Origin of the sequence: Ruegeria sp. HKCCD7303 (genome assembly GCF_013111185.1) — a bacterium.
Taxonomy (GTDB): Bacteria; Pseudomonadota; Alphaproteobacteria; order Rhodobacterales; family Rhodobacteraceae; genus Ruegeria.
Genome location: NZ_WVRE01000010.1, coordinates 1 through 54,726 on the forward strand (window position 1 = coordinate 1; position 54,726 = coordinate 54,726).

59 protein-coding genes and 1 pseudogene (1 of these 60 only partly in view) are annotated in these 54,726 nt (G+C 56.7%); 29 read left to right on the forward strand and 31 right to left on the reverse strand.

Annotation, left to right across the window (positions count from 1 at the left end; all coding sequences use genetic code 11):
• Window positions 1–333: 333 nt before the first annotated feature.
• From GS630_RS19460 to GS630_RS19490, 6 genes and pseudogenes are all read right to left on the reverse strand, one after another.
• Window positions 334–1,854 (reverse strand): sulfatase-like hydrolase/transferase, encoded by a 1,521-nt coding sequence (locus GS630_RS19460; RefSeq protein WP_171238779.1) that lies wholly within the window; start codon window positions 1,852–1,854, stop codon window positions 334–336.
• Between the two features lie 183 nt (window positions 1,855–2,037).
• Window positions 2,038–2,877, reverse strand: a complete 840-nt coding sequence (locus GS630_RS19465; protein ID WP_171180974.1) for an alpha/beta fold hydrolase — start codon at window positions 2,875–2,877, stop codon at window positions 2,038–2,040.
• Between the two features lie 35 nt (window positions 2,878–2,912).
• The gene (locus GS630_RS19470; protein ID WP_171238780.1) at window positions 2,913–4,064 is read right to left on the reverse strand and encodes a CaiB/BaiF CoA-transferase family protein; all 1,152 of its coding nucleotides are present in this window, start codon (window positions 4,062–4,064) and stop codon (window positions 2,913–2,915) included.
• Complete coding sequence (locus GS630_RS19475) at window positions 4,061–4,708, reverse strand: enoyl-CoA hydratase/isomerase family protein (protein ID WP_171238781.1); 648 nt, start codon at window positions 4,706–4,708, stop codon at window positions 4,061–4,063. Before GS630_RS19475 ends, GS630_RS19470 begins: the two co-directional genes overlap by 4 nt.
• A pseudogene (locus GS630_RS22680) lies at window positions 4,705–5,431 on the reverse strand (class II aldolase/adducin family protein). Before GS630_RS22680 ends, GS630_RS19475 begins: the two are co-directional and overlap by 4 nt.
• Window positions 5,431–6,519, reverse strand: coding sequence for an aromatic ring-hydroxylating dioxygenase subunit alpha (locus GS630_RS19490; protein WP_171180970.1), 1,089 nt, complete (start codon window positions 6,517–6,519; stop codon window positions 5,431–5,433). Before GS630_RS19490 ends, GS630_RS22680 begins: the two are co-directional and overlap by 1 nt.
• Window positions 6,520–6,653: 134 nt before the next feature.
• On the opposite strand from GS630_RS19490, the gene GS630_RS19495 reads away from it, so the two are divergent.
• Window positions 6,654–7,556, forward strand: a complete 903-nt coding sequence (locus tag GS630_RS19495; RefSeq protein WP_171621324.1) for a LysR substrate-binding domain-containing protein — start codon at window positions 6,654–6,656, stop codon at window positions 7,554–7,556.
• A gap of 26 nt (window positions 7,557–7,582) precedes the next feature.
• Here the strand turns inward: GS630_RS19495 and GS630_RS19500 are convergent, their stop codons facing one another.
• Window positions 7,583–8,455 carry a LysR family transcriptional regulator gene (locus GS630_RS19500; protein WP_171180966.1) on the reverse strand — a complete coding sequence of 291 codons (873 nt, stop codon included), beginning with the start codon at window positions 8,453–8,455 and terminating at the stop codon, window positions 7,583–7,585.
• Between the two features lie 66 nt (window positions 8,456–8,521).
• On the opposite strand from GS630_RS19500, the gene GS630_RS19505 reads away from it, so the two are divergent.
• The 5 genes from GS630_RS19505 to GS630_RS19525 are packed head-to-tail and all read left to right on the forward strand — an operon-like array spanning window position 8,522 to window position 14,313.
• Window positions 8,522–10,000: an aldehyde dehydrogenase family protein gene (locus GS630_RS19505; RefSeq protein ID WP_171621325.1), complete on the forward strand. Its 1,479-nt coding sequence runs from the start codon at window positions 8,522–8,524 to the stop codon at window positions 9,998–10,000.
• The gene (locus GS630_RS19510; protein ID WP_253285950.1) at window positions 10,000–10,974 is read left to right on the forward strand and encodes a membrane dipeptidase; all 975 of its coding nucleotides are present in this window, start codon (window positions 10,000–10,002) and stop codon (window positions 10,972–10,974) included. Before GS630_RS19505 ends, GS630_RS19510 begins: the two co-directional genes overlap by 1 nt.
• Window positions 10,975–10,978: 4 nt before the next feature.
• Complete coding sequence (locus GS630_RS19515) at window positions 10,979–12,667, forward strand: hypothetical protein (RefSeq protein ID WP_171621326.1); 1,689 nt, start codon at window positions 10,979–10,981, stop codon at window positions 12,665–12,667.
• A complete protein-coding gene (locus tag GS630_RS19520) occupies window positions 12,664–13,293 on the forward strand; it encodes a DUF3726 domain-containing protein (protein WP_171621327.1) in 630 nt (209 codons plus the stop codon). The genes GS630_RS19515 and GS630_RS19520 overlap by 4 nt, the downstream gene beginning before the upstream one ends.
• A gap of 12 nt (window positions 13,294–13,305) precedes the next feature.
• Window positions 13,306–14,313, forward strand: coding sequence for an Ldh family oxidoreductase (locus tag GS630_RS19525; RefSeq protein WP_171621328.1), 1,008 nt, complete (start codon window positions 13,306–13,308; stop codon window positions 14,311–14,313).
• Window positions 14,314–14,490: 177 nt separating this feature from the next.
• Here GS630_RS19525 and GS630_RS19530 read toward each other — a convergent pair whose 3' ends face one another.
• Window positions 14,491–15,651, reverse strand: a complete 1,161-nt coding sequence (locus GS630_RS19530; RefSeq protein WP_171712203.1) for a zinc ABC transporter substrate-binding protein — start codon at window positions 15,649–15,651, stop codon at window positions 14,491–14,493.
• Window positions 15,652–15,708: 57 nt separating this feature from the next.
• Here GS630_RS19530 and GS630_RS19535 point away from each other — a divergent pair, with 57 nt between their 5' ends.
• Genes GS630_RS19535 through GS630_RS19545 form a run of 3 tightly spaced genes read left to right on the forward strand, consistent with a single transcriptional unit; the run spans window position 15,709 to window position 17,773 of the window.
• On the forward strand, window positions 15,709–16,221 hold the full coding sequence (locus GS630_RS19535) for a Fur family transcriptional regulator (RefSeq protein WP_171236215.1): 513 nt from the start codon (window positions 15,709–15,711) through the stop codon (window positions 16,219–16,221).
• Window positions 16,222–16,223: 2 nt separating this feature from the next.
• The gene (locus tag GS630_RS19540) at window positions 16,224–16,976 is read left to right on the forward strand and encodes a metal ABC transporter ATP-binding protein (RefSeq protein ID WP_171180946.1); all 753 of its coding nucleotides are present in this window, start codon (window positions 16,224–16,226) and stop codon (window positions 16,974–16,976) included.
• Window positions 16,976–17,773, forward strand: coding sequence for an iron chelate uptake ABC transporter family permease subunit (locus GS630_RS19545; RefSeq protein WP_171621330.1), 798 nt, complete (start codon window positions 16,976–16,978; stop codon window positions 17,771–17,773). The genes GS630_RS19540 and GS630_RS19545 overlap by 1 nt, the downstream gene beginning before the upstream one ends.
• 13 nt (window positions 17,774–17,786) lie before the next feature.
• Here GS630_RS19545 and GS630_RS19550 read toward each other — a convergent pair whose 3' ends face one another.
• On the reverse strand, window positions 17,787–19,301 hold the full coding sequence (locus GS630_RS19550) for a malonyl-CoA synthase (RefSeq protein ID WP_171621331.1): 1,515 nt from the start codon (window positions 19,299–19,301) through the stop codon (window positions 17,787–17,789).
• An 81-nt stretch (window positions 19,302–19,382) separates the two neighbouring features.
• Window positions 19,383–19,979 carry a LysE family translocator gene (locus tag GS630_RS19555; RefSeq protein ID WP_171180940.1) on the reverse strand — a complete coding sequence of 199 codons (597 nt, stop codon included), beginning with the start codon at window positions 19,977–19,979 and terminating at the stop codon, window positions 19,383–19,385.
• Between the two features lie 73 nt (window positions 19,980–20,052).
• On the opposite strand from GS630_RS19555, the gene GS630_RS19560 reads away from it, so the two are divergent.
• A complete protein-coding gene (locus tag GS630_RS19560) occupies window positions 20,053–20,505 on the forward strand; it encodes an Lrp/AsnC family transcriptional regulator (RefSeq protein WP_171180938.1) in 453 nt (150 codons plus the stop codon).
• A 119-nt stretch (window positions 20,506–20,624) separates the two neighbouring features.
• Window positions 20,625–21,203, forward strand: coding sequence for a PA14 domain-containing protein (locus tag GS630_RS19565; RefSeq protein ID WP_171180936.1), 579 nt, complete (start codon window positions 20,625–20,627; stop codon window positions 21,201–21,203).
• Between the two features lie 42 nt (window positions 21,204–21,245).
• On the opposite strand, the gene GS630_RS19570 is transcribed toward GS630_RS19565, so the two are convergent.
• Window positions 21,246–22,208 carry an L-malyl-CoA/beta-methylmalyl-CoA lyase gene (locus GS630_RS19570; RefSeq protein ID WP_171180934.1) on the reverse strand — a complete coding sequence of 321 codons (963 nt, stop codon included), beginning with the start codon at window positions 22,206–22,208 and terminating at the stop codon, window positions 21,246–21,248.
• Between the two features lie 295 nt (window positions 22,209–22,503).
• On the opposite strand from GS630_RS19570, the gene dgcN reads away from it, so the two are divergent.
• From dgcN to GS630_RS19585, 3 genes are all read left to right on the forward strand, one after another.
• Window positions 22,504–23,505 carry an N-acetyltransferase DgcN gene (gene dgcN / locus GS630_RS19575; RefSeq protein WP_171236214.1) on the forward strand — a complete coding sequence of 334 codons (1,002 nt, stop codon included), beginning with the start codon at window positions 22,504–22,506 and terminating at the stop codon, window positions 23,503–23,505.
• A 74-nt stretch (window positions 23,506–23,579) separates the two neighbouring features.
• Window positions 23,580–24,545, forward strand: a complete 966-nt coding sequence (gene dgcA / locus GS630_RS19580) for an N-acetyl-D-Glu racemase DgcA (RefSeq protein ID WP_171236213.1) — start codon at window positions 23,580–23,582, stop codon at window positions 24,543–24,545.
• A gap of 10 nt (window positions 24,546–24,555) precedes the next feature.
• The gene (locus tag GS630_RS19585; protein WP_171236212.1) at window positions 24,556–25,416 is read left to right on the forward strand and encodes a D-amino-acid transaminase; all 861 of its coding nucleotides are present in this window, start codon (window positions 24,556–24,558) and stop codon (window positions 25,414–25,416) included.
• Between the two features lie 42 nt (window positions 25,417–25,458).
• On the opposite strand, the gene GS630_RS19590 is transcribed toward GS630_RS19585, so the two are convergent.
• From GS630_RS19590 to GS630_RS19600, 3 genes are all read right to left on the reverse strand, one after another.
• Window positions 25,459–25,773, reverse strand: coding sequence for a DUF1244 domain-containing protein (locus GS630_RS19590; RefSeq protein WP_170469595.1), 315 nt, complete (start codon window positions 25,771–25,773; stop codon window positions 25,459–25,461).
• An 80-nt stretch (window positions 25,774–25,853) separates the two neighbouring features.
• A complete protein-coding gene (locus GS630_RS19595; protein WP_171180927.1) occupies window positions 25,854–26,093 on the reverse strand; it encodes a DUF6868 family protein in 240 nt (79 codons plus the stop codon).
• An 88-nt stretch (window positions 26,094–26,181) separates the two neighbouring features.
• The gene (locus GS630_RS19600) at window positions 26,182–26,919 is read right to left on the reverse strand and encodes an N-formylglutamate amidohydrolase (protein WP_171621332.1); all 738 of its coding nucleotides are present in this window, start codon (window positions 26,917–26,919) and stop codon (window positions 26,182–26,184) included.
• A gap of 141 nt (window positions 26,920–27,060) precedes the next feature.
• On the opposite strand from GS630_RS19600, the gene pyk reads away from it, so the two are divergent.
• From pyk to GS630_RS19630, 6 genes are all read left to right on the forward strand, one after another.
• Window positions 27,061–28,506: a pyruvate kinase gene (pyk, locus tag GS630_RS19605; RefSeq protein WP_171621333.1), complete on the forward strand. Its 1,446-nt coding sequence runs from the start codon at window positions 27,061–27,063 to the stop codon at window positions 28,504–28,506.
• A 255-nt stretch (window positions 28,507–28,761) separates the two neighbouring features.
• Window positions 28,762–29,199 carry a universal stress protein gene (locus tag GS630_RS19610; protein ID WP_171621334.1) on the forward strand — a complete coding sequence of 146 codons (438 nt, stop codon included), beginning with the start codon at window positions 28,762–28,764 and terminating at the stop codon, window positions 29,197–29,199.
• A gap of 13 nt (window positions 29,200–29,212) precedes the next feature.
• Window positions 29,213–30,763: a sodium:alanine symporter family protein gene (locus GS630_RS19615; RefSeq protein WP_171180919.1), complete on the forward strand. Its 1,551-nt coding sequence runs from the start codon at window positions 29,213–29,215 to the stop codon at window positions 30,761–30,763.
• 184 nt (window positions 30,764–30,947) lie between these two features.
• Window positions 30,948–31,148, forward strand: a complete 201-nt coding sequence (gene rpmI / locus GS630_RS19620; protein WP_005981143.1) for a 50S ribosomal protein L35 — start codon at window positions 30,948–30,950, stop codon at window positions 31,146–31,148.
• A gap of 14 nt (window positions 31,149–31,162) precedes the next feature.
• A complete protein-coding gene (gene rplT / locus GS630_RS19625; protein WP_152457001.1) occupies window positions 31,163–31,528 on the forward strand; it encodes a 50S ribosomal protein L20 in 366 nt (121 codons plus the stop codon).
• Between the two features lie 200 nt (window positions 31,529–31,728).
• Window positions 31,729–32,535 carry a phytanoyl-CoA dioxygenase family protein gene (locus tag GS630_RS19630; protein WP_171712205.1) on the forward strand — a complete coding sequence of 269 codons (807 nt, stop codon included), beginning with the start codon at window positions 31,729–31,731 and terminating at the stop codon, window positions 32,533–32,535.
• Window positions 32,536–32,791: 256 nt separating this feature from the next.
• Here the strand turns inward: GS630_RS19630 and GS630_RS19635 are convergent, their stop codons facing one another.
• Together GS630_RS19635 and GS630_RS19640 are read right to left on the reverse strand one after the other, a co-directional pair.
• Window positions 32,792–33,277, reverse strand: a complete 486-nt coding sequence (locus GS630_RS19635; RefSeq protein ID WP_171180915.1) for a DUF3124 domain-containing protein — start codon at window positions 33,275–33,277, stop codon at window positions 32,792–32,794.
• A gap of 153 nt (window positions 33,278–33,430) precedes the next feature.
• Complete coding sequence (locus tag GS630_RS19640; RefSeq protein WP_171621376.1) at window positions 33,431–34,822, reverse strand: aspartate aminotransferase family protein; 1,392 nt, start codon at window positions 34,820–34,822, stop codon at window positions 33,431–33,433.
• Between the two features lie 222 nt (window positions 34,823–35,044).
• Here GS630_RS19640 and GS630_RS19645 point away from each other — a divergent pair, with 222 nt between their 5' ends.
• Entirely contained in the window at window positions 35,045–36,673 is a 1,629-nt protein-coding gene (locus GS630_RS19645; protein WP_171621336.1) for an acyl-CoA synthetase, read from the forward strand.
• Here GS630_RS19645 and GS630_RS19650 read toward each other — a convergent pair.
• The 8 genes from GS630_RS19650 to hmgA all read right to left on the reverse strand — a co-directional run bounded on the left by GS630_RS19650 (window position 36,670) and on the right by hmgA (window position 43,900).
• A complete protein-coding gene (locus GS630_RS19650; RefSeq protein WP_171180910.1) occupies window positions 36,670–37,005 on the reverse strand; it encodes a DOPA 4,5-dioxygenase family protein in 336 nt (111 codons plus the stop codon). The two genes, GS630_RS19645 and GS630_RS19650, sit on opposite strands and share 4 nt — an antisense overlap.
• 85 nt (window positions 37,006–37,090) lie before the next feature.
• The gene (gene maiA, locus GS630_RS19655) at window positions 37,091–37,729 is read right to left on the reverse strand and encodes a maleylacetoacetate isomerase (protein WP_171621337.1); all 639 of its coding nucleotides are present in this window, start codon (window positions 37,727–37,729) and stop codon (window positions 37,091–37,093) included.
• A gap of 11 nt (window positions 37,730–37,740) precedes the next feature.
• A complete protein-coding gene (locus GS630_RS19660; protein ID WP_171180906.1) occupies window positions 37,741–37,938 on the reverse strand; it encodes a DUF2783 domain-containing protein in 198 nt (65 codons plus the stop codon).
• 5 nt (window positions 37,939–37,943) lie between these two features.
• Window positions 37,944–39,554: an FAD-dependent oxidoreductase gene (locus GS630_RS19665; protein ID WP_171621338.1), complete on the reverse strand. Its 1,611-nt coding sequence runs from the start codon at window positions 39,552–39,554 to the stop codon at window positions 37,944–37,946.
• Window positions 39,555–39,685: 131 nt separating this feature from the next.
• The gene (locus GS630_RS19670) at window positions 39,686–40,636 is read right to left on the reverse strand and encodes an MBL fold metallo-hydrolase (protein WP_171180902.1); all 951 of its coding nucleotides are present in this window, start codon (window positions 40,634–40,636) and stop codon (window positions 39,686–39,688) included.
• A gap of 10 nt (window positions 40,637–40,646) precedes the next feature.
• Window positions 40,647–41,903 (reverse strand): fumarylacetoacetase, encoded by a 1,257-nt coding sequence (fahA, locus tag GS630_RS19675; RefSeq protein WP_171621339.1) that lies wholly within the window; start codon window positions 41,901–41,903, stop codon window positions 40,647–40,649.
• Between the two features lie 21 nt (window positions 41,904–41,924).
• Complete coding sequence (locus GS630_RS19680; protein WP_171180898.1) at window positions 41,925–42,548, reverse strand: LysE family translocator; 624 nt, start codon at window positions 42,546–42,548, stop codon at window positions 41,925–41,927.
• Window positions 42,545–43,900 (reverse strand): homogentisate 1,2-dioxygenase, encoded by a 1,356-nt coding sequence (gene hmgA / locus GS630_RS19685; RefSeq protein ID WP_171180895.1) that lies wholly within the window; start codon window positions 43,898–43,900, stop codon window positions 42,545–42,547. Before hmgA ends, GS630_RS19680 begins: the two co-directional genes overlap by 4 nt.
• A gap of 56 nt (window positions 43,901–43,956) precedes the next feature.
• Here hmgA and GS630_RS19690 point away from each other — a divergent pair, with 56 nt between their 5' ends.
• The 5 genes from GS630_RS19690 (at window position 43,957) to GS630_RS19710 (ending at window position 47,842) form a co-directional block, all read left to right on the forward strand.
• A complete protein-coding gene (locus GS630_RS19690; protein ID WP_171180893.1) occupies window positions 43,957–44,409 on the forward strand; it encodes a MarR family winged helix-turn-helix transcriptional regulator in 453 nt (150 codons plus the stop codon).
• Window positions 44,410–44,469: 60 nt separating this feature from the next.
• Window positions 44,470–45,720 (forward strand): adenylate/guanylate cyclase domain-containing protein, encoded by a 1,251-nt coding sequence (locus GS630_RS19695; protein WP_171621340.1) that lies wholly within the window; start codon window positions 44,470–44,472, stop codon window positions 45,718–45,720.
• A gap of 134 nt (window positions 45,721–45,854) precedes the next feature.
• Entirely contained in the window at window positions 45,855–46,265 is a 411-nt protein-coding gene (locus tag GS630_RS19700; RefSeq protein ID WP_171180889.1) for a hypothetical protein, read from the forward strand.
• Window positions 46,258–47,484 carry an HlyD family secretion protein gene (locus tag GS630_RS19705; protein ID WP_171180887.1) on the forward strand — a complete coding sequence of 409 codons (1,227 nt, stop codon included), beginning with the start codon at window positions 46,258–46,260 and terminating at the stop codon, window positions 47,482–47,484. The genes GS630_RS19700 and GS630_RS19705 overlap by 8 nt, the downstream gene beginning before the upstream one ends.
• Window positions 47,485–47,515: 31 nt before the next feature.
• Entirely contained in the window at window positions 47,516–47,842 is a 327-nt protein-coding gene (locus GS630_RS19710) for a potassium channel family protein (RefSeq protein WP_171621341.1), read from the forward strand.
• 89 nt (window positions 47,843–47,931) lie between these two features.
• Here GS630_RS19710 and GS630_RS19715 read toward each other — a convergent pair whose 3' ends face one another.
• Entirely contained in the window at window positions 47,932–48,741 is an 810-nt protein-coding gene (locus GS630_RS19715) for a division plane positioning ATPase MipZ (RefSeq protein WP_171236198.1), read from the reverse strand.
• Between the two features lie 218 nt (window positions 48,742–48,959).
• On the opposite strand from GS630_RS19715, the gene GS630_RS19720 reads away from it, so the two are divergent.
• Both GS630_RS19720 and GS630_RS19725 read left to right on the forward strand, forming a co-directional pair.
• Complete coding sequence (locus GS630_RS19720; RefSeq protein WP_171621342.1) at window positions 48,960–49,847, forward strand: AEC family transporter; 888 nt, start codon at window positions 48,960–48,962, stop codon at window positions 49,845–49,847.
• Window positions 49,848–49,940: 93 nt separating this feature from the next.
• Window positions 49,941–50,312 carry a VOC family protein gene (locus tag GS630_RS19725; RefSeq protein WP_050605279.1) on the forward strand — a complete coding sequence of 124 codons (372 nt, stop codon included), beginning with the start codon at window positions 49,941–49,943 and terminating at the stop codon, window positions 50,310–50,312.
• A gap of 72 nt (window positions 50,313–50,384) precedes the next feature.
• Here the strand turns inward: GS630_RS19725 and rpmE are convergent, their stop codons facing one another.
• On the reverse strand, window positions 50,385–50,606 hold the full coding sequence (gene rpmE, locus GS630_RS19730; RefSeq protein WP_050605278.1) for a 50S ribosomal protein L31: 222 nt from the start codon (window positions 50,604–50,606) through the stop codon (window positions 50,385–50,387).
• Window positions 50,607–50,617: 11 nt separating this feature from the next.
• Window positions 50,618–51,001: a 50S ribosomal protein L19 gene (gene rplS, locus GS630_RS19735; RefSeq protein ID WP_170575547.1), complete on the reverse strand. Its 384-nt coding sequence runs from the start codon at window positions 50,999–51,001 to the stop codon at window positions 50,618–50,620.
• A 381-nt stretch (window positions 51,002–51,382) separates the two neighbouring features.
• On the opposite strand from rplS, the gene GS630_RS19740 reads away from it, so the two are divergent.
• Window positions 51,383–52,183 carry a GH25 family lysozyme gene (locus tag GS630_RS19740; protein WP_171180879.1) on the forward strand — a complete coding sequence of 267 codons (801 nt, stop codon included), beginning with the start codon at window positions 51,383–51,385 and terminating at the stop codon, window positions 52,181–52,183.
• Here the strand turns inward: GS630_RS19740 and GS630_RS19745 are convergent.
• The 4 genes from GS630_RS19745 to rimM all read right to left on the reverse strand — a co-directional run.
• Complete coding sequence (locus tag GS630_RS19745) at window positions 52,180–52,605, reverse strand: hypothetical protein (RefSeq protein WP_171621343.1); 426 nt, start codon at window positions 52,603–52,605, stop codon at window positions 52,180–52,182. The two genes, GS630_RS19740 and GS630_RS19745, sit on opposite strands and share 4 nt — an antisense overlap.
• 134 nt (window positions 52,606–52,739) lie before the next feature.
• Window positions 52,740–53,549 (reverse strand): tRNA (guanosine(37)-N1)-methyltransferase TrmD, encoded by an 810-nt coding sequence (gene trmD / locus GS630_RS19750; protein ID WP_171621344.1) that lies wholly within the window; start codon window positions 53,547–53,549, stop codon window positions 52,740–52,742.
• A complete protein-coding gene (locus tag GS630_RS19755) occupies window positions 53,546–54,361 on the reverse strand; it encodes a hypothetical protein (RefSeq protein WP_171621345.1) in 816 nt (271 codons plus the stop codon). The genes trmD and GS630_RS19755 overlap by 4 nt, the downstream gene beginning before the upstream one ends.
• Window positions 54,361–54,726: the 3' portion of a ribosome maturation factor RimM gene (gene rimM / locus GS630_RS19760; RefSeq protein WP_171621346.1), read on the reverse strand. The gene runs 138 nt beyond the window's last position; the window shows 366 of its 504 coding nt (coding positions 139–504); the start codon falls outside the window, past its right edge — the gene reads right to left on this strand; its stop codon occupies window positions 54,361–54,363. The genes GS630_RS19755 and rimM overlap by 1 nt, the downstream gene beginning before the upstream one ends.

Consider the following 54,726-nt stretch of genomic DNA (forward strand, 5'->3'; position numbering starts at 1 on the left):
GCTCGTCAGGCTCATAACCTGAAGGTCAGAGGTTCAAATCCTCTCCCCGCAACCAAAATCCAAACAGCCCGGTCGATCTACAAAAAATCCACCGGATCAATTGCTTAACGTCTTAACACCGTCAGCCTCGTAACCCGAAGCTCAGAGGTGCAAACCCTAATCACGTAAACAGCGTCAGAATATCTAACAACAGACCATTCTAAACGCGTCAAACCCATAACACAAACGTAACGCGGTCAAATTAAGTTCCATCAGGCTCTGTCAAACGCCGGTTGAACCCCTGGTTCGGCAAAGAATATCCGCAAAAACGGAATATCCTCGGAAAAAGCCAAATCAGGTTCTCAGGGCGCTTGCTTGACGCATCTTCTCCTGCTCGCTCGGGGTCGGCGTGTGATTGAAGCAATAAGCCGTCCGACAAGCTTCCTCTCCGCCCAGTTCTTCAATCCTCGCTTTTTGATCGGCAAAACATAGTGCGTTGACAGCATCGGGATCGCAAATTTCTCGTAACCGGCGTTCACCTTCGGCAAGAGCAGCCAGTGCAAAGGCGCCATCTGATTGCAGGGCGACAAGATCCCGGAGTTCGTTCGGGTCGGTTGCAAGATCGAAAAGCTGCGGATCATGGCCGACATAATGGACATACTTCCATTGCTGCCACCGCACCATGAACGTTCCGGTGGTTGACCCGCCATCATGGTACTCGCTTAAAATGGTGCGGTCTGGATCGTCAGGCTCACGGGCCAGTTGGCGCAGGGAAACACCGGGCAAAGCGCGGCTGATTTCGTCTTGGGATACTGCTGTGGCGTCGAGCGCAGTGGCCGCCAGATCGATCAACGAGGTTCCGGTGGCCACCTTGCGCCCCTTTGGCACGCCAGGCCATGCAAGGATCATTGGGACCCCTGCGGATTGTTCGTACATCACTTGTTTGGTCCAGAAACCCTGATCACCCATCATGTCCCCGTGGTCCGAGACATAGATGACAACTGTGTCTTCGGCCTGACCGCTTGCCTCTAACGCCTTCAAAATGCGACCGACGCAATCGTCCATGAAACTGGTCAGGCCATAATAAGCAGCCTTGGCTTCGCGCATCCTTTGTTCGTCAAAGTACTTTTCGTAGTCGAAAAAGCCCGCCAAATTCCGTAACTCTCTGTGTTCTGGGCGAAAACGGTTCTCGTATCCGACGGGTAGGTCAATCCGCGCAGGATCATAAATGGTGTAAAACTCTTCCGGGCATGTCAGCGGATAGTGCGGGCTGACCAGCGAGATAAATGCGGCCCAAGGTTGATCCGGGTCCGCCGTGTTCTGCAACCACGCTTCGGCAGCTTTGGTTATCTCGCGGTCATAGTCGGTATAAGTGCTGTTCCCAATGCCGACATCTGCGGCCAACTCTGCCGCCGCATCGTAGGGTTGCGGGGTTTCGCGGAGGAGGCCAATCGTCCATCCGACGCCGCCCACAACATGCATGGGAAGGAGTTCTTCCGAGAAACCGTTGTCATCTTCGGCCGAACGAAAGTGCAGCTTGCCGATGGAAACGGTCTTCACCCCTTGATCCCGCAAATGACGCATCCAGCTTCGGATGCGGCCATCATAGGGCGATGCACTGTCCCAATACCGGGTCTTGTGAACATGATCACCGGTTGCGATCGCCGCGCGGGTTGGAACACACATGGGCGAGGGCGTGTAAGCATTGGTAAAATGCGTGCCACGCGCGGCCAAAGCGTCAAGATTGGGCGTTTTGACGATAGGGTGTCCCGCACATCCCATCGCGTCCTTTCGATGCTCGTCCGAGATGATGATCAGCATGTTCGAACGATCACGGCGCTGCGTTCTTTCTTCTTGCCGAATATGGCTGCTCATGGGGATGCCCTTTCATGCAAGGTGTCGCACAGGACGGTCGTTCCAATTGTATGTTGGGTCAAGCTTGGTCCGCATTGGCGCCAAATTTAGTCGCCCGGTTTGGGGCGTTGCACTTCCTCAAAATGCCTCCTGGTTTTCACGAGACCGCTGCAGATCGGGCCGCATTCCAGCAATCGGTAAGGATCAGCTTTCGTGTGACGGCTCCTCGATAAACTCGGCCAGCAGGCGGTTGAACGCGTCTGACCGTTCGATATTGACCAAATGACCTGTCGCCGGAAAACGATGCCATCTGACCTTGGTAAGGGTGTCCTTCAAGAATGCATTTGTTTCACCGACCAGATAATAATCGTCATCCCCGGTCACGAGCATGACAGGCGTTTTGAAAGCCTGCAGCCGAGCGCTGTCGTCAAAAAGGGAACGCCGGTTCCAATGCAGGGTAGATAACACATGCACAGCCCCTTCGGCAGACTGACCGCGCAGGTTTGCAGAATATGTCGCCCAACCATCGGGGTCGTTTTTCTGAAAGCCTTGATAGGCGGCATCATTTTCCAGCACCGCGACGGCTCCGTCTCCTCCCCGGTCTTTACGCAGCTGAATTTCGTGCCCGACCCAGGTTCTTCGATAGTTTTCCTGTTCGCCCGGATCGCGGGGTCCAGAGCTGTTACCAACCAGCGTCACGCTCAGGACGCGTTGGGGGTGGTTCAGGGAAAAGTCCAGGCTGGTGAAACTGCCCATCGAGGTTCCGACAAGATGCGCGGCGTCCAGACCCAGATGATCGAACAACGCCAAAAGATCACCGGTTGATTGCGCCTGCCCATATTGCGCGCGGTCTGAGGGGATCGCAGAGGGATGAAACCCACGCGCCGAGTAGGTGATGCAGCAAAAGGACTCCGACAGGTCCGAGACCTGCCGATACCAACTGCGGTAATCGCCGCCGAATTCGTGCACAAATACAATCGGGGCACCTGTTCCGGTTGCCTCGTAGTACAGCGCTATCCCATCAGGTGTTTGAAACTCGGGCATTCGAATGGTCCTGTCTTGGTCGGAGAGTTTTGAGTTCAGCGTGTCAAAACTGCGATGGCTGCATCGTCATATCCCAGTTCTGACAGAACTTCGTTCGTATGTTGTCCAAGGCGGGGTGCCGGGCTTTCCTGAAGGCCGCGATCTGCAATGGGGTTGCGCGCAAAACGCATATCCTTCCCTTCAGAGCTTACGGTGGAAAAGGCGGCGTATTCTTCTGCGATAGGATCGTCTGCAATCGTTTGGATGTTCTCGACCATCGAGCACGGAATGCTGTTGTCGATCAAAATCTGTATCCAATGAGATGCCGGATGCTGTTTCAGATGCGCGCCCAACACCTGATCCAGAGCGTCGCGATTGGCCAGCCGCACCTCATCGCCCTGAAAGCGCGGGTCGTCCAGCAGGTCAAGGTATCCTATGGCCTCGCAAAAACGGGGCCAGTCCTTGTCACTTCCCAGGCCAATGACGATATCCCGGTCCGCTGTCGGATAGGGTTCAAAAGGTGTCATCGACGGGTGGCGTGAGCCGATGGGTTTTGGAACGATCCCGGCATTGAGATAACGCGCAAAGGCATTTTCCAAGCAAACCCACTGACAGGCCAGCATGGAAACGTCCAAGTGACTGGTACTTTGGCTCCCTTGTGCGTCGCGCGCATACAGACGTTGCAGAATGCCGATGGTGGTGAACAGCGCAGCCGAGATGTCCCCAATCGAAAAGCCGACGCGGGTGGGGTCTCCGTCCAACTCTCCGTTAATACTCATCATGCCGCTCATTGCTTGGACCACGATGTCATAGGCCGGGCGGTGCGAAAGGCTTCCGGTTTGCCCAAAGCCGCTGATCGAGGCCGAGATCAGGCGCGGGTTGATCCGTTTCAGATCGGCGTCGCTGCATCCCAACCGGTCGCGCACACCGGGCCGCATGTTCTCGACAAACACATCTGCTGTGGCCAGCAGCTTGTGCAGGGCTTCTTTGCCCTGTTCAGTCTTCAGGTCCAGAACGACCGAGCGCTTGTTGCGGTTCAGGGACGCAAAATAGAGGCTGATGTCATTCTCGAACGGCGGAGTTGTGCGGGCAAGGTCACCAGTCGGGTTTTCCACCTTGATAACGTCGGCGCCCAGACTGGCCATTAGCCAGGTGCAGAACGGCCCGGACAAAACGGATGTCATGTCGACAATTCGGATACCTTTCATCTGGAACTCCTTCCGAGCATGGATTTCAGGGTTTTCAGATGCCCGTCGGCAGAGGCTATGGCCGGTGCACACAACGTTTGGCAGGTGTCTGTTAAAACTTCTTGCGTCACCATTCGGTCGACCAGACCCCACATGGCTGCATCCTCTGCGCTGACGGCATCGCCCCCCAACAGGATTGCTGCGCTCCGACCCGGGCCAATCAAGGCGTGCATCCTGTTTACATCGTATTGACCGGGTAAAACGTTGTTCTTGAGCACCGGGTAGGAAAACCGTGCTTCGGGCACACAAACCCGGATGTCGCAGGAAAGGGCCAGTGTCATCCCCCCGCCGATGCAAGGCCCATTAATGGCAGCCAGAGTCAGTACCGGGATGGCTCTGAGCGCTTCGGCCATTTCGTCCCAGGGGTCTGGGCCGTTCACGTCGATGGAAAGTGTGTTTAGATCCGCGCCAGCGCAGAAAACACGCCCGCATGCGCCGGTAATGATCACAGCCCGCAGCGCTGTGTCACTGCCGGCTTCAAGGAAAACGTCACGCAGAGAGACCAGCATCTGAGGTGTCAGCGAGTTGGCCTTTGCTGGCCTGTTGATCGTGACAGTCAGACAGGCACCTTCGCGTTGGGCCATGATCAGGTCATTGTCACTCATGACCGGAACTCCGGCACGCTTCGATCCAGCATACGCATCAGCGCTGGCCACTGGACGCCCCCATGTGGTCCGTTTTGCGGCGCCCCCCAGTCGTGCAAGGCATCCATTGCATCGTCTGTGATCGTGATCGGCTTGTCCGTTGAACTCAGAATATCGACCTGAATTTTGCAGGCCATCTCAAGGTAGTAGTGATAAATAAAGGCCTCTGCCGCCGTGCGTCCGACCACCAACAGCCCGTGGTTCTGCAACAGCATGGCAAAATTGCTACCAAGGTCGCGCGCCAACAGGGTACCTTCGTTCTCAACCGCTGTGGAGTCCTGATAGGGATGGCTCGACAACGTACCCAGTACAAATCCCGCGTGTTGGGACAAAGCCAACAACCCTTCGGGCATGGCCGACACGGCAACGCCAGCGCGTGTGGCTGTGGATCACGTAATTCACGTCAGGCCGAGCCGACAGAATGCCCGAATGGATGATGTGCCCGGCCAAATTGACGATCTTACCGCTGCCCGGCCCGTCATCCACGGCCTGCCCGTCGAAAGACATACGGGTCAGGTTCGAAGCCGTGATTTCGTCGAACATCAAATCGTGTGAGTTCAACAGGTAATGATCAGGGTCCTCTGGAAGACGCGCTGAAATGTGGGTCGATGTCAGGTCGGTCCAGCCATAGTAATGAGCAAGGCGGTAAAGCGCGGCCAAGTCCTGACGGATTACGTCACTCATCAAGCCTCTCCCAACGCTTCGCGGTACAAATTGTGGAAATGGCGCAGCCCGACCTCACTCATCGCACCAGAGCCGTCACCGATGACATAAGGCCCCGGTTCGAACGCGCGGCTTTGCATGCCTTTCTGGATCTTGGAGACAACAACTTCGTCTTCGGCCCCGGTTGTTTCCTTGTGCTTGTGCATCAGTTCAATCACATCTTCATCCGAAATGCCTCCGCTTGAGAACCACCGATACCGATAGATCGTCTTGTTCCATGCCACAGGCAAAAACTGACGGATCGTAAAGTACCCTCCGGGGTAACAGCACATCGACACATTGGGAAAGATCCAGTAGGCACCGTAATCACCTGCGCGTGGGCCGGCGTTCAGATCATAATCATACTGCTTTTCGTTCTTTGTCTGCGCCTTGCCATCATGCCAGATTGTCTTCCCGTGCGGGACCGTTGTGTATCCGTCCATCTCAAGAACGCCATGGGTCAGCGAGCTCGCATGCACTGTCGGGCAATGGTAGCACTCGTTGTAGTTTTCGACCGAAAGCTTCCAGTTGCTGTCATGTTCGATTTCAGTTTCGCAGACAAATTTCAGCTTTGTTGGGTCGGAATGAAAGCTGAGGATGTTGTCGCGGTATTCCTCAAGCCCGGGCCCCATAGGCTCAGCGTTTTCGTCTAGGTTCACAAAGACAAAGCCACAGAACTCCTCGACCTGAATAGTGCGCAGGTTGATCTGGTCACAGGTCAACCCATCGCTTTCCGCAGAACCCGGCGCGCGGCGCAGTCGGCCGTTAATTTCATAAGTCCACGCATGATAAGGGCAGACCAACACCCTTTTGCCCTTGCCTGACCCTTCGACCAGCGGATGACCGCGGTGGCGGCAGATATTGTAATACGCATTGATGCCACCATCCTGTGCGCGAATGACAAAGACATCCTCATCAACGATGGTGAATGTCTTGAAATCGCCCGGCTCCGCAACTTCGGACACATGACAAACGCATTGCCAGCTTCGGAAGAAGATTTTCTCTTTATCGACCTCGAACCAGTCCGGCTGAGTGTAATATTTGGCCTGCAAAGGCAAATCTCGTGGCATCTGGGGTCTCTTCTGGTGGGTTTGCCAAAGTGGTGCTGCATCGCGGGGATGTTGTTCAGCATTAGCCTGCATTGCACTGGCAGCTTTGCACAGATATAGAATCTTTATATCTGGGATAACTTAAAGTTGGTCTCATGAGGCAAAGCGGCAGTGACGTTCCACCGCTCGGGGCAGTTCGTGTCTTTTGGATTGCCGCGCGGTATGGAAACTTTAAACGCGCCGCAACTGAACTTGGTGTGACGCCCACAGCCGTGAGTTCACAGATCAAATCGCTCGAGGCTCATCTGGGCTGCCCCCTGTTTGAACGCCATGCGCAGTCGGTTGCTTTGAACGAAGCAGGGCAGCAGTTTTCCGAAGCGTGCGAGGCGGTGTTCGCGCGGCTTGACCGGGCCGTGCAGGACGCGCGCCAGACCGCTAATAGATCGTCAATAACGGTTGGCGTCGGCGCGCTGATTGGGTCGCAATGGTTGTCCCGCCGCCTGTTCAGCTTTTGGCAACGTTTCCCGGAAACAGGCCTGCATCTTCAGTATTCCCCGGGTGGTGTGGAGTTTTCGGATGGTCAGACCGATATGATGCTGGCCTGGGGGGACGGAGATTGGCCGGGATTGACGTCAGAGGCGCTGCTGCGTTTCCCAACGTCGCCCGTCATCAGCCCATCTCTGATCGCAGAGGGGGGCCATCCTACCGAACCTGCAAACTTGTTGCGCCTACCTCTGTTGCACTGGAAGGATCAAGTCGACTGGCTGGAGTGGTTCGATGCACACGGGGTGGAAACCGGCGACCACCTTCCCGGTGTGATTATAGACGATTCGAGTGTTCTGCTCCGAGCGGTGTTGTCGGGACAGGGTGTTTCCCTTGGGTTACTGCCGTTGATCGAGGCTGAATTACAATCCGGCCAGTTGATACGGCCGTTTGCCAAAGACTTTGCACCTTCCAGATCCTACCATCTTGTTTACCCATCTGACGCGATAAAACAGCCGCAACTCAGGGCATTTCGGGATTGGATTTTGCAAGAAGCAGGTCGGGGCAACCGCTAACAGATGCTGCGATTGAAAGGGGGGCCTCAGGTCAGCTTGCTGGCAAGAATGAATGCGCTGCATTCATCTGCCAAGGCTTTGAACCGAGGCCTTTCCTTCACATACAAATAGACCTGTCGCCTGTCGGGTAGATCGGACAATGTGCGAAAGGCCATGCTTTCAGGGATAATACGAGCAACTGTTTGCGGAAGGATGGTAACCCACTTGCCCGTTCCAACCATTGTTATCAGGGACTGCGTATTGTGAATGGTGACATTCGCCTCTTCAACCGCCTTAACGAACTCAGGCGTCTCGATGAGGTCGCACAAGGCGTTTCGCACAAATGAAGGTGTGACCACATCATTTACACTGGGCGGGACCGCCTTTTTGTTGAACGGATGATCAGCGGCGCAGACAAGACCGAACTGATCTTCGAAAAAGAGGTGCGCTTTAACCCCTTTAACGGGGTGAAAGCCTGACGCTATGCCAATATCAGCTTTGCCCTCGGCAAGCGCATCCAAAACCTGTCGCGTATCAGCGTCCATTAGTTCGACTTTCACGCCTGGGAAACGGTGTGTCATGTGTTCGAGCACGGACGGGAACACCAACGCGGCGACCGAAGGGACGGACGCAATTCGGATCAATCCATTGGCGGCATGAGCAGCAGCTTCGATCGACTGCACCGTTTGGTCAAACTGGCGGACTTGTTTAAGAGACAACTCAAACACTTGCTCGCCCAATGCAGATAGGTGGTTCTTACGCTCGCCAACAAACAGCTTTTTTCCCAAGTGGTCCTCAAGTTGTTTCAAAGTCATCGAGACAGCAGATTGTGTGCGCCCCAACCGGTCGGCTGCTTCCGACAAGTTGCCCGTTTGCGCGACCGTGCAAAAACAACGCAGCATTTCGATTTTTAGTGTCAAATTTCAAAATTCCTGAAGTTTGGTCAATTATATTGAATTTGACTGATATTGTGTGAGAAGTCCATTATGCCCCAACTTCTATTATTTTTGGGGCGAACCGTGACCAACCTGAACCTGATTGCTGGCGAATGGCTTGCCGGCGAAAGCGAGATCGAAAACCGCAATCCTTCAGACCTGAGCGACCTTGTTGGCCATTTCGCACAAGCCAGTGCGGATCAGCTTGACGTGACTCTGGACCAAGCGCGTGTCGCGCAAGCCGAATGGGCGGCCTACGGGCTCGAACGCAAGCAGGCGGTGCTGATGAACATCGGCAACGAGCTGATGGCCCGTGCCGAAGAACTGGGCACCTTGCTCAGCCGCGAAGAAGGTAAACCCTTTGCAGAAGGGAAGGGCGAGGTCTTTCGCGCCGGTCAGTTCTTCACATATTACGCAGCTGAATGCCTGCGTCAGATCGGTGAGAACGCAGATTCCGTACGTCCTGATATCGAGATTGACGTGCGCCGCGAGGCGGTTGGCGTGGTCGCCGTTATCAGCCCGTGGAACTTCCCGACCGCGACAGCTTCTTGGAAGATTGCCCCGGCGCTCTGCTATGGCAATGCGGTAGTCTGGAAACCGGCCAACATCACGCCTGCCTCTGCCGTGGCCCTGACCGAGATCATCAACCGTCAGGATATTCCCAAGGGCCTGTTCAGTCTTGTCATGGGCTCGGGTCGGTCCATTGGGCAACGGCTGGTGGAAAGCCCGAAGGTCAACGCCATCTCGTTCACCGGATCGGTGCCGGTGGGCAAGGGCATTGCAGCAGCGGCCATCCAGAACCTGACCAAGGTTCAGATGGAGATGGGATCGAAAAATGCGCTGGCCGTGATGGACGACGCCGATCTCGACCTAGCCGTTTCGCTGGCATTGGGCGGCGCGTTTGGAGGAACCGGTCAGAAATGTACCGCCTCATCGCGGCTGGTGGTTCATGCCGCTGTGCATGACGCGTTTGTCGAGAAACTGGTATCGGGTGCTCAGGCGATGAAAGTCGGTCACGCGCTGGAAGAGGGGACTCAGATGGGCCCTGTCGTCAGCGCGCAGCAACTGGCCGAGAACCTGGCCTATGTTGATCTGGGTAAATCCGAAGGCGCTGAACTGGCCTGCGGCGGGCAGCGTTTGGACATGCCGCATGATGGGTATTACATGAGCCCCGGCGTGTTCCTGAACACCACCAACGACATGCGCATCAACCGGGAAGAGATGTTCGCGCCGCTGACCTCGGTCATCAAGGTCGACAGCTATGATGAGGCCTTGGCCACGGTCAACGATACCAATTTCGGTCTGACCTCGGGCATCGTCACGCAAAATCTGGCCCGCGCCACACATTTCCGGCGCAATGCGCGCACCGGGGTTGTGACGGTGAACCTGCCCACAGCGGGCACGGATTATCATGTACCCTTTGGCGGGCGTGGTGACAGCTCTTATGGCCCACGTGAACAGGGCAAGGCGGCGGCCGAATTCTACACGACGGTCAAAACTGCATATATCAGCGCCGGAAAGCCGATCTGATGCGGATCGATGGGCTGCAATACGCCAACTGGTCCGAAAAGATCTTTCGGCAATTGCGCGAAGGGGGCGTGGACGCGATCCACGTCACCATCGCCTATCATGAAAATTTCCGTGAAACCGTTCTGAACTTTGAAAAGTGGAACCGCTGGTTCGAACAATACCCGGACCTGATCATGAAGGGTCAATGGGCCAGCGACATTGATACAGCACGGGAAACCGGGCGCACAGCAGTTTTCTTTGGGTTTCAGAACCCATCGCCCATCGAAGACGACATCGGCTTGGTCGAAATCGTGCATACACTGGGCGCGCGATTTATGCAGCTGACCTACAACAACCAATCGCTGTTGGCGACAGGCTGCTACGAGGCCGAAGACACCGGGATCACCCGCATGGGGCGTCAGGTGATCAAAGAGATGAACCGCGTTGGGCTTGTCGTTGACATGAGCCATTCAGCCGACCGGTCCACGATCGAGGCGGCCGAGCTGTCCGAGCGTCCGATTGCGATCACTCACGCTAACCCGTTTGATTGGGCCCCGGCCCTGCGCAACAAACGAGACGAAGTGATCCGTGCGGTGACTGAAAACGGTGGGATGTTGGGGTTTTCGGTCTATCCTCATCACCTGAAGGACAAGTCAGACTGCACTCTTGAAAGCTTCTGCCAGATGATAGCGCGGACGGCTGAGAAATACGGAGCGGAACATCTCGGGATCGGTACGGATCTGTGCCAGGATCAGCCCGACAGCGTTGTCGAATGGATGCGGGTTGGGCGTTGGTCGAAGCAGATCGACTATGGTGAGGGGTCGGCAAGTAACCCCGGATTCCCCCCGATGCCGTCTTGGTTTCAGGACAATCGGGACTTTGGAAACATCGAATCCGGGTTGCGTGCGACCGGTCTGAACGATGAAGAAGTGGCCGGTATCATGGGTGAAAACTGGTACAGGTTCTTTGCCGAGAATTTCGGTGCTCAGGGGTAGTTGAATGGACGCTCAGACGCAGACACAGATCGAAAGACGAGACCCGGCCACAGTTATGCGGCTGTCGCGGTTGGGTTCTTTGCATCAGTGTCGACTGAGTTTCATGCGGCAATTGACCCGCCGGATGGCACGGGAAAACTGGTCGTTCACACGGCCTGTCTTCGACATTGACGCCAATGGTGTTGGTCGGGCGGTCTATACCTCTCAAGGGCCGGATCGGACATATTCGCTGGTGGCCTTTGCTCATGACTTGCCGCCGGAGCAACGCTCGGATCGTGTGATTGCCGAAGCGTGGGATGCCACCTTTGCTTTGTTCGACGGCATCCCGACCGAGGCCGACATCGACCGCCTTTCCCGAAACGTACCCCTGCAAGAGGCCGGGCGGGTGAGCGAGAGCGAGCTGTCCTTGTCTCGTGCCAATCGCTCGGTCCGCCTTTGGGACCATGTTGTGAAATCCTTGGCCGCAGGCCAGCAGCCGGATGTAGAGCAGATCTATCAGGTCGGCTACCTGATGCGGACAACTGCCGTGTATGGCTCGGGTAAATTTGGCGCGGCGGATCGGGAAAAAGTTGCCGACCGGCCCGAGACGCAGGCCCCGTTTCAGGTTGAAATGCTCTCGGTCTTTCTGACCCGGGCATTTGTGCGGGATCTGGTGCAGCACATGGCGAACGTCCAAGGCGGCGATCAGGCTGCAACTTTGGACCCAGAAATTTCCCGCTGGCTGGGGATTGGTAACTCTACCGGGCTTGGCATGGCGCCGTTTATCGTCAACCACCCTGTTCTGTTCAACAACTGGATCATGGTACGGGAAGAAGCGATTGCGCGGGTTCGGTCTGTGGACGTGGCCAGCGACGCCGAGATCGCGCGGTTCCGCGATGTTTTCGAACGCAGCCGACTGTCGGTTTCGTGGTGGCGGTCTGAACACCCGATACAGGTCAAAAAGCTCGAGGCATTGAAGGCTGACCTGTTGTTGATCTCCGAGTATCTGCGCCAAGATAATTTGACCGCAGATCGACCGTGGAATCGACTGGTGGACTGGTCAGAAACCGCGTTGAGCGAGGAAGGTCAGGAGTTGCTGGCGTCGCTGATCCTGGAGCCTTATGGCGATTTGGTGGACGGGCTGGCCTCGTGCATGGCAGACACCCGTTCGCAGGCGTTTGTGATTGATGGAACCATGTCCATCGGGACAGTTCGTGATCTGATCCGGGAAACATATGCCTGGGCTTTGGATCTGGATTGGGACGTCCGCGAGAATTGCGCGCGAGCGTGGTATGTTTCTGAGGAAAAGCTGGAACCCCGCATGGGGGAACGGTTTGATGAACCCATTTCTGACTATGAACAACCTCTGGCCCCGGCGCGGGATGCAGCGGCTGCCTATGACGCGCTGGGCGGGTGGGAAGACACCAAGCCCGTGGCCGAATTTCTGTTGCGTCACCCGGAACATCGCCACACGATCCGGCGCGTACAAATGACCCCATCCGCACCCTATGGTGAAATCCGGGATAACACGATTGGGTCAAAGGTGCTGCCTATCGACATGCTGCGGGCAAAGCTGTCTTTCTTTGGAGCAACCCATTTTGACCCCCGTTCGGATCGATGGGTGCGAATCTGCATGTATTCCGGTGCGCCGTACCCGGAGGAGCTGACTTCTGAAAACGCGGATCTTTGGGTCTACCCGCAGGAACCAACATGAATTTTTCGCTCAACGAGATGGAAGCAACCGCAAAACGGGCCACCCGTGGCGCGGGCTATTCCTGGGGCCAGGCCGAGGAGGCGTCGAAGGCGGCCCGCTGGCTCTGCGCGCAGGGGCTGGATGGGGCCGGGATTTTGTCCTCGTTGTTGGAGCGGGGGCTGGCTTCGGACCCGGCGACGCATCGCCCTGGGCAGATTGATCGTCTCTGGCAGGGCGAAGAGGCGTTGTGCCCCTTGTCTGCGGGGCCTTTGTTGTCTGATGCGGCCCACTTGCTGAAAACGAGTCCAATCGAGATGCGGAACGTCGCAGTGCCCGCCTTGATGCTGCCGTTTGCGCGCCACGCCGCGAGTATATTGAACGAAGCGCTGACGATTGAGATCGACACGGTTCAGAGTGTCGTGGGCGAGGATTGGCTCATGGCCCCGGACAGTTTGCCAAAAACGGCCCACACGGTCGTGGTTTCCCGAGGCGGTGCACCGACCGCAACACGTGAACAAGAGACGCGCGCCTATCCTGACCCGCAGGATTGGGATATGCTGAACCGCTATGCCCACCGCACCTATGCCCCCGCAACCGAGGAATCCCGCCTGCTGGGTGCAGGGTCCGGGCTTTCTGACAATGATTGAAGAGACGCCAAAGTGACCGATACACAAACCCTGACCCTTGCTGAGATCGAAGACCTGTCTTTCCGCGCGCTCGTTGCGGCTGGCACATCCGACGAAAATGCCCGCCCGCTGGCGCAGGCCACAGCGGCAACCGAAGCCGATGGCGTTGCAAGTCACGGGCTCGCCTATATCCCGATCTATTGCGAGCATGTGCAATGCGGCAAGGTCGATGGTTTAGCGGTTCCCGTTCTATCACGCCCCAAACCCGGTGTCGTGGCGGTTGACGCCGCAACCGGCTTTGCGCATTCGGCCATTGACACAGGGTTCGAGGCCCTGATCCCGGCGGCCCGAGAACAGGGCGTCGCGGTGCTGGCCATAAAAAACAGCTATAACTGTGGCGTTTTGGGCTACCACACCTATCGGCTGGCCCAGGCCGGGCTGGTGGGGCTGGGGTTCACCAACGCCCCCGCTTCGATCGCGCCGTCCGGTGGGTCGAAGCCTGTGGTTGGCACCAATCCGTTTTCCATTGCCGCGCCCGGCCCCGATGGCGAACCCGCCCTGCTGATCGATCAGAGCGCCAGTACCATAGCCAAAAGCGAAGTGATGAAACATGCGCGCGAAGGCAAGCCAATCCCGGTTGGGTGGGCGTTGGATGCGGATGGCAACCCAACAACCGATCCTGAAGTTGGTCTGAAGGGCTCTATGGCACCGTCAGGTGGATATAAAGGCGTCGGCGTCGCCCTCATGGTAGAGCTCATGGCCGCAGCGCTGACGGGGGCCAGTTTGGGCATCAACGCGTCCCCGTTTTCCGGAACTGTGGGCGGCCCGCCGAAGACAGGTCAATTCTTCATTGCGATTGATCCCACGACGACGGCATCGGGTGCGTTTGAGACCGGTGTTGCCGAACTGGTCGGGGCGATCCGTGCGCAGGAGGCTGCGCATCTGCCCGGAGACGGCCGCCGTACCAAGCGCCTGTCATCTCGGCAGTCGGGGGTCGCGGTCAGTCGCGCGACGCTCGACAAGATCGCGGGTTTTCTGTGATGCGCGTTTGAACAGGTTTCAGACTGCCACAGATGAAATAATGGGTCGATTTCGTACCAGAGGTGGACCCGCAAGGCTGAGCGCCCGGGGCGAAGCAGTCACGTAACAGGACCACTCGTTGAACGCATTACCCCGGGCTGCAAGGAGCCCGACCATGGTCGGGCTGTAGCAATAGAGTCAAAGGCACTCGGCCAAGGATTTCGCAAGGTTGCGAATGACGTTAGGATAAAGATCCGCGCCTGGCTGAAGATCGGATCCAAGGGGGTCCATCACGCTGGTTTTGGCCTCGACGCCACCCATAACGCTTTCAACGATCCCCGGATCGAACTGGGGTTCTGCCAAAACGCAGTCGATACTTTCATCGCGGATACGTCCTTGAACTTCCGCAATGCGTGCTGGGCTGGGGTCGGACGCATCGCTGAGTGAGATTGCGCCAGAGGCGGGGAAGTCGAAGGCGTCTTCAAAATACTGATAGGCGTCGTGGAACACGATGAAGCTGCCGCCCCGTACAGGGTCCAGCGTTTCGGCCACTTCAGCAGACAGTGCAGCCATTTCCTCGCGCGCGGCGGCGGCGTTGGCAAAATAGGTGCCAGCATTTTCAGGGTCCGCCGCAGACAGCTGCGCCGCGATCACATTCAGCCAGGTTTCTGCGTTTGCCGGTGAAAGCCAGGCATGTGGATCATGGTCACCATGGGCGTGCCCTTCGTGGCCATGGTCGTCGTGATCATCATGGTCATCCTTGGCGTGATCTTCGTGGTCGTGATCGTCATGCCCATCGTGGTCCGCATGTTCTTCGTGATCATGGTCGTCATCTTTGGCATGATCGTCATGATCGTGCTCGTCATGTCCGTCATGTCCGTCATGATCCTCATGATCGTGCCTATCTTCTTTGGCGTGATCGTCATGGTCGTGATCGTCGTGATCCTTGTCTTCGGCGTGGTCGTCGTGGTCATCTTCGTCGCCGTGATCATGCGCTTCGAACAAAGCGTTTTCGCGGAATTCAAGAAGAACGGTACCGTCGGCCTCCAGCATGGATGCAACGGTTGCGCCTTCAGCCAGCGTATCGATCGCATTCTCCATCCATGGCGTCAGATCTTCGCCCATCCAGAACACCAGATCGGCCTCTTGCAGCGCTGCGGCCTCGGAAGGGCGAAGGTTGTATTCATGCGGCGAAGCACCTGGTGCAACGATCAGGTCCGGGGTTCCGACACCGTCCATGACGCGGGCGACCAGCGAATGGATTGGTGCAATATCAACCGCAACGTTTGGCGCGTCCGCAAGGGCTGTTCCACCCATCAATGCAGCCGTGATCGACAATGGAAGAAGCTTTCTGGACATCAGACCCTCTGTGTGATTTTATAACGTTGCGAGTGGCAATACATGATATGAAATAACATGACAAGTGATGCGCGCCCTGCGCCGGTCAAGGACTCGGCTCCGGTAGGGTTTCAGGAACATGACCATCAAACCTGCGTCGAAACAGCCTTGGCCTCGGTCGAAGCTCGATGCAGCACCGAAGGGCTGCGTCTTACACCAGTGCGCCGCAAGGTGCTTGAGATGCTGCTGCAAGAACACCGTGCGCTTGGGGCTTACGCAATTCTGGATCGGTTGCGCGCCGAAGGATTTGGTTCGCAGCCGCCCGTTGCCTATCGCGCGTTGGATTTTCTGGTGCAGAACGGATTTGTCCACAAGATCGAGCGGTTGAATGCGTTTGTGGCGTGCTCGCATCCGGGGCAGTCGCATTCTCCGGCGTTCATGATCTGTAGAAAGTGTGATGCAGTGGCCGAAGCGCAATCAGCCCCCGCCAAGGGTGTTCTGGGTGCTGCAGCGCGCGCAGCGGGTTTCGAGATCGAACGAACGGTTGTAGAAGCCGAAGGTCTCTGCCCTGACTGCACCGAAAAGGCGTAAAGATGGCCCTTATCACTGTTGAGAACCTCAGCGTGCGCTATGGCGCGCATACCGTGCTGAGTCGTGTGGACATGGCCGTCGAACCGGGTGAAATCGTCACCATCGTTGGTCCCAACGGATCGGGAAAAACCAGCTTGCTGCGTGCCATTATCGGTGCGACGCGTCCGTCTTCTGGGCAAGTGTCCCTGAAGCCAGGGTTGAAAATCGGATATGTGCCGCAGAAATTGCATGTCGACCCGACATTGCCCATTTCCGTTGAACGGTTCATGCGCCTGACCGACCGCGTGTCTCGCACGCAATGCGGTTTGGCGCTCGAAACTGCGGGCGTGCCGGATCTTTTGCACCGCCAGATGTCGCAGTTGTCCGGTGGACAGTTCCAAAGGGTGCTGCTGGCGCGGGCGTTGATCAACCGTCCGGACATTCTGTTGCTGGACGAGGCGACCCAGGGTCTGGACCAACGCGGGTCAGCCAGCTTCTATCAGCAGATTGAGGCGGTGCGCCGTGAAACCGGATGTGCCATCCTGATGATCAGCCATGAATTGCACGTGGTCATGAGCGCCTCGGACAGGGTGATATGCCTCAACGGGCATGTCTGTTGCGAAGGCTCTCCGGCGGTTGTTGCGTCGGCGCCGGAATACCGTGCGTTGTTTGGTACAGGCACCGGTGGGGCGTTGGCGCTGTATCGCCATGAGCATGACCACCATCACGATCATGAACATGATCATGACCACCCCCCTAAAGAAGCGGCGGAATAATGCTTGATGATTTTATGACCCGCGCGACGCTCGCCGGTGTTGGTGTGGCATTTGCAGCGGCCCCTCTTGGGTGTTTCGTCGTGTGGCGGCGCATGGCGTATTTCGGAGATGCAACCGCACATGCCGCAATTCTGGGTGTGGCGCTGTCTCTGACCTTTCAAATGTCAATCTTCACTGGTGCGCTGGCCGTGGCACTGATGATGGCGCTGACCGTGACCCTTTTGGCTGGTCGTGGCTATGCGATGGATACGCTTTTGGGAGTCCTGGCGCATTCTGCCCTGGCGTTTGGCTTGGTCGCCGTTTCATTCCTGTCCGGTGTACGCATTGATCTTATGGCTTACCTGTTCGGGGATATTCTGGCCGTATCGCGCTCGGACCTCATCGTGATCTGGGGCGGTGCGGCGTTGGTTGTCGCGCTGATCACCTGGCGCTGGTCGCAGCTGTTGACGGCCACTCTGAACGAAGAACTGGCTTATGCCAGTGGCTTTGATCCTAAGCGAGAGCAGTTGATCCTGACACTGTCCCTAGCTGTCACCGTGGCGGTGGCGATCAAGGTTGTGGGCGTTCTGCTGATTGCGGCCATGCTGATCATTCCGGCCGCAGCGTCCCGCAACTTGGCGCGTTCACCCGAGTCCATGGCCCTGATTGCCGCCGGGATCGGCGCGTTTTCAGCCGTTGCTGGGCTGAGAGCGGCTTATGTTTTTGACACCCCTGCGGGACCATCGATTGTCTGTGTGGCGGCAGTTTTGTTTGCCTGCCTCAGCATCCTTGGATGGAAATCCCAGGGCAGGACATAGGGCTGGGTGGCCGTTAGGCGTTTGCGAACATGTCCTTGTACTGATCACGCAGGTTGTTTTTCTGAACTTTGCCCATGGTGTTGCGGGGCAGTTCGTCCATCAGGATCAGTTCGCGGGGATGCTTAAACCGGGCCAGGCTTTTGCACACTGAGGTCTGTATCTGATCCAAATCGGGGCTCGCACCGGGCTCGGCCACGATCACGCCCAGGACGGTTTCGCCGAAGTCCGGGTGCGGCACACCGATCACCGCGCTTTCCAGCACACCGGGTTGGTCGTCCAAAACCAATTCGATCTCTTTGGGATAAATGTTGTAACCGCCCGAGATGATCAGGTCTTTGTTGCGGCCAACGATGTGAACGTATCCGTCCTCATCAACACGGCCCAGATCACCAGTGATAAAGAACCCATCGGAGCGCAGTTCCGCAGCGGTCTTCTCGGGCATTTGCCAATAGCCCTTAAAGACGTTGGGGCCGCGTACCTCTAGGGCACCGATTTCTCCTTGCGGAAGGGTGTTGCCATCGGTGTCGCAGACCTTGAGCTCTACCCCGGGCAACGGGAAGCCAACGGTTCCTGCGCGCCGTTCGCCGTCATAGGGGTTTGACGTGTTCATATTGGTTTCGGTCATGCCATAGCGTTCCAGGATACGGTGGCCGGTACGATCCTCGAACTGCACATGGGTGTCTGCCAGCAAAGGCGCCGAGCCGGACACGAACAACCGCATATGGGCCGACAGGTCCTTGGTGAAACGCGTGTCTCCCAGCAGGCGGGTGTAGAAAGTTGGAACGCCCATCATCGACGTGGCGCGCGGCATCCAGTCGATGATCTGGTCCAGATCGAATTTGGGCAGCCAGATCATGCTGCCACCTACCGCCAACATGACGTTGGTCGCCACAAACAGCCCATGTGTGTGAAAGATCGGTAAGGCGTGCAGCAGCACGTCGTCAGAAGTAAAGCGCCACTCGTCAACCAATGTCTGTGCGTTGGATAGCAAGTTGTTCTGGGACAGCATCGCGCCTTTGGATCGACCGGTGGTGCCAGAGGTATAGAGGAAGGCGGCCAAATCCTCTTCGTCCCGGTCAACGGTTTCGAAATGCGCGGGCAGCCCTGCTGTCTGATCTAAAAGAGAACCCGAGCCATCGGCGTTCAGGGTTTCGATCTGTGCGTCAAGTCGGGCTGCAATAGGCGAAAGGTTGTCTAGGGCGCCGCTGTCACAAACAACTAGCGACGCACCGCTGTTTTCGATGAAATAGGTCAGCTCGTCCGCAGTATAGGCGGTGTTGAGCGGCAGAAACACAAGGCCCGCTTGCGCGCAGGCCGCAAAAAGCGCCAGCGCCTCGGGTGATTTTTCAATCTGTGCGGCGACACGATCACCGGGTTTCAGGCCCAGCTTAACGGTCACATGGGCGATCTGAGCCGCGGTGTTCAAAAACGCCTGATAGCTGAGGGTTTTACCATCAGGCAAATACAAAAAAGTTGTGTCTTTTCCTGCGTGGATACCGAACAAACCATCGTAAAGTGGGTTGGCCATCAGGGGTACCTTTCTTGCATGCCGCGTCGCGTGTCAGATGCCATGCGGAATAGCCTAAGTGCCAATGCTTGTCATCATCACTCAGTGTGGCCAAAGCACAGGGTAGAGCGAGGCAATAAGCAGCGCGGCCATCGTCCAGTTGAAAGCAACCAGCCTGCGCGGATTTGTCAGCAGGCGTGCCATCTGCTGACCAAGGACCGTCCAGGTGCTGACCGAGGGCAGATTGACCGCGCCAAAGACAAGGGCCACCAGCAGGATCGCGTGCAACGTCTGATTGGGGGCGTATGCAGTCGTGGCCGTCAGGGCCATGGCCCAGGCCTTGGGGTTCACCCATTGAAAGGCGGCCGCTTGCAGAAATGTCATCGGGATGCCCGACGCCTCTGATCCCTTGGCTGGCGCGGCATGGGCAATCTTCCACGCCAGATACAGAAGATAGACGACTGAAACGATTTTCAACGCGGTGTGGCTGATAGGGTATCTGTCGAACACCTGCACCAACCCTGCACCAACCAGCAGCACCATGACCGTGAACCCCAGGCCAATGCCCAGCATATGCGGGATCGAGCGTCGAAAACCGAAGTTCGCGCCAGATGCCATCAGCATCAGATTGTTGGGTCCCGGCGTGATCGAGGTCACAAAGGCAAAGACGATCAGGGCCATAAGGATGTCATAGGTCATAGCGCGTAGTATTGATCGTGCTCATGAAAATGAAATTGCTTATTTGTGCGTGTTTCCGGTAATTACACAACTCATGATGAAAAATGATCAAATTAACCGCCAGATATTGCGTGAACTAACGCGCGACGGGCGCATCAGCAACCTGGAACTGGCGGAACGGATCGGCCTGTCTCCCTCGGCTTGCTTGCGTCGTGTTCAAGAGCTTGAAAAGGCTGGGGTGATCACCGGTTATCGCGCCGTTCTGGACCCAGCCGCCATGGGTGTGGGCTTTGTTGCTTACATCGGTGTTGGCTTGGGTGAACACACAAAAGCCGCGCAGGAGGGGTTTGAACGCGCCTTGCAACAAGCCCCCGAGGTTGTCGAATGCCACAACATCACTGGCACTATCGAATACCTACTTCGGGTCGAATGCGCCGACCTGCCGTCCTACAAGACTTTTCATACCGAGGTGTTGGGAACACTGCCTCATGTTACGTCGATCACGTCGTATGTGGTTATGGGATCACCCAAGGATTTGAGGGCATAACCCTTGAAATTGTGAAGTTTCACTCTCTTGCAGGGTAAAAATTCACAGCCTAGTGTCATGGTAATGACGTTGCCAGGGGATAGGCCCAGCCAAAACGGCGCGCAAACAGGGAGATTACGATGAAACTCGTTCGAACAGTGGCGACCGCAGTAGCCATGTCGCTTGTTGCCGGGGCTGCTTTGACTGCCCCGCTGAAACTGCAACCTGCCAGCCCGCAACCTGCTCCGAAAGCGGGGCTGAATGTGAAATACTATGGTACTGGCAACCAACACAAAAAGATCCGCGATCTGAGCCAGGCCAAAAGCTTGCTGTCTCAGGCGAAGCCGGGAAAACCGTTGCGTGGGTTGGATTACAGGGACACCAGCAAGGGCGAGGACGTCATGACTTTCGACCAAGCCTACAATGTTGCCGCCGAGGTGACGGGGTATATGCGGTTCGACTCGCCTGGGGTTTACGAGTTGGAGACGTGGTCAAATGACGGGATCGAGGCTTGGGTTGGTGGCCAGCAGATTGGCCGTGTTACAAGCATTCAGGGCTGTGAAGCCAATCAACGCACCGAAGTAGAAGTGCCCAAAGCGGGCTGGTATCCATTGAAGATCGTCTATTTCCAAAAACTGGGAACATCGTGCCTGATGATGAAGTCAGGAAAGAAGGGTGAACGCTTCACATGGACACCGAACGAGGTTTTTGGTCGTTGAAATAACACAAAAAGGGCGCTCGATTGAGCGCCCTTTTTTGACTTAACTGCCTGCCGCAATCAGTTCGGCCTGCGCCACAATGACTTCCGCCTGCTTGATTGAGGCGATGTCGACCAAGCGCCCCTTATAGACAGTCGCGCCTTCGCCATTTGCCTTGGCCTGTTCCATCGCGGCAAGAATTTCGCGGGCCTCGGAAACGGCTTCGTCAGATGGGGTGAAGACCTGATTGGCCAATGCGATCTGCTTGGGATGGATCGCCCATTTCCCAACCATACCCAAAGTCGCTGAACGTTTAGCCTGCGCGATATAGCCTTCGTCATCGCTGAAATCGCCGAAAGGCCCATCCACCGGCAACACGCCATGGGTGCGGCAGGCGGCCACGATGGCAGCTTGCGCCCAGTGCCATGGATCAGACCAGTGTTTCTCGCCTTCACGCAGCATGTAGTAGTTTTCTTGCGTGCCGCCGATGCCGGTGGTCTGCATTCCCATCGAGGCTGCGAAATCGGCGGCCCCAAGGCTCATGGCCTGCAGGCGGGGGGATGAGGCTGCAATTTCTTCAACATGCGCGATACCAGCAGAAGACTCGATGATAACCTCGAAGCTGATTTGTTTGGTACGGCCCTTGGCACGCTCGATCGCTGTGACCAGCGCATCGACCGCATAGACATCCGCCGCACATCCGACTTTGGGGATCATGATCTGATCCAGACGGTCGCCTGCCTGCTCCAACACGTCGACAACGTCACGGTACCAGTAGGGCGTGTCCAGCCCGTTGATCCGGACGGACATGTATTTGGTACCCCAGTCGACTGTGTTCAGCGCCTCAATGACGTTGGCGCGTGCCGCATCCTTGTCCGAAGGCGCAACCGAGTCCTCTAGATCCAGGTTGATCACATCCGCAGCCGACGCTGCCATCTTAGGGAACAGTTTGGTGTTCGACCCGGGGCCAAACAGCTGACAACGGTTGGGGCGTGCCGGTGCGGCAGGTTGGATGCGAAAGCTCATCGAGACCTCGTGCGAGTAATGAAATTGCGATTTTCCTGCTCAATGAGGTATTAAATTGCGCGGCGTGGCGCAAGGGCGATTATGCATCTGCGGCAATGCGGCTGCAGAATGGAGGTATTGGATAACTGCGAAAAGGTGATTAAAGTTTAATCATTTTGAAAACTTCGAATATTTTTGCGCATCGAAGTAAACTTGTGCAAGAATATCGCGCCTTAGTCGTATCAAGCGGATCAAAACGCGAAACGCTCGTTTTGCCGTTTCTCTAGCTTAAGCCGGAATCAAAGGAGTGACCGCAATGATCGAGACACCGTACCTGCTGTTTTTGGGCGATGCGCCCGACCAATTGGCGGCCAAAGTGGCTGTGGGCATCAAGGACTGGCGTCCAGAAAACGCCGTCGGCCAGTATCGCATGGACGGCTGCAAGGCTGATCTGGGCCTGGCAGATATGACCTTGACCGAGGCGAAAGAAGCCGGCGCCAAGACGCTGGTTATTGGCGTGGCCAACCGTGGCGGCGTTATCAGCCAAGAATGGAAGAAGGTTCTGGTTATGGCGCTTGAGGAAGGATTTGACCTTGCCTCTGGCCTGCACAATCTGTTGCGCGACGAACCCGATCTGGTGGCCGTAGCCGAAGCAACTGGTCAAAAGCTGCACGACGTGCGTGTGCCCGAAATCGAATACCCGATTGCCAACGGGATCAAGCGTAAGGGTAAGCGTTGCCTGGCTGTGGGTACCGACTGTTCTGTCGGCAAGATGTACACGGCCATGGCGATCGATGCTGAAATGCGCAAGCGCGGTATGAAGTCGACATTCCGGGCGACCGGTCAGACTGGCATCCTGATCACCGGCGATGGTGTGCCGCTTGACGCGGTCATTGCGGACTTCATGGCGGGCTCAATCGAGTGGCTGACGCCCGACAATGATGAGGACCACTGGGACCTGATCGAAGGGCAGGGTTCTTTGTTCCACGTGTCCTATTCAGGTGTGACAATGGCGTTGATCCATGGTGGCCAGCCAGACGCCCTGATCCTGAGCCACGAACCGACCCGCGAACACATGCGCGGTCTGCCGACCTATCAGCAACCGTCACTGGAAACCCTGCGCGACACCGCGCTTGCACTGGCCAAAGTGGCGAACCCTGATTGTCAGGTTGTTGGCGTTTCGGTTAACACCCAGCATATGTCCGAAGAAGACGCGGTTGCCTATCTGGCCAAGATCGAAGCCGACATGGGCTTGCCTGCAACCGACCCGTTCCGTTTCGGGTCCGGCAAGCTGGTGGACGCGCTGGCGGCAATGTGAGCTGAACAACATGCCGGAGGCGGGGTCATCCGCCTCCGGTAAGAGCATTAGAAAAGAAATGAAGGAGCGGTTGCGTGCAGATAGAGGTCTCTCGCGATGTGTTTCGGCTGGCGCAGGTGTTTACCATTTCGCGCGGGTCGCGGACCGAAGCAAAAGTTCTGACGGTTCGCATATCAGATGGAACCCATCAGGGTTGGGGCGAATGTGTCCCCTATGCGCGCTACGACGAAACGCTCGAGTCTGTTGAGGCCGAGATTGCAGGGTTGCCTGCGGAATTTACCCGACAGTCGCTGATGGACTTGCTGCCCGCTGGCGCTGCGCGAAATGCCGTGGATTGCGCCTTGTGGGATTTGGAGTGCAAACGCGCCGGTAAACGGGTTTGGGAACTGGCAGGTCTGCCGGTTCCGGGGCCTGAGATTACCGCCTACACGTTGTCGCTGGATACGCCCGAAGCGATGCGGGCACAGGCTGCCGATAACGCGCATCGCCCGTTGCTGAAGATCAAACTGGGTACACCTGACGACATGCCCCGGCTTGAAGCCGTGCGTGCAGGGGCGCCTAAATCCAAGATCATCGTAGATGCGAACGAAGGCTGGTCGGCTGAGGTTTATGCCGACCTCGCCCCGCATCTGGTGCGTCTGGGAGTGGCACTGGTTGAACAGCCCCTGCCGGCCGGAGACGACGATGCGCTGATCGGAATGGATCGTCCGGTACCGGTCTGTGCAGACGAATCCTGCCATGACCGCAACAGCCTGCCTAAGCTGAAGGGCAAATATGATGTCATCAACATCAAGCTCGACAAAACCGGCGGTCTGACCGAGGCGCTGGAATTGCGCAAAGCCGCGATTGCCCAAGGCTATGACATCATGGTGGGTTGCATGGTCGGAAGCTCGCTTGCCATGGCTCCTGCGACACTGCTGGCGCAGGGTGCGATGGTGACAGACCTTGACGGCCCGCTTCTGTTGGCCGAAGACCGCGACACCCCGCTGATTTTTGACGACGCCGGAGTGCACCCTTCGGTGTCCGCGCTCTGGGGCTGAGGAGACAAACATGACCCGAACCGTTTACGTAAATGGCGAATACCTGCCCGAGACCGAAGCCAAGGTGTCGATCTTTGACCGTGGCTTTCTGTTTGCAGACGCGGTTTACGAAGTCACCAGCATTTTGGACGGCAAGCTGATCGATTTCGAAGGCCACGCGGTTCGCCTGAAGCGCTCGCTGGACGAGTTGGAGATGGCCGAGCCTTGCACCAAAGACGAATTGCTTGAGATACACCGCAAGCTGGTGGAATTAAATGGCATCGAAGAAGGCCTGGTGTATCTGCAGGTGTCGCGCGGCAGCGATGGCGACCGTGATTTTGTGTTCCCATCGGCAGATACCAAGCCCAGCCTCGTTCTGTTCACACAGAACAAGCCGGGTTTGGCTGACAGCCCCGCGTCGAAGAAAGGCGCCAAAATCATCTCGATCGACGACATTCGCTGGGGCCGTCGCGATATCAAAACCGTTCAGCTGCTCTATCCGTCGATGGGCAAGATGATGGCCAAGAAAGCGGGTTGTGATGATGCCTGGTTGATCGAAGACGGATACGTGACGGAAGGCACCAGCAACAACGCCTATTTCGTCAAGAGCGGCAAGATTGTCACCCGCCCGCTGTCGAACGACATCCTGCATGGGATAACACGTAAGGCTGTGCTGCGCATGGCCGCCGAAGCGCAAATGGAAATCGAAGAGCGTCTGTTCACCATCGATGAGGCCAAAGAAGCGGATGAGGCGTTCACAACCTCGGCCAGCGCCTTTGTCATGCCGGTGGTCGAGATTGACGGAGTCGTGCTAGGCGACGGCACACCGGGGCCGATTGCCAAACGTCTGCGCGAAATTTATCTGGATGAAAGTCGCAAGGCGGCGATCTAAAGAAAAGGCCCGCCGATTTGGCGGGCCTTGTTCATTTTGGACTTAGCCTTTTTTGGTTACATTCTCTTCAAACGCGACCTTGAAGGCTGCCTGTTTTTCGGGGCTGGCATCGGTCTGATAGTTGGCTTTCCATTCATCCATGGTCATGCCGTAAAACACTTCGCGGGCTTCATCCTTGCCCATCTCGATGCCTTTTTCATTGGCGGCTTCCTGATACCAGCGCGACAGGCAATTGCGGCAGAATCCGGCCAGATTCATCATGTCGATATTCTGAACGTCGGTGCGGTCTTCCATCAGGTGTTTTTGCAACCGACGAAACGCGGCGGCCTGAAGTTCGATTTCGGTTTGCTTGTCCATAAGGCTGCTCCGGGTGGTTTGGTGTGCTGTGCTTGACCTAACAATCCAGCAGACTTGTTACAATAAGCGGGCTGCCCCACCTACATCAGTTTCAAAGCCAACCATGGCACAATGCAAAAGATAAGGGTCAGGATCTTATAGTTGGCAAGATACCTGAAATACGCACGTTTCACGTCTGGGTGCTCCATCTGAAACAGCTTGCCGTGAATGCCCGCAATCCAATCCTGCAGCATCAGGACCATGACAGTGGTGAACAGAAGAACCGCGATATTGAGGGCGGCCATCCAGCCGAAGAACGTTGTCAGAAACTCATGTGTCACGACGATCCCCTTTCGTTCATTATATGGGGATCAGACTGTGCGCTCACAATAGCGTGAAGTGCGGATCGCAGGTGCACGACCTGCGTCTTCAAAGGTCGCTGGACTCCAGCGCGTCCTGCAAGACAACCGCCAACCGTTCGGCCCATTCTCGCTGCCCCTCGTGGTCGCCGATCAGGTCATTTCGCAGCTCGATCAAAGCGTTGGGGCGGCCAAAAGCGGTGCAGTGCTTGTCAATCGCATCTCCGGGCAGCACACCGGTATAGGGTTCATTGACGCCGACACACAGATCATCTTCGGCCTGAAGCCGCTCGATCAGGGGGCGTGAAAAACGTTCGTCTGGGGTGTGCAAGACGCCGATGTGCCAGGGACGTGGCTCACGCCCGCGCAGTTGGCGGGTGAAGGAGTGCATCGAGACAATCACCGCGTGGGGCAGGGCGGCCATCTGCGCCAGCGCATCATGATAAGGGCGATAGCACATGTTCAGGCGTCTTTCGCGCTCGGATGCATCCGCGTGGCGGTTGCCGGGGATGATCGAACCGTCATAGAGCTTCATCAACAGGGTCGGGTCGTCCTCGCCACGGTTGGGGTCAATGACAAGGCGCGAGAAATTGGCGGCAACCACTGGTGCATCCAAAACCTCACCCAGATGTTTGGAGACTTCGTATGCCCCGACATCATAAGCAATGTGGCGTTCCATATCTTCACGTGGCAAACCAAGGTCGCCGCCGTTTATTTCGGGGGGGACGGTATTGGTTGCGTGATCACATGTAATCAACCAGCGCGACGGGCGATCCGCGCCGTGAACAAAAAATGGGGTGTACGTCATGAGCCTGTCATCTAGTTTGTCGCAGGTGTAGGGCAGTTGCTTTGAAAAGGGAATTGGGCAATAAGCACTCAGCCAATGTTTGCGGTAACATTTTGCTGCACCCTAATCTGCAAGTAAGACGACGTAAGGAGATCAAGACCAATGCGACGCCTGAGAAATGTAAAAATCGTGGCGACGCTGGGACCGGCGTCTAGTGACTACGATACTATTCGCGCCTTGCATGAGGCCGGGGCCGATGTGTTTCGACTGAACATGAGTCACGGCAGCCATGATGAGATCCGCGAGCGGCACAAGATTATTCGGCAGGTCGAAAAGGATCTGGACAGCCCGATTGCCATTCTGGCTGACCTTCAGGGGCCAAAGCTGCGCGTTGGCGTCTTTGCAAACGAGGCGGAAGAGTTGGAGGAAGGCGCGGCCTTCCGCCTTGATCTTGATCCCGCCGCCGGAGACAAAAACAGAGTATGCCTGCCGCACCCCGAGATTTTTGCGGCGCTTGAGCCGGGTGCGCGCCTGTTGGTGAATGATGGCAAGATCCGCCTGACGGTTCAGGACTGCGGTCAGGATTTCGCCAACTGCACGGTCGAAGTTGGCGGCACCATCTCAAACCGAAAGGGCGTGAATGTCCCGGATGTTGTGCTGCCGCTGGCAGCGTTGTCGGCCAAGGACCGGGACGATCTGGAGTTTGTCTGTCAGCTGGGTGTCGACTGGCTGGCGCTGAGCTTCGTACAGCGTGCCAAGGATGTGTTCGAGGCCCGGTCTCTGGCTGACGGTCGTGCTGCGATCCTGTCAAAGATTGAAAAGCCCGCTGCGGTTGAGGCGTTTGACGATATTCTCGATGCGTCAGATGGGATCATGGTGGCGCGGGGTGATCTCGGCGTGGAGCTGCCGGTCTCTGCTGTGCCGCCGATCCAGAAACGGCTGGTCCGCAGGTGCCGTGGCGCGGCCAAACCGGTGATCGTGGCGACCCAGATGTTGGAAAGCATGATCGAAAGCCCGATGCCAACCCGCGCCGAGGTATCGGATGTGGCGACGGCGATCTATGAAGGCACGGACGCCATCATGCTTAGCGCGGAATCGGCGGCGGGGGCCTATCCGGTCGAAGCCGTGCAAACCATGAACAAGGTCGCTATCGAGGTCGAGGCAGACCCGACTTACACCCAGATTATCGCGGCATCCCGGACGGCCAAGGGCAGCACCGTGGCCGATGGTATCGTCGCTGCCGCGCGCGAGATTGCGGAAAAGACCGACATCAAGGCCATCTGCTGTTTCACCCAAAGCGGCACAACAGCCTCGCTGACGGCGCGTGAACGTCCGGGCGTGCCGATCATCGCCATGACCTCGCAACGGGGAACCGCCCGGCGGTTGTGTCTGAGCTGGGGCTGCAACTGTGTGATGACACCTGAACTGCAACGGTTTAAGGGCGCTGTGGTGAACGCAGCCCGCGCTGCGCGGGCCGGTGGATTTGCATCCGAGGCAGATCAGATTGTGGTCACGGCGGGTGTGCCGTTTAATGTTCCCGGCACCACCAATATTCTACGAGTCGCCCCCTGTGACGAACGCCTGATTTACAGCACCGATCCCGAGTAGTTCGGGCCCAAGTCGACATCAGAACTAAGGAAACGGCTGCTGTTTAAGCTGCCGTTTTCCTGTTTTGCGACGGGTGAAAAACTTGATTTATAAGCGAAATTTGACCGTTATGGGCGAATTTGGCACAATGGTCTTCATTCGTGGGTAGAATTTCCTGATAAATGACCTAGGGGCAGTCTCAGCCAAAGTTCCAAGTTCCGGCTGCCCTGCCGGGGGCACGGGCCCCGGACCAAACAACAAAAAAGGAGGAACAAGATGACAACAAAGATTGTCATAGGACTCGACGGGACAGAGACCGGTGAGCGCGCGATGGCCTTTGCCACGGACCTGGCAAAGCTGATCGGATCATGTGAATTGCTGGTCGCATATGTGATTGAATGGTCCCCTTATACATTCCAGACACCGGAAGAAAACGCACAGCGCCACAAGCGGCGTGAGGAAGAGGTCGAGTTGGCGACGTCACGTATTGTGACGCCCGCCGTTGACGCCCTCAAGGCAGCTGGTTTCGCGGCGCAGGGCGTTGTGCGCCATGGCGATGTGGCGGAAACGTTGAACGCCATCACCGTTGAAAACGAAGCCTCTCAGATTGTTGTGGGCCGGGCTTCAGCGGACGGCATCAAGAAACGTATCTTCGGCAGTTCAACACAGAACCTTGTGATGCATGCCGATGTTCCGGTTACAGTTGTAAATTGAGGTGGGCAGAAGAATGAAAACGCTACAACACCTGTACCTTGCGGCGCTTGCCGCCTTCATGGCCACTGCAGCTTCGGCGCAAGAGGCGCCGGGCCTGGATGATAAGATCAATCAAGCCTTTGCTGATGCAACCGGACCCTTTGTCAGCTTTATTTTTGCACCCTTCCCGGGAACCGGTTTTCCGTGGATCGTCGGCTGGCTGGTGATCGCGGCCACTGTCTTTACGCTTTATTTTGCGTTTGTGCAGTTCCGCTTCTTTGGACACTCGATCAGCCTTGTCAAAGGCGACTATTCCGATCCAAATGACGCCGGTGAGGTTAGCCACTTTCAAGCTCTGGCCACGGCGCTGTCCGGAACGGTTGGCCTTGGTAATATTGCCGGTGTGGCGGTTGCCATCGGAATCGGCGGGCCGGGAGCGACGTTCTGGATGATTGTCGCGGGCCTGTTGGGCATGGCGTCGAAATTCACCGAATGTACGCTGGGCGTGAAATACCGCAACGAATACGAGGACGGCACCGTCTCGGGCGGTCCGATGTACTATATGTCCAAGGGCTTTGCTGAACTTGGGTTGCCCGGTGGTAAAATCCTCGCGGTTCTGTTCTCGATCTTCTGTATTCTTGGCGCGCTGGGCGGGGGCAATATGTTCCAGGCCAATCAGGCACATCAACAGATTGCAGGAATCGTGGGGGATTACCCCGGTTGGATCACGGGTCTGGTCTTTGCGGCCATCGTCTTTGCAGTAATCGTAGGTGGTCTGAAGTCGATCGCGCGTGTGACTGAGAAGGTCGTACCGTTCATGGGCGTGATGTATGTGCTGGCAGCGCTGGTCATCATCATCATGCACGCTGATCAGATCGGCTGGGCCTTTGGCCAGATCTTTGCGGGCGCTTTCACCGGCCTTGGCGTTGCGGGCGGTATGGTTGGTGCGCTGATCCAGGGCTTCCGCCGTGCTGCGTTTTCGAACGAAGCGGGTGTGGGCTCGGCTGCCATCGCCCACTCGGCTGTTCGGACCAAGGAACCGATCACCGAAGGGTTCGTTTCACTGCTGGAACCGTTCATCGACACGGTTGTGATCTGTACCATGACGGCGCTGGTGATCATCATCACGCAGCAGCTCATCGTTGACCCGGCGACGGGCAACTACATGCTGAACGAGGCGGGTAACGCCATTGCCACCGTTGATGGCAACTCCGGCGTCAGCCTGACCTCCGCCGCCTTCGGTAGCGCGTTCAGCTGGTTCCCCTTCATCCTGGCGATTGCCGTGGTTCTGTTTGCCTTCTCGACCATGATCAGCTGGTCCTACTACGGCCTCAAAGCCTGGACTTACCTGTTCGGCGAAGGTCACACCAAAGAGCTGGTGTTCAAGATCATCTTCTGCATCTTCGTTGTCATCGGTGCGGCGGCCAATCTGGGCCCGGTCATCGACTTCTCGGATGCGGCGATCTTTGCGATGGCTGTGGTGAACGTCTTTGCGCTTTACTTCCTGATGAAAGTCGTGCGTCAGGAACTGGCGTCTTATGCTGAGCGGTTGAAAAGCGGAGAAATCCGCAAGTTCGAGCATTGATCCAATCCACCGGGGCGGCCAATGTCGCCCCGGTGCCAGACCAGCCGCGCACAAAGCGCAGATTCTGGTCGAATCCCCCTTGCCAGTATGACGGAACTTGCGTAAATGGCGCGTCTGATCGCGTGACCGGCCGAGATGGCATGCCGAGTCGCGTTTGAAACCGAACCCGAAAAAGGAGACGGAAATGCCTAAGATGAAGACCAAATCGAGCGCTAAAAAGCGCTTCAAGGTGACTGCGACCGGTAAGGTCATGGCAGGCCAGGCCGGTAAGCGGCACGGCATGATCAAGCGGACCAAGAAATTCATCCGCGACGCCCGTGGCACCACCACACTGTCCGCCCCCGACGCCAAGATCGTCAAGGGCTACATGCCCTACGACCGCTAAGAGGAGATTAAGAGATGTCCCGCGTTAAAGGTGGAACCGTAACTCACGCCCGTCACAAGAAGGTCATCAAGGCTGCCAAAGGTTACTATGGCCGCCGCAAGAGCACCTTCAAGGTTGCCCGTCAGGCCGTCGACAAGGCCAACCAGTACGCAACCCGCGACCGTAAGAACCGCAAGCGCAACTTCCGCGCGCTGTGGATCCAGCGTATCAACGCTGCTGTCCGTTCGCATGACGAAGCACTGACATATTCCCGCTTCATCAACGGCCTGAACCTGGCCGGTATCGAAGTGGACCGCAAAGTTCTGGCCGACCTGGCCGTGCACGAACCGGAAGCGTTCGGCGCGATCGTCGCCAAAGCTCAGGCCGCTCTGACCGCCTGATCCTCTGAAAAGAGACAGTGAAAGAAAAGCCGTCCCGGTTGGGGCGGCTTTTTTGCATCATGGGTCGAAAAGCTCCAAGCGCGCATTCGGTACGGTATGTTTCAATTTTCATTGGCGCCGACGCAAACCAGAGCCGAAACAGGCTTGGCAGGTCATGTTTTTCCACTAACGATTGCTTAGTCATTTCGTGGGAGGCGACTATGGGAGTAGACCAAAGGGTAAGAACTTGGGCGAACGCTTACAATCGGGACGGTTATGTAGGTGGTGTTCCGATCCTGACTGAATCCGAAGCGCAAGAACACCGGGCCGCAATGGAATGGGCCGAAAACCAACTAGGTGCGTCCATGCATTATAAGTCCAAAGCGCACACAATTCTAACTTCGCCGTACAAGCTTGCTACGCACTCCCTGATGCTCGATCTCATCGAAGCGCTGATCGGGCCCGACATTCTGTTGTACAATGTTACCTACATCATCAAAGAACCTGGCTCGACCTCGCATGTCAGTTGGCATCAGGATCTGACGTATTGGGGCCTGAGTCATGACGACCAGGTATCCGCTTGGCTCGCCTTGTCGCCAGCGGACGAGGAAAGCGGTTGCATGCGAATGCTCCCGGGAAGTCACGCGAATGGTGTGATGAGCCATGAAACAACGGAAGATGACGATAACGTTCTTTTGCAGGGGCAGACTGTTCTTGGAGTTGATGAGAGCAAGGCTAAGCTTTGTCCGCTGCGTCCGGGCGAGGCGAGTTTTCACCATGGTTGGACGCTTCATGCCTCGATGCCGAACAAAAGTAAGGATCGCCGAATTGGGCTGAATATTCAGTATCTTGCGGCGCATGTACGTCAGACCAAACATGATCTCGATACGGCAATGCTGGTGCGCGGAGAAGACAATTTCGGCCATTTTGGAATCGACACTCCCGCTGAAAGCGATCTTGATCCTGTGGCGGTGCAGAGGCAAATCGAGCTGGAACAGCGTCATGTTGAAATAGCAGGAACAGCCTGAGGCATTGACGAACCGCTTTGGGCAAAATGCAAAGCAGAGAGTGGCCCAAACGCTGGCCGCTCTGACTGCCTGATCCTCTTTCGAGAGATTGCGAGTTCAAGGCCGTCCCGATTGGAGCGGCCTTTTTTGAACGTAGAGAATGTCGGCTTTGAGCCCAAACTTAGCTCCAGTCGCAGTGGCAAAGAACCAGTCACTGTTGCTTAGGTATTAGCTTAATGGTCGAGCTGGTCACATAGAAGCAAAGTAGTGGTCGGTGTTACGGTTCTTGTGACAACACCTGACCTCGGCTTGTAAACGAGATCCCTTGAGTGCCGCTTCCACCGACCATGATTGCTTCTACGATAGGGGGTGACACCGGAACTTCTGCCGACCATGTGACTACGAAATTCGCGCCGATGCCGTCTCCGACGCTACCAATAGGTACAAGCGCATTCATTGACCCAAATGGCATCAGCTGAACGGGCTCATTTATGAGGGTTTCCAGAAGCTGCCCCGCTCTGTCGTAATATTCGACGCGCTCAACTTTGATCTCTGATTGAAGACTAATGTTGTGCACAACGAGGGTAGACGCGAGCGGTTCGCTGCGCCCTTCCTGCGTGAAAACTCGCGAGTAGGAGGGAACATAGATGACTTGAGATGTTACACTCTCCGAAACTTGTGCGAATGAAGGGCTTGGTACAGTCGTCAACGAAACCAAAGCCATTGAGAGTGACCAGAAATATCTGCGGGAGAAAAACTTCATTTAGGAGAATGCTCCGTTTGTTCAGTCGTGAATATGAGCATACGGATGACAAGATTCGGCGCAAGAAAATGACCGCTTTGTCCGCACTTCGACCATTCACAAAAAAACCGACACTCGATGTGCCGGTTTTTCTTTTTTTAATATTTGGTCAGCTTACCCGAAAACACGCCCCAACGCGCCGTCAACGGCGTCAGTGATCTGGTCGATGTCATCCGCCGTTGCGATCAGTGCGGGCGAGAAGCACAGCGTGTTGTTACGGCTGGGGATCGAGCGGTTGGTGGCACCGATGATCACGCCTTGCGCCATACAATCGGCGACAACGGCCTGAACCCGCTTTTCATCCATCGGGTCTTTGGTCGTACGGTCGGTGACCAGTTCGGCCCCCAGGAACAGGCCCTTGCCGCGCACGTCGCCGATAACCTTGTGCTTTTCCATCAGCGCTTGCAGGTTGTCGAACATGCGGTTGCCCATGTCGGCGCAGTTGCCCAACAGGTTCTCGTCTTCGATGATGCGCATATTCTCAATCGCCGCTGCCGGACCGGCGGTGCAACCGCCAAAGGTCGAGATATCGCGGAAATAGCCCATCGGGTCCGACGCGTCGTCTTTGAACATGTCAAAGACTTCCTCGGTCGTGACCATCACAGCAATAGCGGCATAGCCCGATGCAACGCCCTTGGCCATGGTTACGAAGTCGGGCTTGATGCCATACTGCTGGTACCCGAACCATGTCCCAGTCCGGCCTACGCCGCAAACAACTTCGTCGATATGCAGCAGCACGTCGTACTTTTTGCAGATCTCCTGCACGCGCTGCCAATACCCTTCAGGCGCTTCGATCACACCACCACCGGCGGTGACGGGCTCAAGGCACAGGGCGCCAACGGTGTCAGGGCCTTCGCGCAGGATGACTTCTTCGATCTGGTCTGCTGCCCATTCGCCGAAGTTTTCGACGGGTGCACCGTCGAGTTCATGCTTGCGATATTCCATGCAGTGCGGAACGCGTACAAAATCAGGTGCGAAGGGACCGTATTGCGCGGTACGCTCGTCCTGACCACCCGCCGACATGGTCGCCAGCGTCGAGCCGTGATAGTCGCGGTCGCGATACAGGATCTTGGTTTTCTTGCCGCCGTATTTCTTGTGCGCGATCTGGCGCACCATCTTGAACGCCTTCTCGTTCGCTTCGGATCCCGAGTTGGTGTAGTAGACGCGGCTCATGCCGGGCATCTTTTCGATCAGCTTTTCCGCAAAGATGGAGCCGGGGATCGAACCTGCGGTATTGGCGAAATAGCACAGTTTCATCAACTGGTCATAGACCGCCTTACAGATTGATTCGCGGCCATAGCCGACGTTCACTGTCCAGACGCCACCCGAAACAGCATCCAGGTGTTCCTTGCCCTTCTGATCCCAGACGCGCATACCTTTGCCTTCGACAATGATACGCGGGTCATTGGTTTCAAAGGGTTTATGCTGCAGCAGGTGGTGCCAGATATGGGCGCGGTCGGCTTCGACCACGCGGGAAAGATCGTTTTCGTTGAACGTGCCGTCCATGACAAGTCCTTTCACTGAGATGCGCTTCTGGGGTCGATGGTCAAGCGAGACCCCTGCATGTGTTTAAGATGCTCCAAATCACCGCGAAAGGCCCTTTGTAAGTAGGGCCAGATAACACCATCCCGTATTGCCAGAATGGGTGCACACCGTATTACTACGGATTTGTCAGGCCACCAAGTTTATGTTCAAGTCGCGCGTACTGCGATTTGGGAGGATGAGCAGATGACAGCCACAAACATCTACGAGCGTCATTTGGATAAATGCCGGGCAAACTACACGCCCTTGTCACCGCTGACCTTCTTGGACCGGACGGCGCAGGTTTACCCAGATTATCCTTCGGTGGTGTATGGTGAACGCAGGTATACTTGGGCTGAAACCTATGCCCGGTGTCGACGTTTGGCGGGCGCGTTGAGCGCGCGCGGGATAGGAAAAGGCGATACCGTTTCCATAATCGCAGCGAACATCCCCGAGATGTATGAAGCGCATTTCGGCGTTCCAATGGCCGGAGCTGTTCTGAACGCCATCAACACGCGCCTGGATGCGCCGATTGTTGCCTTCATTTTGAACCACGCCGAGGCTAAGGCGCTGCTGGTCGATCCAGAGTTTTCGGGCGTCGTGAAAGAAGCGTTAAAGCAGGTCGACCATGACATTCTGATCATAGACATCGAAGACCCCGGCTTTGAAGGTGGTGAAAAGCTGGGCAACCTGACCTACGATGCCCTTCTGAACGAAGGCGACCCGGAATTCAGCTGGTCTCTGCCCGAGGATGAATGGGACGCAATCACGCTGAACTACACTTCGGGTACTACAGGCAATCCGAAAGGTGTCGTTTATCATCACCGAGGTGCCACGCTGAATGCGCAGTCGGATCTGCTGGATTGGGATATGCCCAAGCATTCAGTTTATCTGTGGACCCTTCCGATGTTTCATTGCAATGGCTGGTGTTTCCCTTGGGCCATGGCCGCCAATGCAGGCGTGTCGGTCTGTCTGCGTGCCGTACGGGCCGAGCCGATCTATGCGGCTTTCCGCGATGAGAAAGTCACGCATTTCTGCGGGGCGCCCATCGTTTTGAACATGCTCGCCCATGCTCCGGATGAGCTGAAAGACTTTGATCATCAGATCAAGGTGATGACGGCGGGTGCACCGCCGCCTGCAGCTGTGATCGAAGCGATGGAGGCGATGGGCGTCGAGGTCACGCATGTCTATGGCCTGACCGAAACGTATGGGCCTTCGGTCGTGTGTGCCTGGAAAGACGAATGGAATGAAAAAGGCCCCGAAGACCGCGCCGCTCTGAAAGTACGCCAGGGTGTGCGGTACACGGCGCTGTCTGGCCTGATGGTGGCTGATCCCGATACCATGGAACCTGTTCCGGCGGATGGTGAAACCATGGGTGAGATATTCATGCAGGGTAACGTGGTGATGAAAGGGTATCTAAAGAACCCAGACGCCACGGACGGGGCCTTCAAAGGCGGATGGTTTGCGTCCGGTGACTTGGGCGTCATGCACCCTGACGGCTATGTCGCACTCAAGGATCGATCCAAGGACATCATCATTTCGGGTGGCGAGAATATCTCGTCCGTCGAGGTCGAGGGTATCCTCTACAAACATCCGGCGGTGATGGAGGCGGCCGTGGTCGCGCGACCGGATGAGAAATGGGGCGAAACGCCTTGTGCGTTTGTCGAGCTGAAACCGGATGCCACCGCTACCGAGGCAGACTTAATTGCCTTCTGCCGAGACAACATGGCCCATTTCAAAGCACCAAAGACCGTGGTTTTCGGCACCCTGCCGAAGACATCAACCGGCAAGGTGCAGAAATTCGTCCTGCGGGATCAGGCGCGGGCGTTAGGTTAAAGCCTGTCGAAGATCGACAGGTCCAGATCCAGCATCTCACCCATCCAGAGCGCGCGATCACGGTGATCTTCCAGATGATTACCGGTTTCGGGGTGGGTGAACACGGTCAGGCCCTGCCGGTTCAACATCAGCCATGGCATGACTTGATCAAATGCATCGGCGTCAAAGCCCAACTGGCAACTCCAGCGTGGGTGGGGGCCGACGTTGCGGGCATGCATACGCCCCATCTGAACCGGGAATAGGCGTGCGGCCTCTTCACAGACCTGTTGTGCCGTCGCTTGTGTGTCGGCATCGAAATAGACATGGGCGTGGTAGCCGGTGATCTCAGGCATGGTGACCTCATAGCTTTGGTGTATCCAAGCTAAGGTCAAACAGGAAAAACGACTAGGCGCACAAGCACACAGTGCTTGTGCAGTGTTATTGGGGGGCGTGCGCGTCGGGGTGCGCTGCAACAAAGGCCGGATGACTAGCGCAGGCTGTTTCAACCTCCAGAACACGTGGCATGTCCGACAGGTCCACCTGCCAGCGGCGTGCGTTGTAGAGTTGAGGGATCAGGCAGAGGTCAGCGAGGCCAGGCTGCGAACCGACGCAATAAGGGGCCTGTTCAAACTTGCCCAACATGGTCTCAAAGGCCTGCAAGCCGGGCCGGATGAAGTGCCGCATCCAATCTCCGGGCATGTCGTCGGCGTCAGTGCTGAGCGAGGTCGCATGTCGCGCAACCGAGAGGTTGCAGACCGGATGAATATCGACTGCAATCGCATATGCCAACGCCTGAGCTTTTGCCTTCTGCACCGGGTCGGATGGCAAAAGGCCAAGACCTCGGGTTTGATCCAGATATTCAAGGATGGCCAACGATTGCGTCAATCGCAGCCCGTCAATTTCCAGAACTGGCACAAACCCTTGCGGATTGCGTAACAAATGCTCAGTGCTCTTGTGTTCGCCGCCTACCAGATCGACAACAACCGAGTCATAGTCGATCCCGGCCAAGTTCAGGGCGATCCGCACCCGATAACTGGCCGAAGACCGCCAATAGTCAAAGAGGACAACTTCGCTCACACGGGATCCTGTCAATCGTTGGACAAAGCAGCGGCGCGGATGGCATCAGACAGAACGGTGCCGTCTCCGATGTGATTGGCAAGTACCAACACCAGTCGGGCGTTCAGCGCGTCGCTGTCGGCTTTCTCAAGCCCTTCATGCGCCGCCAAAAGGGTGGCGTAAAAGTCGTCGGCGTTGTCGAAATTGGGGGTTAGGATCAAGTCTGACATTGCGCTTACTCCTTACCGCAAGCTCTGCGGATCGCATGACGGAAACTGTTTTCTTCAAAGCTGTCCCGCCGAGCGGCCACGTGCTGATCCGGGCGGATCAGATACACAGCGCTGGTTGCATCACCCAAGTAACGACGTTTGAGAGCCAGCGTCAGATCGTCTTTGACCGACAACGCCAGCCGAGTGACCTCAATCCCATCCTCTTCCAGAGTGTCTGGGGCATCGGCATCAATGGTCAGCAAGGTAAATTTGCCCGCCAGCTTGGGCAGCAGGAATTCATCGCCCAGCGGGGCATCCGGGCAGGCCGACCCCGGGCGTGTGCAGGCTGGGCCGTTCAGCGCATCGGCCGAGTTCAACGAAGACCCGTCATAGGTGCAGGGTTGGCTCAAGCGCCCGGAATTCACCAGTGGTCGGGCAAATTCATACTTTTCGCTTAGATCCAGAACCGCATCGCGCAGAACCCGCGACATCTCGGATTTTGGCGTGATGAAATCGGTGGACCGGCTGGATTTCTGGATATTTTCGTCTGCCCCGTACACACGTTCCGCGTTGTAGCTGTCCAGCAGGCTTTCAGGCGCTTTGCCGTCGAGCACAAGCTTCAGTTTCCAGCACAGATTGTCGGTATCTTGCAGGCCCGAATTTGCCCCGCGTGCGCCAAAGGGGCTGACCTGATGCGCACTGTCGCCCGCAAACAGAACACGCCCCTTGCGGAAGCTTTCCATGCGGCGACACTGGAAGGTATAAATCGAGACCCATTCCAGCTGAAAATCCACGTCGTCGCCCAGCATCGCCGTTAGGCGGGGGATCACATTCTCGGGGCGCTTTTCGCGTTCTTTGTCGATATCCCACCCCAGTTGCAGATCGATGCGCCAGACGTTGTCAGGCTGTTTATGGAGCAGCGCAGATTGTCCCCGATTGAACGGTGGGTCGAACCAGAACCAGCGTTCCGATGGGAAATCGGCGTCCATGATTACATCAGCGATCAGGAAGTTGTCTTCGAACACGCGCCCTTCGAAATCGATACCCAGCATCCGGCGGGTGGGAGAGGTTGCTCCGTCACAGGCGATCAGCCACTCGGCCTCAATCGTATAGGGACCTTCGGGGGTTTCGACCTCAAGTCGAACGTGATCTTCGTGCGTGCCAATGGCCTCGACCCTGTTGCGGCCACGAATTTCAATTGGTGCGCCTTCTGCCTGCAGCTCGCGTACACGTTCTACAAAGTAGTTTTCAAAGTGGTATTGCTGCAGGTTGATGAAGGCGGGGTTGGCATAGCCTTCATCCGGTTGCAGGTTGAAGTCATAGACCTGACGATCATCGAAGAAGACTTTGCCGCGATCCCACAAGACGCCTTTGTCGACCAAGTGGCGTCCACATCCCAGACGGTCGGCAATTTCCAAAGTACGTTGAGAAAAACAGATGGCGCGACTGCCGAAGCTGACCTTGTCATTCTCGTCCAGAACCACAACCTCGACACCTTGTTGGGTCAGATCAATAGCGGCGGCCAATCCAACCGGACCGGCACCAATCACGATGACCTTGTGCCTGACGGGCGTGGGGCTGTCTTGGTCCGGGCTGCGTTCATAGCCGTAAAGCGGCGTTTCAAAGATCTTGTTCATGGGCTCCCCCAAGCAGATGCACCAATGTGCGGCATGTCCTGCCCCCGGCGACAGGCGCCGGAGGCCTTGGCTTATGGTTTCATTTTATCCAGACGCGTAAAACGATCTGGATCAAACCGAGCCGTTTTTCCTTAGCCCTGCAAGGCTTCCCACATCTCAAGGTCGCGCTGGGCGGTCCAGATGCGCGGCGTGTCGATGCCACGTGCCTCGTCATAGGCGCGGGCGACGTTGAAGGGCAGGCAGTGTTCGTAGATTGCGTAGTCAGCGAATTTCGGATCACACTCGGCGCGTACGGCGTCCCAGGCTTCCTTCAGGCTGCCGCCGCGTGCAGCCACCTTGGCAGCCGGGCGGTAGGTGCTGCTGACGAAATCGCGGGTGTTTTCAATGGCCGCATTGACCATGTCCTTACCAACCAGCGCGTCACCCCGACCCGGAGCGATGGCATCGACATCGAACCATTTGATCGCATCCAGCGTGTCACCCCAATCGCTGAAATGCCCGTCGCCGCAATAACAGGCCGAATGGTATTCGACGATGTCACCGGTAAACATCACGTTCTGGTCTGGCACATGAATTACGATATCACCGGCAGTGTGCGCACGGCCCAGATGCATCAAATCCACGCGACGGTTGCCCAGATAGACGGTCATCGTGTCGCTGAACGTGGTGGTGGGCCAGGTCAGACCGGGGATGCTTTCATGCCCTTCGAACAAACGTGGGAAGCGTTGGAACTCGCTGTCCCAATCCTCTTGCCCGCGTTCCACGACCATGGCGCGCGCCATGTCTGACATCAGGATTTGCTGAGCGCCAAAAGCGCTTGCGCCCAGAACGCGTACTGCGTGGTAGTGCGTCAGGGCCACATGGGTAATCGGTTTGTCGGTGACCGAGCGGACGCACTCGATCACCTTGTTGGCCAGACGCGGTGTCGCCTGCGCCTCAACGATCATCACGCTGTCATCGCCAATAATGACGCCCGAGTTCGGGTCACCTTCGGCCGTAAAGGCATAGAGCCCTTCGCCCACCTCGGTGAAGCTGATCTTTTTCTCCGACATGTCCCCCTGGGACGCGAATGCTCTGGCCATGATGGGTTCCTTATCGTGTGTATGGGTTTTCAAGAGCGGACAAGACGGTGCCAACACAATCACCGAAGCCGATTGTGTAACCATCGCCCTTGGCCGCGCCGGTCAGGGTCAGCGTGTCGCCATCTTCGATGAAGCTGCGGGTTTCACCGCCGTCCAGCGTCAGAGGTTCCTTTCCGCTCCAGCTGAGTTCCAGCAACGAACCGCGTTCAGGTTTGGTTGGTCCGGAAATGGTGCCCGAGCCCAGCAAATCACCTGCATTCATCGGACAGCCGGATGTCGTGTGATGGGCCAGTTGCTGCGCGGCGGAATAGTACATCTGGTTGTAGTTGGTCTGTGCAATTGTCGTAGCAGGCTGCCCTGCGGGTGCCATGGTGATCGACAGATCAATATCATAGAGCATCGGGCCGCAGTCTTTCAGGTGATCTAGTAGCTCGAACTCACGTGCAGGCGTGTCACAGCGGAATGGCTCCAGCGCTGCCTTGGTGACAATCCAGGGGCTGATCGAGGTTGCGGTGGCCTTGGCCTGAAACGGTCCCAGTGGCTGGTATTCCCAAGCCTGGATGTCCCGTGCCGACCAGTCGTTCAGCAGGACGTATCCGAAAATGTTGTCGTCCGCCTCTTGCACCGAGATTGGGCCATCCGAAGGGGTGCCGACAATCGCGCCCATCTCAAGCTCGATGTCAAAACGGCGGCTGGGCAGGAAGGCGGGCAGCTCTTGGTCGGGCGCTTTTAGCTGCCCCCATGGGCGGCGAATATCCGTGCCCGATACCACGACCGAAGATGCGCGCCCGTTGTACCCAATGGGAATATGCAGCCAGTTTGGCGGCAACGCGTTTTCCGGCCCCCGGAACATGGTGCCTACGTTGAAGGCATGGTTCCGGCCTGCATAGAAATCGGTGTATTCGCTGACCGCGAAGGGCAGGTGCATCTCGGCGTCGTCTTGTTTGACAAGCCATGGTTCAACCTTGCTCTGCTCGTCCGAGCCCTCGGCCAGAAGGCTGATCAGACGTTCCCGCAGGGCGGCCCAGACGGCAGGGCCTTCCTCCATCAACGGGTTCCAGAACGGCATGTCGAACAGAGGCTCATCGCTTAGGGTGATCAACCCTTCGGCTTCGGCAGCTGTGACGTCGAGGATCATGTCCCCAATGGCCACGCCGCAGCGCGGATCGTCGCCCTCGGTCGAGAAGACACCATAAGGCAGGTTGTTCAGTGGGAACGGGTGTGTCGCGTCATTGGCCGACGTCACCCAGGATGTCATTAGAGGCATACGATGTCCCTGTTTTGTTGGTTAAGTTGAGGGGCGAAGGGATTTCAGCCCCAACAAGATAGCAGCCAGGATCATGAAGCTGCCGCCAATGCGGTCAAGCCACAGCTTTGCAGGACCTTGCAAACGGCGGGCCAGCCAGCTTGCGCTGCCGCCATATGCGGTCAGGAACATCCCGTCCATGACCAGATAGGTGGCCGAAAGAATGGTGAATTGCGGCCAGAAAGGCAGTGCTCCGTCAATGAACAGTGGGAACAGCGCTGCAAAAAAGACCACGGCTTTGGGATTCGCGGCAGAGGTAATAAACCCCTGCATCCAAAGCGATTTGCGACTTGCCTTGGGCGCGGTTTGCGCTTCAGATACGCGCGCCTTGAGGATCTGTTTGACACCAAGGTAAACCAAATAGGCCACACCAAGCCATTTGATGACTGTCAGCGCGGTTGCGGATGTGGCAATCAGGGCGGCCAGACCCAGCCCCGCCGCCAACATCTGCAGGAAGTTCGCCGTCAGATCACCGGCAGCTGTGAACAGCCCGCGCCGAAGCCCGTTGGTGGCCGAGTTTGACAACATCAGCAACTGGCTGGGTCCCGGTGTGCTCATCAGCAGCAGGACGGTTGCCACATAGGTGAACCAGATATCCAAGCTCATTTCTTACCCGGCGTTCCGTCGAACTTCTTCTCCAGCGATGTCCAGCAGTCGATATAATCATCCTGCAACGGCGCTTCGGTGGCGGCAAATGGCGTCAGATGCTGCGGGAAGCGGGTTTCGAACATGAACGACATCGTCTTGTCCAGCTTGTCCGGCCCCAGGTTGGAGTATGATGCTTTGTCAAAGGCTTCCCTGTCGGGGCCGTGCGGGATCATCATGTTGTGCAGGCTTGTGCCACCGGGGACAAAGCCCTGTGGTTTTGCATCATACTGACCGTAAATGTTGCCCATCAATTCCGACATGATGTTTTTGTGGTACCACGGCGGGCGGAACGTGTCCTCCATCACCATCCAGCGTTCGCGGAACAGAACAAAGTCGATATTGGCCGTGCCAGGCTGGCCAGACGGTGCCGTCAGAACCGTAAAGATCGACGGGTCGGGATGGTCGAACAGGATCGCGCCAACCGGGCAATAATTGCGCAAGTCATATTTGTAGGGCGCATAGTTGCCGTGCCATGCAACCACATCCAGCGGGCTGTGTCCGATCTTGGTGGTGTGGAACTGGCCGCACCATTTGATCGTCACGGTCGACGGGGTTTCGCGATCTTCAAACGCAGCTACGGGCGCTTTGAAGTCGCGCGGGTTGGCCATGCAGTTTGCGCCAATCGGGCCACGGCCCGGCAGCTCGAACTTTTGCCCGTAGTTTTCGCAGACAAAACCGCGCGCGGGGCCTTCCAGAACCTCGACCCGGTAAAGCAGACCACGCGGAATGATCGCGATCTCTTTGGGTTCCAGATCGATGATGCCCAGCTCGGTCGCAAAACGCAGGCGTCCCTCCTGCGGAACAACCAACAGCTCGGAATCGGCTGAGAAGAAGTAGTCATCCACCATGGATTCGGTGACCAGATAGATGTGACAGGCCATGCCCACTTGCGTGTTCACGTCCCCCGCCGTGGTCATCGTGCGCATCCCGGTCATCCAGTTCAGACCTTCATCAGAATGTGGGACGGGATCCCAGCGATACTGACCCAGACTGATCACATCGGGGTCGATGCACGGTGCCGATTTCCAATAGGGGAGGTCGATTTTTTCGTAACGATGTGAATGCTTCACCGACGGGCGAATGCGATAACACCAAGTGCGTTCGGGCGGGTTCGCAGTGAAGGCGGTGCCGCTCAGCTGCTCTCCGTAAAGGCCATAGTTGCACCGTTGTGGGCTGTTCATCCCTTGTGGCAGCGCGTCGGGCAGGGCCTCGGTCTCAAAGTCGTTTCCAAAGCCGGGCATATAGCCGGCATGTGTGCCGACCGGCGTTGCAGCCTGCGTCAGCATATGTGGATCACTCGGACGATTCATGGTGTTTTCCTCCGTTGCTGCTTGTCGGGTAATAGTTGATTTTGTAACTAACAAGCATGACACACGAAGAATCCAAAAAAAATGATGAGTTTGATCTGCAGAATTTTCTGCCTTTCCTTCTGAACCAGGCGGCCGAGCATGCCTCGTTGGAGTTTCAGAGCGTCTATAAAGGCCGTTACGGGATGCTCAGAACCGAATGGCGGGTGCTGTTTCACCTTGGGCTATTCGGTGAGATGACGGCTAAAGAGATTTGCGAGCGCGCCAGAATGCACAAAACCAAAATCAGCCGCGCGGTCGCCAAGCTGGAACAGAGAAGGTATCTGAAACGCACACGCGACGAAGGAGATCGGCGGGCGGAATGGCTGACTCTAACACCGACGGGGCAAACCGTGTATCGTGATCTGCATGGCGTCGCCGCCGCCTATGATGCAAAACTGTCGGGCCTATTCGATGCGGAAGAAGCTGCTCTGCTGCGTAAAATGCTGCAAAGACTGGCTGGTTTGGACTGACCACTGGCAATTGATGCGTGTCGCCCCCAGATGGGGGTCATGCTTGATACGGATATTTAAATGACTTCTAAGGACTCTTCTTCGATTCCCGCACACGACCTGATCGATTGGCTGGTCGCCAAGGGGCTTGAAGGCGCCGGGCAAGAAGAATTGCTGGAAGGGTTTTGCACCTGGCTTGTCGATATGGGCATACCTTTGATGCGGTTTCACGCGGCGCAATCTACCCTGCATCCGGTTTACGGCGGCACCGGCTATAGCTGGTACAACGGCGCGGGTGGTGAATCCGAGAGGTTCGAGAATACAGATACGCCCAGTGAAGTCTGGCAGCGAAGCCCATTGTATGCCTTGTTGCACGAGGATCTGGATGAAATCCGGGTCAAGCTGGTCGATCATAACGAGCCTAGTCGCTTTCCCTTGCTCAATGATCTGCGGGAAATTGGGGCGACGGATTACTATGCTACGGGCCTGTCTTTTGAAGGGGTTAAGCAAATCCGCCCCAACGGCGCAAAAAAGGTCAGTGATGGCGTTCTGATGTCTTGGACCAGCGACGCACCAACCGGGTTCGACGACAGCGACTTGAGGCGAATTCATACCGTCCTGCCGCATCTGGGGTTGGCGCTTAAATCCGCCAAGAACCAGAACCTGACCGAGGATCTGTTGCGAGTGTATCTGGGCCGAGATGCCGGTCGCCGGGTTCTGTCGGGCGAAATCCGGCGAGGGTCGCTGCAACAAATAGATGCGGTAATCTGGAATTTCGACCTAGAGGGCTTCACCACCCTGTCCGAGGATCTGCCGGGGAACGAGATCATCGATATGCTGAACGACTATCTGGCCGTAGCGGTAGGAGTGGTGCATGACAACGGCGGGAATATCCTGAAATTCATGGGTGACGGCGTGATGGCCATGTTTGATGTAGGCGAGATCGACGAAGATGCCCGTGCCGCGCTGAGCGCGGTTCCCTTGTTGCAGTCGCGTATGGATGCGTTGAACTCCAGACGTCAGGCGCAGGGTCTGCCAGTGGCAAACTATACGCTGGCCTTGCATTCGGGTGAAATTCTCTACGGCAATATCGGGTCCGAGACACGACTGGATTTCACCGTGATCGGTGCTGCCGTCAACCAGGCCGCCCGTATTGCCGGAATGCACCGATCTTTGGGTCAGAGGATCCTGATCTCGGACGACGTCGCCCGCGCCGCGCAACCCTGTGAGCAAGAACTTGTCTCGGTCGGTCGCTACATGCTGCGCGGCGTGAATGAGCCGAAAGAGTTGTTCACGGTGTATTCACCAGTTGGTTCATCCCACGCCGATTGAAACTTCGTTTTAAGCCCGAAGCGGCCTTTCTTCTCTCTCTCTTTCCATTGTTTGAACCGGTAGAAGAAGCTTGGCGTCCGTCTCTTACGCAATGGAGACTGGCGGCAAAAAAGTGTTGAGGGTTCTTCACAGGCTTGGGCAAGATTGATCTTTTTGATTTCAATCGTTTATCCTTGCATCAGATCATTGAGAAACAGGAGGTTCTTTTGGGCAGCTCTATTTCTGATGAGGCGATGGCCAGACTCCCCTTCTGGGTGACACCACCGGGCGAGACGGATGGCTTTCTGATCGTGGTGGGAATTCTGCTCGTTGTTGTGCTGCTTGGTTTCGGCGCACTCTACTTTACCGTGCAGGCCATTCCCGACCGCATGGCAGCAGGTGCTCATAAAGTTCAAATGCAATTGGTTGGTGTGCTGGGGTTGATTTCTCTGTTTACACTTAACAATGCGTTTTGGATCGCGGCAATTCTAATCGCTGCCGTACCTTTGCACGAAATACTCCCGCTCAAGAGTGACGTGGATCTCTCGGAGAGCCAGGATGCTTGAGCTGGTCTTTTCTGCCCTGATCACGATCGTCCCGGATTACCTATACAGGCGTTACAAGCAGGGTAAGCGATGGGGCCATGAAATCACGCTGTTCAATGTCTGGTATGAATTGCGTTGGGGTTTGACGGCCTGTGCAATCCTGGCAATCACTTTGATCACCGTGATTTTCTATTTTCATCCGTCCACGCGGAACGTCTCCGCAGCATTTCGCACGGTAACTATTCTTTCTGATCGCGGGGGCCGGGTTTCGGAGGTCTATGTCGCGAACAATGATACGATAAAAGCGGGTGAGGCAATCTTCCGGTTGGACACGACGCGGCAGGAAGCTGCGGCAGAAACTGCACAGCGACGCATAGAAGAAATCGAGGCAGCGCAGGGACTGACAGCAACCGAGATCGCGGGTGCTGAGGCACGGGTTGGTTCGGCGGAAGCGAATCTTGCTCAGGCGACCAGCGATTTGGATCGCCGCCTTGAACTCGCGGAGCGCAACGACACAGTTGTAAGTGAGCAGGAATTGGAGCGTTTGCAAACCGCTGTGTCCAGTGCCGAAAGTCAGCGCGCAGCTGCAGTTGCAGCCCTTGACGGCGCTAAACTGCGCCAATCTACTCTGCTTCCTGCGCAGCTTGAAAGTGCGCGTGCTGTTTTGGCTGAGGCCGAAAACGAAATCTCTAAATCCACTGTTTTTGCCGAAGTAGACGGGACCGTCACACAGTTTTTGTTGAAGCCAGGTGACATCGTGAATCCAATTCTGCGCCCTGCAGGAATTCTGGTTCCCGAAGTCTCAGGGCAGGGTCGCCTTATTGCGGCTTTTGGTCAGATTTCGGTCAGTGTGCTCAAGCCGGGAATGTTAGTGGAAATTACCTGTGCGTCCAAACCCCTGACCATAATCCCAATGGTGGTGGACGACGTGCAAAATGCGATTGCTGCGGGGCAGTTTCGACCCGGTGATGCTCTGCTTGACCAACAGGATCGTGCGCGGCCCGGAACGGTTACAGCTTTCCTTGCGCCAATTTTCCCTAAACATCTGGAAGACATCCCGCCAGGAAGTGCGTGCGTTGGCGTTGCCTACACGAGCCGCGCAAAAGAAATAGACGCGGGGAAAATCACCGGGTTTTCGGCTTTTGTTGCACGGATTGTGGACGGGATGGGCATAGCGAACGCCATAGTCTTGCGCGCACAGGCCATTTTGCTTCCTGTTAAGACGCTGGTGTTCAACTAGGCCGCGCGACACGGAGAAGGAGAGCTTCGCCATGGGTTGTGACGTCAGCTATATATGCACCTTCTTGTCAGTCTTCTTTCAGGACCTGATATATCTGTCGCCGATTTTGCTGTTTTTGTTGGTATCTATATGTGCGCTGGGGCAATGGATTGGCAGGATCGAAGGCTGGTCCACCGGAGTGAGCCTTTATCATGCGTTCATAAACGCAACCACGGTTGGCTACGGTGACTTTAAGCCGATGAAATCTGCCAGCCGGATTTTATCCGTTATCAACGCGATTGTCGGACTGATCTTCGTAGGAATTGTCGTCGGAATAGGTGTTCACGCCGTGGAGTCGGCGATGAGCGTCGTGTTCTGAATTAGGGGCTTCCTAACTCCAGATCTGGTACGAACATTGCAACTGCCAAAAGCCGGTTGGTTGCGCAAACCAATCAAAACGGTAGCCGCTTAGAAATCAATCTCCACACCCGGCAGGTTCAGCTCTTTCATCATATCGCGCAGTTCCTGGCGGGCGGCGATGTTTGAGATGTTCAACTGCTTGACGCCGATGTCCTTGAGGTCCAGCAGGGTCAGGCCGCGTGGGAACAACTCGCGGAAGATGACCCGTTCGGAAAAGCCCGAGGCGACGCGAAAGCCGATGCGCTGCGACAGCATCTCGATTGCGCGCTGCATCTTTTCCTTGTTGACCATCCGCTGCGTGCCGACCCGGTTGCGGACCACAACCCAGTCGATCGGCTTCAGCCCGGCCTGCGCCCGCAACTGCCGCGCGTTCCAGACCATTTCGGAATAAACCGATGGTCCTAGGATTTTCTCCCCCTTCGAATCGATCCGCGCCAGCAGGTCGAAATCAATGAAACTGTCGTTCAAGGGCGTGACAAGCGTATCAGCGAGCGAATGTGCCACCTGACTGAGCCGGGTGTGAGAGCCCGGGCAATCAATCAGGATGAAATCGCTGTCGCTTTCCAGTTGTGATACGGCGGCGGACAGGCGGTGGTCATAGATATTCTCACCAGGTTTCAGCGTGGCAGCGTCGATCTCGGGCAGGTCGTGATGGCGCGGGCTGGGCAGGGTCAGGTCCGAGCTTTTGAGGAAGTTGTTGCGGTTCTCAAAATAACGTCCCAGGCTGCGCTGACGCAGGTCCAGATCAAGTGTGCTGACCTTGTGTCCCAATCGGGCCAGCGCGGTGGCCACATGCATCGACACGGTCGATTTGCCTGCGCCACCCTTTTCGTTCCCGACCACAATGATATGTGCCATGCTTGTATTCCCAAGTCCCGCCGTGCTTCACTACACGTTGTTGACACCCACTATATGTTGTGTGGGTTGGGAAGAAAAGAACCTCAAGCGGCGGTTTCGGGCAATATCAGACCCTATTTTGGAAAACCCTGCGTGCTGCGCGGGTTACAGGCGGGCACTTGTCAATGCAACAGCTCTGATTCACAGTCCACATGCAGGTCTGGCAGGGAGAATTTGGCTTGGAACACCTGTTCCTGAACGTCTTGAACGTGGTTTTGCCGGTTTTGATCTGTGCCGGGATCGGTTTTGGGCTTGCACTGATTCATGCCCCCTTTGACAGCAAGGTGATCGGTGGGATCGTTTCAAAAGTCGGCTACCCAACACTGATCATCTCGCACTTGTCGACCACTAAACTGGCGGTGGGCACCTTTCTGGACGTGATGACCGCAGCCGCTTTGGCAGTGGCGGGGTTTGGCGTGTTGGGTTTTGTTGCCCTGAAGGCCCTGCGCCTGCCGGTCAGGGCGTTTCTGACGCCTTTGATGCACGGAAATGTCGGCAATATCGGTTTGCCGATTACTCTGCTGGCATTGGGTGATGCGGGCATGGCTTATACCATGGCGTTTGTGGTGGTCGTGCTGATCAGCATCTTCACCTTGGGCATGTGGATTCCTGCCGGGGAGTTTTCGCCCAAGAAGCTGGCCACGTCCCCGATCATCTATGCCGTGGCGCTTTCGCTGATCCTTATGGCGACAGATACCAGCCTGCCTCGGCCGATTTCGAAGTCGTTTGATATTCTGGGCGGGCTGTCGATCCCGCTGATGCTGCTGACGCTGGGCCATACCCTGGCGACGTTGCGGGTTAAAACCCTGGGGCGGTCGATCCTTTTGACGCTGCTACATTTGGCGATGGCAGTTGTCATTGCCGGTGCATTAATCTGGTTTTTCGGATTTACAGGGCCGGAACGAGGTGCTGTGATACTGTGCTGTCTTATGCCGTCTTCTGTGGCGACCTATCTTTTCATCGATCAGCATATCCCGGAGTACGGGCCCGATGTGGCAGGCTTTATTCTGGTCTCGACGCTGACGACAATACTGGTTCTGCCGGTGGCGCTGTCGTATTGGATTTGACATCTGACCGATGCCGGTTTCGTGACTTGTAACCGTCCGGTGGCTGGCGGACTATGCCCCGGAAACCATCCAGTATTCGAAGGGGTTCCGCATATGATCGGATATGTAACCATTGGTGTTTCCAACATGGACGCCGCCAAGACATTCTACACTTCGCTGTTCGAGGACAAAGGCGCGCAAGTTCTGATCGACGCTGGTCGCATTGCATTTATCGGCAATAATCCGGCGGCACCGATGCTGGCCGTTTGCGAGCCGTATGATGGCAATGATTGCGCATCAGGGAATGGCAATATGGTGTCTTTCGCTGCCGACACAAAAGAGGCCGTTACTACAATGTATGACAAGGCCATCAGCCTTGGTGCGACGGATGAAGGCGAGCCCGGGCAGCGCGTACCGGATCGGTTCTACGGTGCTTATGTTCGGGACCCTGACGGCAACAAGCTTTGCTTCTACGTCTTCGGATGAATTCGGACACACCGCAGCCAAGAAAAAAGGCCGCCCAATGGGGCGGCCTTTTGCAATTCAATCCAGTCAAGCTTAGAAGCCCAGACCTTCGTATTTCTTCTTGAACTTCGACACGCGGCCGCCGGCGTCCATCAGGCGCGACGAGCCACCGGTCCATGCCGGATGCACGGAAGGGTCGATTTCCAGAGCCAGCTGGTCGCCTTCTGCGCCCCAGGTGGATTTCATTTGAACCACTGTGCCATCGGTCATTTTGACGTCGATGACGTGATAATCGGGATGGATGTCTTTTTTCATCTTTCCGTTCCTTACGCTTCGGCGCCAGCCTTGGGCTTGTAGTTGGTGACTTCTGCGATACGTGCGGATTTACCGCGACGGGTGCGCAGATAGTACAGTTTGGCGCGACGAACGCGGCCACGGCGGACAACGGTGATGCTGTCGATGTTGGTCGAATACAGCGGGAACACACGCTCCACACCTTCGCCAAACGAGATTTTGCGAACGGTGAACGAACCGGCGATGCCTTCGCCGTTCTTGCGCGCGATGCAGACGCCTTCGTAGTTCTGCACACGGGTGCGCGACCCTTCGGTCACCTTATAGCCGACACGGATGGTGTCACCGGCTTTGAAGTCGGGGATGTCTTTCCCCAAGGCGGCAATCTGTTCCGCCTCAAGCTGTGCGATCAGGTCCATCGCAGGTACTCCTATCTGCTCGTGGTTGGTCCACGAAGTTTGGGCACGGCCTGAGAGCTCTTGGTCTTCACCGGGTCCTGCACGCAGCCCGCCAGAGATCAGATCGACTGTTCCTTGGATCTGGTCTGATCTGACACGTCCCGGCCGAAGAAAGCTGAGCGTCACGCCGTGATGCAAACCAAAACACCGGAGTCGCATGATGCGGCACCGGATTGCGGTCGTTTAAGGGGATTGCGCGCAGGGATCAAGAGCTAATCGCACAGATTTCCAGCGTGGCACAGGTGGGAATCCGCCAGTCACAAATTGCAGCGTTGCCTTAGCCCGCAGATCGGGCATTCTGAGGCAAATTGAAAGAGCAGAATTTTGAACAGGACTTCAAGGATGCGATTGGCTTTGCTTATGGCGGTGGCGGCCGCAATGCTGGTATCTTGCGGGCGCAGTGGCCCGCAACCGCAGACGGTAGAACCCACGCAGGTCGTGGACCGGACGGCCCCTTCTATAATCTATCCCGATTTTGGCGACGCCGACCCCCATGACTGGGAGGGACGGCACCCCGGATTATACCCTGTCCACGGTCTGGACGTGTCGCGCTGGCAGGGACCTATAGACTGGCGCACGGCCAAAGCATCGGGTGTGAGTTTTGTTTTCATGAAAGCAACCGAGGGCGGAGATGTAGCCGATCCGATGTTCGATGAGCATCGACGCGGCGCGCAGGCCGCCGGAGTGCCCTGGGGAGCCTATCACTACTATTATTTCTGTCGTTCAGCGCGCGAGCAGGCGCGCTGGTTTATCAAGAACGTTCCCAAAGGGGCCGACCTTCCACACGTGCTGGACATGGAGTGGACGCCCCATTCGAAAACCTGCACGCTGCGGCCAGATGGCAGAACCGTCCGGGCCGAAGCGCAGCGGTTTCTGGATATTCTGGAACGGCACTATGGCCGTCGCCCGATTGTCTATACCACTGTTGATTTCTTCGAAGACACCGACATAGGCCGCCTGCCCAAAACCGAATTCTGGCTGAGGTCGGTCGCCGGCCACCCGCGCGAGGTCTATCCGCGCACCGTTTGGCGGTTCTGGCAGTACACTGGCACCGGGCTGGTGCCAGGTGTTCAAGGCAGGGTCGACATCAACACCTTTAACGGCACACCGGAAAACTGGGCCAGATGGAAGGCCAAGTCTTAGGTGTTCGGTGTCCGGTAGGTTTCAATCGTACCGCCGCTGACCAGGTGGTCCAGCCGCCGCTCACGTTCTTCACCATAGGCATTGCGCAGCCAGAAGGATTCACCCGCGTTGAGCTCGCGGCGTTCAAAGCCGCGTTCACGCAGGCAACGGTCGACCTGATCAATTTCACCCTGCACGCGCAGCTCGTCTTGAAACGGGGCCGTAACCGCAGGCCCGATAATGATCCCCCAAAAAAGGATATTGGTCGTATAGCCGCCAATGACGGCGCTGTTTCCACCTTCATCCGCTTCCTGAGAACAGGAATCGACCGCCACCCGCGCCGAGTGCAGATTATGGCCAGCTTGTGTAGGAACAGACATCCCAAGCGGCTTTGTGGTGCAGGCTGAAACAGCCAGCACAACGCCAAGCAATAACTTTTTCATAATGTCGACAGACTCACTTTAAGCAACCCACGATTCTTATGGGCCTTAAAGGTGAATATTTTGAGGTGCGTTCAACTTCAAATGGCAAGTCGACAAACATTGAAGCTGCGGCATCCTCGCCACATTGTGTGCCCTTAGTCTCCGGTTTCCGAGGTGGTTTTCAGATACTCTGTCCAGATATCGGGGCGTCTTTCACGCGTGATGTCTTCTGACATTTTATGGCGCCATTTCGCAATGCGGCCATGATGGCCAGACATCAGTACCTCGGGGATCGGGCGACCTTTCCAGTCTGCCGGACGTGTATATTGAGGGTGCTCCAACAGACCCGAGGAAAAACTCTCCTCCTCGGTCGATGCCTGATTGCCTAAAACGCCGGGGATCAGACGAACCGTTGCGTCGATCAGGGCTTGCGCTGCAATTTCACCTCCGGTCATCACGAAATCGCCCAGAGACACTTCTTGAACGCCGTAATGTTCCAATACGCGCTCGTCCACGCCTTCAAAACGACCGCACAGGAGGGTCATGCCGTCACATCGGGCAAGGTTCTGCATCATGCGCTGATCCATGCGCCGCCCGCGCGGACTAAGGTAGATAAGCGGCCAATTGCCGTGTACACCCGCCATCGTATGTTCAATAGCTTCACCAAGAACATCTGCACGCAGCACCATCCCGGCACCGCCGCCAGCGGGTGTGTCATCGACATTGCGGTGCTTGCCGACGCCGAACTGCCGTAAGTCCACGGTTTCCAGCTGCCATAACCCTTCCTGCAATGCCTTGCCGGTCAGGCTTTCGCCCAGCACTCCGGGAAAGGCGGTGGGAAACAGCGTGATGATCTTGGCTTTCCAGACGCCGTGCAAATCCGGGGTCGGGGTCATCAGCTCGCGCGGTTTCAAGGTCGGTCGGATCGCCTTTCGACCATGGGATTTTTGGGGTGTGTCTGTCATATCTGGCGGGCCAGCTCGGTCTGGGCGGTTTGAATCAGAGCCCTCTTCTGGGTGATCAGAGCAGCTTCGTCCAGTGTCGAACGGTTCAGCGCCAGCATTTCTTGCAACACCTCGGCAGAAAAGCTGGGGGTTGAATGTGTGGGGCCCACGAGTTGCGATGTTTTATCGGGTGGCAGGTCGAGGAAACTAACAAAGGATGCACCTGCGCCAAAGCGATGATCCTGAAATTGCTCCATCCATTCGGTTTGAATGGTGACGGAAGGCAGCCGGTCTTTGATCCGGTCTGCGGTTTCCTGCAATGCAGGCAGGTGCGCGAGGTCAGCACGGAAGCTATCCAGGTCCTGCACCAACCGCGATTGCTGCAGGTCGTGTGCCCAAAGGCTGTACAGCCATGCATCGCGCTGGCGCAGTGACAGGTAGATGGTGATATCGACTTCGTCGCCTAGAAATCGTCGGTGCAGCACGCTGACCAGCGTTTCGGCCAGTTCCGGAGCAGCAGCATACCCCTCGTCGCGGTTCCTGCTGGGGCGCAGGCCCAGAAAGTTCTCCTCGCTCAGGATCAGCCCCCGGCGCTCACCAAAATCCAGTTCATCCAGAAAGGCTTGAACCTGACCGCCAAATCCGGCCAGCGTTGCGTCCAGCCTATAGATAGAATGGCGGGTGGCGGCCTCGTTCAGCCCGGCCTTGCGGGTCTTGTAGGGTAGAATCAGGGCAAATCGGGGCCAGATCAATCTGCGGTTTTCGTGCAGAAACGATTGTGCTGCGGCCATGCCTGTCTTGTGCAGGCCCAGATGCAGCAAAATGCGTCGCATCAGATCAGACCTTCGGGCGGGTCAGCCACGATGCGGCCTTGCTCCAGATCCACAGTCGGCACCACTTGCAGCGTAAAGGGCAGCAGGACCGTTGATTTCAAGCCTGGCCCATGCAGTTCCAGCAAATCCGCGGCGCCGTGGTTCTGCACGGATTTTACCTTGCCCAGCAGCGTACCGCCGGTGTCATAGACCTCAAGCCCGATCAGGTCGGTGTGATAAAACTCATCATCGGGCAACGAAGGCAACTGATCGCGCCGCGCAAACAGGCGCAGACCGTTCAGCGCATCGGCTTCTTCCTTGGTTTCGACCCCGCCCAGACGTGCCGCAAACCCGTTTTTGATGGTGCGCGTCAAAACAACCGGATA

What these genes read in the sequence shown, in the direction of transcription:
- GS630_RS19460 (WP_171238779.1), bottom strand. Translation starts at nt 1,854, where the DNA reads ATGAGCAGCCATATTCGGCAAGAAGAAAGAACGCAGCGCCGTGATCGT.
- GS630_RS19465 (WP_171180974.1), bottom strand. Translation starts at nt 2,877, where the DNA reads ATGCCCGAGTTTCAAACACCTGATGGGATAGCGCTGTACTACGAGGCA.
- GS630_RS19470 (WP_171238780.1), bottom strand. Translation starts at nt 4,064, where the DNA reads ATGAAAGGTATCCGAATTGTCGACATGACATCCGTTTTGTCCGGGCCG.
- GS630_RS19475 (WP_171238781.1), bottom strand. Translation starts at nt 4,708, where the DNA reads ATGAGTGACAATGACCTGATCATGGCCCAACGCGAAGGTGCCTGTCTG.
- GS630_RS19490 (WP_171180970.1), bottom strand. Translation starts at nt 6,519, where the DNA reads ATGCCACGAGATTTGCCTTTGCAGGCCAAATATTACACTCAGCCGGAC.
- GS630_RS19495 (WP_171621324.1), top strand. Translation starts at nt 6,654, where the DNA reads ATGAGGCAAAGCGGCAGTGACGTTCCACCGCTCGGGGCAGTTCGTGTC.
- GS630_RS19505 (WP_171621325.1), top strand. Translation starts at nt 8,522, where the DNA reads ATGCCCCAACTTCTATTATTTTTGGGGCGAACCGTGACCAACCTGAAC.
- GS630_RS19510 (WP_253285950.1), top strand. Translation starts at nt 10,000, where the DNA reads ATGCGGATCGATGGGCTGCAATACGCCAACTGGTCCGAAAAGATCTTT.
- GS630_RS19515 (WP_171621326.1), top strand. Translation starts at nt 10,979, where the DNA reads ATGGACGCTCAGACGCAGACACAGATCGAAAGACGAGACCCGGCCACA.
- GS630_RS19520 (WP_171621327.1), top strand. Translation starts at nt 12,664, where the DNA reads ATGAATTTTTCGCTCAACGAGATGGAAGCAACCGCAAAACGGGCCACC.
- GS630_RS19530 (WP_171712203.1), bottom strand. Translation starts at nt 15,651, where the DNA reads ATGTCCAGAAAGCTTCTTCCATTGTCGATCACGGCTGCATTGATGGGT.
- GS630_RS19535 (WP_171236215.1), top strand. Translation starts at nt 15,709, where the DNA reads ATGACAAGTGATGCGCGCCCTGCGCCGGTCAAGGACTCGGCTCCGGTA.
- GS630_RS19540 (WP_171180946.1), top strand. Translation starts at nt 16,224, where the DNA reads ATGGCCCTTATCACTGTTGAGAACCTCAGCGTGCGCTATGGCGCGCAT.
- GS630_RS19545 (WP_171621330.1), top strand. Translation starts at nt 16,976, where the DNA reads ATGCTTGATGATTTTATGACCCGCGCGACGCTCGCCGGTGTTGGTGTG.
- GS630_RS19550 (WP_171621331.1), bottom strand. Translation starts at nt 19,301, where the DNA reads ATGGCCAACCCACTTTACGATGGTTTGTTCGGTATCCACGCAGGAAAA.
- GS630_RS19555 (WP_171180940.1), bottom strand. Translation starts at nt 19,979, where the DNA reads ATGACCTATGACATCCTTATGGCCCTGATCGTCTTTGCCTTTGTGACC.
- GS630_RS19560 (WP_171180938.1), top strand. Translation starts at nt 20,053, where the DNA reads ATGATGAAAAATGATCAAATTAACCGCCAGATATTGCGTGAACTAACG.
- GS630_RS19565 (WP_171180936.1), top strand. Translation starts at nt 20,625, where the DNA reads ATGAAACTCGTTCGAACAGTGGCGACCGCAGTAGCCATGTCGCTTGTT.
- GS630_RS19570 (WP_171180934.1), bottom strand. Translation starts at nt 22,208, where the DNA reads ATGAGCTTTCGCATCCAACCTGCCGCACCGGCACGCCCCAACCGTTGT.
- dgcN (WP_171236214.1), top strand. Translation starts at nt 22,504, where the DNA reads ATGATCGAGACACCGTACCTGCTGTTTTTGGGCGATGCGCCCGACCAA.
- GS630_RS19585 (WP_171236212.1), top strand. Translation starts at nt 24,556, where the DNA reads ATGACCCGAACCGTTTACGTAAATGGCGAATACCTGCCCGAGACCGAA.
- GS630_RS19590 (WP_170469595.1), bottom strand. Translation starts at nt 25,773, where the DNA reads ATGGACAAGCAAACCGAAATCGAACTTCAGGCCGCCGCGTTTCGTCGG.
- GS630_RS19600 (WP_171621332.1), bottom strand. Translation starts at nt 26,919, where the DNA reads ATGACGTACACCCCATTTTTTGTTCACGGCGCGGATCGCCCGTCGCGC.
- pyk (WP_171621333.1), top strand. Translation starts at nt 27,061, where the DNA reads ATGCGACGCCTGAGAAATGTAAAAATCGTGGCGACGCTGGGACCGGCG.
- GS630_RS19610 (WP_171621334.1), top strand. Translation starts at nt 28,762, where the DNA reads ATGACAACAAAGATTGTCATAGGACTCGACGGGACAGAGACCGGTGAG.
- GS630_RS19615 (WP_171180919.1), top strand. Translation starts at nt 29,213, where the DNA reads ATGAAAACGCTACAACACCTGTACCTTGCGGCGCTTGCCGCCTTCATG.
- rpmI (WP_005981143.1), top strand. Translation starts at nt 30,948, where the DNA reads ATGCCTAAGATGAAGACCAAATCGAGCGCTAAAAAGCGCTTCAAGGTG.
- rplT (WP_152457001.1), top strand. Translation starts at nt 31,163, where the DNA reads ATGTCCCGCGTTAAAGGTGGAACCGTAACTCACGCCCGTCACAAGAAG.
- GS630_RS19630 (WP_171712205.1), top strand. Translation starts at nt 31,729, where the DNA reads ATGGGAGTAGACCAAAGGGTAAGAACTTGGGCGAACGCTTACAATCGG.
- GS630_RS19635 (WP_171180915.1), bottom strand. Translation starts at nt 33,277, where the DNA reads ATGAAGTTTTTCTCCCGCAGATATTTCTGGTCACTCTCAATGGCTTTG.
- GS630_RS19640 (WP_171621376.1), bottom strand. Translation starts at nt 34,822, where the DNA reads ATGGACGGCACGTTCAACGAAAACGATCTTTCCCGCGTGGTCGAAGCC.
- GS630_RS19645 (WP_171621336.1), top strand. Translation starts at nt 35,045, where the DNA reads ATGACAGCCACAAACATCTACGAGCGTCATTTGGATAAATGCCGGGCA.
- GS630_RS19650 (WP_171180910.1), bottom strand. Translation starts at nt 37,005, where the DNA reads ATGCCTGAGATCACCGGCTACCACGCCCATGTCTATTTCGATGCCGAC.
- GS630_RS19660 (WP_171180906.1), bottom strand. Translation starts at nt 37,938, where the DNA reads ATGTCAGACTTGATCCTAACCCCCAATTTCGACAACGCCGACGACTTT.
- GS630_RS19665 (WP_171621338.1), bottom strand. Translation starts at nt 39,554, where the DNA reads ATGAACAAGATCTTTGAAACGCCGCTTTACGGCTATGAACGCAGCCCG.
- GS630_RS19670 (WP_171180902.1), bottom strand. Translation starts at nt 40,636, where the DNA reads ATGGCCAGAGCATTCGCGTCCCAGGGGGACATGTCGGAGAAAAAGATC.
- fahA (WP_171621339.1), bottom strand. Translation starts at nt 41,903, where the DNA reads ATGCCTCTAATGACATCCTGGGTGACGTCGGCCAATGACGCGACACAC.
- GS630_RS19680 (WP_171180898.1), bottom strand. Translation starts at nt 42,548, where the DNA reads ATGAGCTTGGATATCTGGTTCACCTATGTGGCAACCGTCCTGCTGCTG.
- hmgA (WP_171180895.1), bottom strand. Translation starts at nt 43,900, where the DNA reads ATGAATCGTCCGAGTGATCCACATATGCTGACGCAGGCTGCAACGCCG.
- GS630_RS19690 (WP_171180893.1), top strand. Translation starts at nt 43,957, where the DNA reads ATGACACACGAAGAATCCAAAAAAAATGATGAGTTTGATCTGCAGAAT.
- GS630_RS19695 (WP_171621340.1), top strand. Translation starts at nt 44,470, where the DNA reads ATGACTTCTAAGGACTCTTCTTCGATTCCCGCACACGACCTGATCGAT.
- GS630_RS19705 (WP_171180887.1), top strand. Translation starts at nt 46,258, where the DNA reads ATGCTTGAGCTGGTCTTTTCTGCCCTGATCACGATCGTCCCGGATTAC.
- GS630_RS19710 (WP_171621341.1), top strand. Translation starts at nt 47,516, where the DNA reads ATGGGTTGTGACGTCAGCTATATATGCACCTTCTTGTCAGTCTTCTTT.
- GS630_RS19715 (WP_171236198.1), bottom strand. Translation starts at nt 48,741, where the DNA reads ATGGCACATATCATTGTGGTCGGGAACGAAAAGGGTGGCGCAGGCAAA.
- GS630_RS19725 (WP_050605279.1), top strand. Translation starts at nt 49,941, where the DNA reads ATGATCGGATATGTAACCATTGGTGTTTCCAACATGGACGCCGCCAAG.
- rpmE (WP_050605278.1), bottom strand. Translation starts at nt 50,606, where the DNA reads ATGAAAAAAGACATCCATCCCGATTATCACGTCATCGACGTCAAAATG.
- rplS (WP_170575547.1), bottom strand. Translation starts at nt 51,001, where the DNA reads ATGGACCTGATCGCACAGCTTGAGGCGGAACAGATTGCCGCCTTGGGG.
- GS630_RS19740 (WP_171180879.1), top strand. Translation starts at nt 51,383, where the DNA reads ATGCGATTGGCTTTGCTTATGGCGGTGGCGGCCGCAATGCTGGTATCT.
- GS630_RS19745 (WP_171621343.1), bottom strand. Translation starts at nt 52,605, where the DNA reads ATGAAAAAGTTATTGCTTGGCGTTGTGCTGGCTGTTTCAGCCTGCACC.
- trmD (WP_171621344.1), bottom strand. Translation starts at nt 53,549, where the DNA reads ATGACAGACACACCCCAAAAATCCCATGGTCGAAAGGCGATCCGACCG.
- GS630_RS19755 (WP_171621345.1), bottom strand. Translation starts at nt 54,361, where the DNA reads ATGCGACGCATTTTGCTGCATCTGGGCCTGCACAAGACAGGCATGGCC.